54 protein-coding genes are annotated in these 54,494 nt (G+C 70.5%); 29 read left to right on the forward strand and 25 right to left on the reverse strand.

The genetic code is table 11. The features are described from left to right. Positions 1–7 precede the first annotated feature (7 nt). Together E4O86_RS06570 and E4O86_RS06575 are read left to right on the forward strand one after the other, a co-directional pair. Positions 8–1,522 (forward strand): DegQ family serine endoprotease, encoded by a 1,515-nt coding sequence (locus E4O86_RS06570; protein WP_161139784.1) that lies wholly within the window; start codon positions 8–10, stop codon positions 1,520–1,522. Between the two features lie 355 nt (positions 1,523–1,877). Beyond that, positions 1,878–2,708, forward strand: a complete 831-nt coding sequence (locus tag E4O86_RS06575) for an extensin family protein (protein WP_161139727.1) — start codon at positions 1,878–1,880, stop codon at positions 2,706–2,708. A gap of 18 nt (positions 2,709–2,726) precedes the next feature. Here the strand turns inward: E4O86_RS06575 and E4O86_RS06580 are convergent, their stop codons facing one another. From E4O86_RS06580 to E4O86_RS06590, 3 genes are read right to left on the reverse strand one after another with little or no spacing between them, the layout of a single operon-like run. After that, on the reverse strand, positions 2,727–4,097 hold the full coding sequence (locus tag E4O86_RS06580) for a sensor histidine kinase (RefSeq protein WP_161139728.1): 1,371 nt from the start codon (positions 4,095–4,097) through the stop codon (positions 2,727–2,729). After that, positions 4,094–4,762, reverse strand: a complete 669-nt coding sequence (locus E4O86_RS06585; protein ID WP_161139729.1) for a response regulator transcription factor — start codon at positions 4,760–4,762, stop codon at positions 4,094–4,096. Before E4O86_RS06585 ends, E4O86_RS06580 begins: the two co-directional genes overlap by 4 nt. Next, complete coding sequence (locus tag E4O86_RS06590; RefSeq protein WP_161139730.1) at positions 4,762–5,124, reverse strand: PepSY domain-containing protein; 363 nt, start codon at positions 5,122–5,124, stop codon at positions 4,762–4,764. Before E4O86_RS06590 ends, E4O86_RS06585 begins: the two co-directional genes overlap by 1 nt. 124 nt (positions 5,125–5,248) lie before the next feature. Between E4O86_RS06590 and E4O86_RS06595 the strand changes: the two genes are divergently transcribed. Both E4O86_RS06595 and E4O86_RS06600 read left to right on the forward strand, forming a co-directional pair. After that, the gene (locus tag E4O86_RS06595; protein WP_161139731.1) at positions 5,249–5,515 is read left to right on the forward strand and encodes a hypothetical protein; all 267 of its coding nucleotides are present in this window, start codon (positions 5,249–5,251) and stop codon (positions 5,513–5,515) included. Next, positions 5,512–6,186 (forward strand): cytochrome b/b6 domain-containing protein, encoded by a 675-nt coding sequence (locus E4O86_RS06600; RefSeq protein WP_246206257.1) that lies wholly within the window; start codon positions 5,512–5,514, stop codon positions 6,184–6,186. Before E4O86_RS06595 ends, E4O86_RS06600 begins: the two co-directional genes overlap by 4 nt. 57 nt (positions 6,187–6,243) lie before the next feature. Here E4O86_RS06600 and E4O86_RS06605 read toward each other — a convergent pair whose 3' ends face one another. Beyond that, on the reverse strand, positions 6,244–6,939 hold the full coding sequence (locus tag E4O86_RS06605) for a DUF1236 domain-containing protein (protein ID WP_343039111.1): 696 nt from the start codon (positions 6,937–6,939) through the stop codon (positions 6,244–6,246). A 142-nt stretch (positions 6,940–7,081) separates the two neighbouring features. On the opposite strand from E4O86_RS06605, the gene E4O86_RS06610 reads away from it, so the two are divergent. Together E4O86_RS06610 and E4O86_RS06615 are read left to right on the forward strand one after the other, a co-directional pair. Then, a complete protein-coding gene (locus tag E4O86_RS06610; protein ID WP_161139732.1) occupies positions 7,082–7,477 on the forward strand; it encodes a (R)-mandelonitrile lyase in 396 nt (131 codons plus the stop codon). Positions 7,478–7,836: 359 nt separating this feature from the next. Next, positions 7,837–8,505, forward strand: a complete 669-nt coding sequence (locus E4O86_RS06615; protein ID WP_161139733.1) for a GntR family transcriptional regulator — start codon at positions 7,837–7,839, stop codon at positions 8,503–8,505. 18 nt (positions 8,506–8,523) lie between these two features. Here E4O86_RS06615 and E4O86_RS06620 read toward each other — a convergent pair whose 3' ends face one another. The 5 genes from E4O86_RS06620 to E4O86_RS06640 are packed head-to-tail and all read right to left on the reverse strand — an operon-like array spanning position 8,524 to position 13,136. Beyond that, a complete protein-coding gene (locus E4O86_RS06620) occupies positions 8,524–9,195 on the reverse strand; it encodes an ATP-binding cassette domain-containing protein (protein WP_161139734.1) in 672 nt (223 codons plus the stop codon). Then, on the reverse strand, positions 9,195–9,941 hold the full coding sequence (locus tag E4O86_RS06625; protein ID WP_161139735.1) for an ABC transporter ATP-binding protein: 747 nt from the start codon (positions 9,939–9,941) through the stop codon (positions 9,195–9,197). Before E4O86_RS06625 ends, E4O86_RS06620 begins: the two co-directional genes overlap by 1 nt. Continuing rightward, positions 9,938–10,873 carry a branched-chain amino acid ABC transporter permease gene (locus tag E4O86_RS06630; RefSeq protein ID WP_161139736.1) on the reverse strand — a complete coding sequence of 312 codons (936 nt, stop codon included), beginning with the start codon at positions 10,871–10,873 and terminating at the stop codon, positions 9,938–9,940. The genes E4O86_RS06625 and E4O86_RS06630 overlap by 4 nt, the downstream gene beginning before the upstream one ends. 6 nt (positions 10,874–10,879) lie before the next feature. Continuing rightward, positions 10,880–11,779: a branched-chain amino acid ABC transporter permease gene (locus E4O86_RS06635; RefSeq protein ID WP_161139737.1), complete on the reverse strand. Its 900-nt coding sequence runs from the start codon at positions 11,777–11,779 to the stop codon at positions 10,880–10,882. 58 nt (positions 11,780–11,837) lie between these two features. Continuing rightward, the gene (locus E4O86_RS06640) at positions 11,838–13,136 is read right to left on the reverse strand and encodes an ABC transporter substrate-binding protein (protein ID WP_161139738.1); all 1,299 of its coding nucleotides are present in this window, start codon (positions 13,134–13,136) and stop codon (positions 11,838–11,840) included. A 204-nt stretch (positions 13,137–13,340) separates the two neighbouring features. Between E4O86_RS06640 and E4O86_RS06645 the strand changes: the two genes are divergently transcribed. Further along, a complete protein-coding gene (locus tag E4O86_RS06645; protein WP_161139739.1) occupies positions 13,341–14,027 on the forward strand; it encodes a DUF2848 domain-containing protein in 687 nt (228 codons plus the stop codon). 333 nt (positions 14,028–14,360) lie between these two features. Here E4O86_RS06645 and E4O86_RS06650 read toward each other — a convergent pair whose 3' ends face one another. Continuing rightward, entirely contained in the window at positions 14,361–14,948 is a 588-nt protein-coding gene (locus E4O86_RS06650) for a hypothetical protein (RefSeq protein ID WP_161139740.1), read from the reverse strand. Between the two features lie 282 nt (positions 14,949–15,230). On the opposite strand from E4O86_RS06650, the gene E4O86_RS06655 reads away from it, so the two are divergent. Next, positions 15,231–17,333: a transglycosylase domain-containing protein gene (locus E4O86_RS06655; RefSeq protein WP_161139741.1), complete on the forward strand. Its 2,103-nt coding sequence runs from the start codon at positions 15,231–15,233 to the stop codon at positions 17,331–17,333. On the opposite strand, the gene E4O86_RS06660 is transcribed toward E4O86_RS06655, so the two are convergent. Next, positions 17,330–18,733 carry an MFS transporter gene (locus tag E4O86_RS06660; protein ID WP_161139742.1) on the reverse strand — a complete coding sequence of 468 codons (1,404 nt, stop codon included), beginning with the start codon at positions 18,731–18,733 and terminating at the stop codon, positions 17,330–17,332. The genes E4O86_RS06655 and E4O86_RS06660 overlap by 4 nt on opposite strands. 323 nt (positions 18,734–19,056) lie before the next feature. After that, positions 19,057–19,911, reverse strand: coding sequence for an ABC transporter ATP-binding protein (locus tag E4O86_RS06665; protein WP_161139743.1), 855 nt, complete (start codon positions 19,909–19,911; stop codon positions 19,057–19,059). A 72-nt stretch (positions 19,912–19,983) separates the two neighbouring features. On the opposite strand from E4O86_RS06665, the gene E4O86_RS06670 reads away from it, so the two are divergent. Then, complete coding sequence (locus tag E4O86_RS06670; RefSeq protein ID WP_161139744.1) at positions 19,984–20,412, forward strand: cupin domain-containing protein; 429 nt, start codon at positions 19,984–19,986, stop codon at positions 20,410–20,412. A 22-nt stretch (positions 20,413–20,434) separates the two neighbouring features. On the opposite strand, the gene hydA is transcribed toward E4O86_RS06670, so the two are convergent. Genes hydA through aptA form a run of 3 tightly spaced genes read right to left on the reverse strand, consistent with a single transcriptional unit; the run spans position 20,435 to position 24,513 of the window. Further along, entirely contained in the window at positions 20,435–21,883 is a 1,449-nt protein-coding gene (hydA, locus tag E4O86_RS06675) for a dihydropyrimidinase (protein WP_161139745.1), read from the reverse strand. A 29-nt stretch (positions 21,884–21,912) separates the two neighbouring features. Beyond that, positions 21,913–23,160, reverse strand: coding sequence for an allantoate amidohydrolase (locus E4O86_RS06680; protein ID WP_161139746.1), 1,248 nt, complete (start codon positions 23,158–23,160; stop codon positions 21,913–21,915). A 21-nt stretch (positions 23,161–23,181) separates the two neighbouring features. Further along, positions 23,182–24,513: an omega-aminotransferase AptA gene (aptA, locus tag E4O86_RS06685; protein ID WP_161139747.1), complete on the reverse strand. Its 1,332-nt coding sequence runs from the start codon at positions 24,511–24,513 to the stop codon at positions 23,182–23,184. A gap of 212 nt (positions 24,514–24,725) precedes the next feature. On the opposite strand from aptA, the gene rutR reads away from it, so the two are divergent. Then, positions 24,726–25,364, forward strand: coding sequence for an HTH-type transcriptional regulator RutR (gene rutR, locus E4O86_RS06690; protein WP_161139748.1), 639 nt, complete (start codon positions 24,726–24,728; stop codon positions 25,362–25,364). A 61-nt stretch (positions 25,365–25,425) separates the two neighbouring features. Then, complete coding sequence (locus E4O86_RS06695; protein WP_161139749.1) at positions 25,426–26,238, forward strand: lytic murein transglycosylase; 813 nt, start codon at positions 25,426–25,428, stop codon at positions 26,236–26,238. 6 nt (positions 26,239–26,244) lie between these two features. On the opposite strand, the gene preA is transcribed toward E4O86_RS06695, so the two are convergent. The 3 genes from preA to E4O86_RS06710 are packed head-to-tail and all read right to left on the reverse strand — an operon-like array spanning position 26,245 to position 29,769. Next, positions 26,245–27,555: an NAD-dependent dihydropyrimidine dehydrogenase subunit PreA gene (gene preA, locus E4O86_RS06700; RefSeq protein ID WP_161139750.1), complete on the reverse strand. Its 1,311-nt coding sequence runs from the start codon at positions 27,553–27,555 to the stop codon at positions 26,245–26,247. A 10-nt stretch (positions 27,556–27,565) separates the two neighbouring features. After that, positions 27,566–28,405 carry a methyltransferase domain-containing protein gene (locus E4O86_RS06705; protein WP_161139751.1) on the reverse strand — a complete coding sequence of 280 codons (840 nt, stop codon included), beginning with the start codon at positions 28,403–28,405 and terminating at the stop codon, positions 27,566–27,568. After that, complete coding sequence (locus tag E4O86_RS06710) at positions 28,402–29,769, reverse strand: NAD(P)-dependent oxidoreductase (RefSeq protein ID WP_161139752.1); 1,368 nt, start codon at positions 29,767–29,769, stop codon at positions 28,402–28,404. Before E4O86_RS06710 ends, E4O86_RS06705 begins: the two co-directional genes overlap by 4 nt. A gap of 460 nt (positions 29,770–30,229) precedes the next feature. Here E4O86_RS06710 and E4O86_RS06715 point away from each other — a divergent pair, with 460 nt between their 5' ends. Continuing rightward, positions 30,230–31,714, forward strand: a complete 1,485-nt coding sequence (locus tag E4O86_RS06715; RefSeq protein ID WP_161139753.1) for a matrixin family metalloprotease — start codon at positions 30,230–30,232, stop codon at positions 31,712–31,714. Positions 31,715–31,717: 3 nt separating this feature from the next. On the opposite strand, the gene E4O86_RS06720 is transcribed toward E4O86_RS06715, so the two are convergent. The 5 genes from E4O86_RS06720 to hrcA form a co-directional block, all read right to left on the reverse strand. After that, positions 31,718–33,178: an AMP nucleosidase gene (locus tag E4O86_RS06720; RefSeq protein ID WP_161139754.1), complete on the reverse strand. Its 1,461-nt coding sequence runs from the start codon at positions 33,176–33,178 to the stop codon at positions 31,718–31,720. After that, positions 33,175–34,218 carry a GMP reductase gene (locus E4O86_RS06725; protein ID WP_161139755.1) on the reverse strand — a complete coding sequence of 348 codons (1,044 nt, stop codon included), beginning with the start codon at positions 34,216–34,218 and terminating at the stop codon, positions 33,175–33,177. Before E4O86_RS06725 ends, E4O86_RS06720 begins: the two co-directional genes overlap by 4 nt. Positions 34,219–34,321: 103 nt before the next feature. After that, positions 34,322–35,221, reverse strand: a complete 900-nt coding sequence (locus tag E4O86_RS06730) for a c-type cytochrome (protein WP_205520745.1) — start codon at positions 35,219–35,221, stop codon at positions 34,322–34,324. Positions 35,222–35,337: 116 nt separating this feature from the next. Next, on the reverse strand, positions 35,338–35,967 hold the full coding sequence (gene grpE / locus E4O86_RS06735) for a nucleotide exchange factor GrpE (protein WP_161139757.1): 630 nt from the start codon (positions 35,965–35,967) through the stop codon (positions 35,338–35,340). Between the two features lie 67 nt (positions 35,968–36,034). Further along, entirely contained in the window at positions 36,035–37,096 is a 1,062-nt protein-coding gene (gene hrcA, locus E4O86_RS06740) for a heat-inducible transcriptional repressor HrcA (protein ID WP_161139758.1), read from the reverse strand. A 146-nt stretch (positions 37,097–37,242) separates the two neighbouring features. Here hrcA and rph point away from each other — a divergent pair, with 146 nt between their 5' ends. Genes rph through hemW form a run of 3 tightly spaced genes read left to right on the forward strand, consistent with a single transcriptional unit; the run spans position 37,243 to position 39,768 of the window. After that, positions 37,243–37,956, forward strand: a complete 714-nt coding sequence (rph, locus tag E4O86_RS06745; RefSeq protein ID WP_161139759.1) for a ribonuclease PH — start codon at positions 37,243–37,245, stop codon at positions 37,954–37,956. A 4-nt stretch (positions 37,957–37,960) separates the two neighbouring features. Next, positions 37,961–38,596 (forward strand): RdgB/HAM1 family non-canonical purine NTP pyrophosphatase, encoded by a 636-nt coding sequence (rdgB, locus tag E4O86_RS06750; RefSeq protein WP_161139760.1) that lies wholly within the window; start codon positions 37,961–37,963, stop codon positions 38,594–38,596. Next, positions 38,593–39,768, forward strand: a complete 1,176-nt coding sequence (gene hemW, locus E4O86_RS06755) for a radical SAM family heme chaperone HemW (protein ID WP_161139761.1) — start codon at positions 38,593–38,595, stop codon at positions 39,766–39,768. The genes rdgB and hemW overlap by 4 nt, the downstream gene beginning before the upstream one ends. Before the next feature lie 6 nt (positions 39,769–39,774). Here hemW and E4O86_RS06760 read toward each other — a convergent pair whose 3' ends face one another. Next, entirely contained in the window at positions 39,775–40,983 is a 1,209-nt protein-coding gene (locus tag E4O86_RS06760) for a penicillin-binding protein activator (RefSeq protein ID WP_161139762.1), read from the reverse strand. 84 nt (positions 40,984–41,067) lie between these two features. On the opposite strand from E4O86_RS06760, the gene rsmI reads away from it, so the two are divergent. Genes rsmI through gshB form a run of 3 tightly spaced genes read left to right on the forward strand, consistent with a single transcriptional unit; the run spans position 41,068 to position 43,364 of the window. Beyond that, positions 41,068–41,985: a 16S rRNA (cytidine(1402)-2'-O)-methyltransferase gene (rsmI, locus tag E4O86_RS06765; RefSeq protein WP_161139763.1), complete on the forward strand. Its 918-nt coding sequence runs from the start codon at positions 41,068–41,070 to the stop codon at positions 41,983–41,985. Beyond that, positions 41,982–42,362 carry a YraN family protein gene (locus tag E4O86_RS06770; RefSeq protein WP_161139764.1) on the forward strand — a complete coding sequence of 127 codons (381 nt, stop codon included), beginning with the start codon at positions 41,982–41,984 and terminating at the stop codon, positions 42,360–42,362. Before rsmI ends, E4O86_RS06770 begins: the two co-directional genes overlap by 4 nt. A 60-nt stretch (positions 42,363–42,422) precedes the next feature. Beyond that, complete coding sequence (gshB, locus tag E4O86_RS06775; protein WP_161139765.1) at positions 42,423–43,364, forward strand: glutathione synthase; 942 nt, start codon at positions 42,423–42,425, stop codon at positions 43,362–43,364. Between the two features lie 231 nt (positions 43,365–43,595). Here the strand turns inward: gshB and nth are convergent, their stop codons facing one another. After that, the gene (gene nth, locus E4O86_RS06780) at positions 43,596–44,369 is read right to left on the reverse strand and encodes an endonuclease III (RefSeq protein WP_246206258.1); all 774 of its coding nucleotides are present in this window, start codon (positions 44,367–44,369) and stop codon (positions 43,596–43,598) included. A 22-nt stretch (positions 44,370–44,391) separates the two neighbouring features. On the opposite strand from nth, the gene E4O86_RS06785 reads away from it, so the two are divergent. The 11 genes from E4O86_RS06785 to lnt all read left to right on the forward strand — a co-directional run bounded on the left by E4O86_RS06785 (position 44,392) and on the right by lnt (position 54,371). Further along, positions 44,392–44,874: a DUF2244 domain-containing protein gene (locus E4O86_RS06785; RefSeq protein ID WP_161139767.1), complete on the forward strand. Its 483-nt coding sequence runs from the start codon at positions 44,392–44,394 to the stop codon at positions 44,872–44,874. A gap of 63 nt (positions 44,875–44,937) precedes the next feature. Continuing rightward, complete coding sequence (locus tag E4O86_RS06790; RefSeq protein WP_161139768.1) at positions 44,938–45,849, forward strand: methylated-DNA--[protein]-cysteine S-methyltransferase; 912 nt, start codon at positions 44,938–44,940, stop codon at positions 45,847–45,849. Positions 45,850–45,928: 79 nt separating this feature from the next. Beyond that, the gene (locus tag E4O86_RS06795; RefSeq protein WP_161139769.1) at positions 45,929–46,486 is read left to right on the forward strand and encodes a NifU family protein; all 558 of its coding nucleotides are present in this window, start codon (positions 45,929–45,931) and stop codon (positions 46,484–46,486) included. Between the two features lie 134 nt (positions 46,487–46,620). Further along, positions 46,621–47,304 (forward strand): tRNA (adenosine(37)-N6)-threonylcarbamoyltransferase complex dimerization subunit type 1 TsaB, encoded by a 684-nt coding sequence (gene tsaB / locus E4O86_RS06800; RefSeq protein ID WP_161139770.1) that lies wholly within the window; start codon positions 46,621–46,623, stop codon positions 47,302–47,304. Continuing rightward, a complete protein-coding gene (rimI, locus tag E4O86_RS06805) occupies positions 47,301–47,789 on the forward strand; it encodes a ribosomal protein S18-alanine N-acetyltransferase (RefSeq protein WP_161139771.1) in 489 nt (162 codons plus the stop codon). The genes tsaB and rimI overlap by 4 nt, the downstream gene beginning before the upstream one ends. A gap of 58 nt (positions 47,790–47,847) precedes the next feature. Next, complete coding sequence (olsA, locus tag E4O86_RS06810) at positions 47,848–48,696, forward strand: lyso-ornithine lipid O-acyltransferase (RefSeq protein WP_161139772.1); 849 nt, start codon at positions 47,848–47,850, stop codon at positions 48,694–48,696. Positions 48,697–48,762: 66 nt separating this feature from the next. Next, a complete protein-coding gene (gene miaB / locus E4O86_RS06815) occupies positions 48,763–50,133 on the forward strand; it encodes a tRNA (N6-isopentenyl adenosine(37)-C2)-methylthiotransferase MiaB (protein WP_161139773.1) in 1,371 nt (456 codons plus the stop codon). After that, positions 50,133–51,167, forward strand: a complete 1,035-nt coding sequence (locus E4O86_RS06820; RefSeq protein ID WP_161139774.1) for a PhoH family protein — start codon at positions 50,133–50,135, stop codon at positions 51,165–51,167. The genes miaB and E4O86_RS06820 overlap by 1 nt, the downstream gene beginning before the upstream one ends. After that, positions 51,157–51,657, forward strand: a complete 501-nt coding sequence (gene ybeY / locus E4O86_RS06825; RefSeq protein WP_161139775.1) for an rRNA maturation RNase YbeY — start codon at positions 51,157–51,159, stop codon at positions 51,655–51,657. Before E4O86_RS06820 ends, ybeY begins: the two co-directional genes overlap by 11 nt. Then, positions 51,650–52,723, forward strand: coding sequence for a hemolysin family protein (locus E4O86_RS06830; protein ID WP_161139776.1), 1,074 nt, complete (start codon positions 51,650–51,652; stop codon positions 52,721–52,723). The genes ybeY and E4O86_RS06830 overlap by 8 nt, the downstream gene beginning before the upstream one ends. Further along, complete coding sequence (gene lnt, locus E4O86_RS06835; RefSeq protein WP_343039112.1) at positions 52,704–54,371, forward strand: apolipoprotein N-acyltransferase; 1,668 nt, start codon at positions 52,704–52,706, stop codon at positions 54,369–54,371. Before E4O86_RS06830 ends, lnt begins: the two co-directional genes overlap by 20 nt. Positions 54,372–54,494: the final 123 nt, after the last annotated feature.

Raw genomic sequence — 54,494 nt, forward strand, 5'->3', positions numbered from 1 at the left:
AGGCGCGATCGCGCCGGCCGCCGCACAGACGCCCGGAGGCCAGGCCGCGCCCGCGCAGGCCGCACCGGCGGCTCCGCCCGCCGGCGCACCGGACCCCAGCCAGAACCAGCCGCAGGTCCAGCCCTACAACCGCCAGACCGCCCCGCCCTCCTTCGCCGATCTCGCCGAGAAGCTGAGCGACAGCGTCGTCAACATCTCGACCTCCCAGCGCGTCACAGGCTCGCGCGGCATCCCGATCCCGCAGGTGCCGGAAGGCTCGCCCTTCCAGGAGTTCTTCGATGATTTCTTCGACCGCAACGGCCAGGGCACCCAGCCGGAGGAGCGGAGCCGGCGCGTGCAGTCGCTCGGCTCGGGCTTCGTGATCGACCCGTCGGGGATCATCGTGACGAACAATCACGTGATCGCCGATTCCGACGAGATCGTCGCCAACTTCGCGGACGGCCGGAAGCTCACGGCCAAGCTGATCGGACACGACCCGAAGACCGATCTCGCGGTCCTGAAGGTGGAGCCGCCCGCCCCGCTCAAGGCCGCGCGGTTCGGCGATTCCCGCAAGCTCCGGGTCGGCGACTGGGTGATGGCGATCGGCAATCCGTTCGGGTTCGGAGGCACCGTCACGGTCGGTATCGTCTCGGCGCTCGACCGCGACATCAATTCCGGGCCCTACGACCGCTTCATCCAGACCGACGCGGCCATCAACCGCGGCAATTCCGGCGGTCCGCTGTTCAATCTCGACGGCGAGGTGATCGGCATCAACACGGCGATCATCTCTCCGACCGGCGGCTCGATCGGCATCGGCTTCGCGGTGCCGACGGAGATCGCGGCGCCGGTGGTGGACCAGCTCCGCCAGTTCGGCGAGACGCGGCGCGGCTGGCTGGGGGTGCGCATCCAGGAGGTGACGCCCGAGATCGCCGAGAGCCTCGGCATGGACAAGGCTTCGGGCGCGCTCGTGGCCGGCATCACCGATGGCGGGCCCGCGGCCGAGGCAGGCCTCGAGCCGGGCGACGTCGTGCTCTCGTTCAACGGAGAGCCGATCTCCGCGATGCGCGAGCTCCCGCGGATCGTCGCCGATACGCCGGTCGGGGATTCGGTCGACGTGCAGATCATCCGCAAGGGCGAGCGGATGACCAAGCAGGTGCGGGTCGGAAGGCTCGAGGAGGCGAGCGAGCCCGCTTCCCAGACGACGGAGGAGCAGCCCTCCGAGGAGCCCGCTCCGACCAGCAGCGTGCTGGGCATGTCGCTTTCCCCGATCAGCGAGACGGCACGCGAGCAGTACGACATCGCGCCGGAAGTCGAAGGGGTCCTCGTCGAATCCGTCGAGCCGGGCAGCGACGCCGAGGAGAAGCGGATCCGTCCCGGCGACGTGATCGTCGAGGTCAGCCAGGAACGGGTGAGCAGGCCGGAGGACATCACCAGGCGGATCGAGGACCTGAAGAAGGAAGGCCGGCGTTCGGCCCTCTTCCTGATCGCCGGAGCGAACAACGACCTGCGCTTCGTGGCGGTCCGCATCAGCAACGATCCGTGACGGCGCGCGCAGGCCGGCTCCGGGCCGGTCCGCACCTTCCGTCGCCGGTCGTGGAACCCTCTCCTTCCCCATCCATTGAGTTCGCTCCGGCGAACAGAGAGAAGCGGGAGGGAGCGGTGAGGACGAGCGATCACGCCTGTCCGGCCGCAGCCGCCGAATGAACGGGCGGGTACTCCGCAGCCTCGCGCTCCGCCGGACGGTCTTTCTTGGAGCGGCACTCGTCGCGGCCGAGGCATGGTCGGCGCCCGCGCCACCAATCCCCGAACCGCGTCCGCAGTCGGAGGAGCGCGCTGCCGCTCCCTCGGCGGCGGAAGGCGTGCTTCCGCGGGAGAAGCCGGTTCCGGAGAAGCCGCCAGTGCCGGAAGCCGTCCCGGACGCCGTCCCGAAGGCGAAGCCGGACGAGGCTGCGGGCCCGCAGGAGGCGGCCCCCCCGGAGACGAAGGGAGAGCCCTCTCCCCCGCCCATCCCCACGCCGACGCCGGACGCCGGCAGCGCGGCACCACCCGGCGAGACGCCGGCCGCGCCGGACTCGCGCGGCGACCTCCCGGCACCGCGCCCGGCCGCACCGCCTGCGGAGGCCGGTCAGGGCGGGGAGGATGCCGGGACAGGCCCAATCGACAGGGCGGAATCCGACTGCCGCTGGCGGCTCAAGGCGCTCGGCGTCGCGTTCGAACCGAAGCCCCCGATCGCGGACGGGGAGGCCTGCCGGGTTCCGGCGCCGATCGAGGTGTCGGAGCTCGCGCCCGGCCTGAAGCTCGATCCTCCCGCCGTGCTCGCCTGTCCGGCCGCCGAGGCGGTCGCGACCTGGGCCCAGGAGGTGGTAGAGCCCGCGGCACAGGAATTCTTCGGCGCCAAGGCCGCGCAGATCCACCAGGCTTCCGCCTATGTCTGCCGCACGCAGGACAACGTCCCGGGCGCAAAGATGTCCGAGCACGCCGCCGGCAATGCGCTCGACGTGACGGCCATCGCGGTCGAGGGCAAGGGCACCGTGAGCATCGCCGAGCCGGGCGCGGTGATTTCCGATTCGGAGGACGCGAAGGCCGTCGAGAGCTTCCGCAGGCGCATCCGCCAGGAGGCCTGCCGCATGTTCACGACCGTGCTCGGGCCCGGCACGAACGCCGCCCACGAGACACACCTCCACCTCGACATCCGGGACCGCAGCTCCGGCATCCACCTCTGCCAGTAGCGGCGCGCTCCGCGGCACCTACCGCCTCTGTGCGGGAGCGGCACGGCCCGGCGAGGCGGGAAGGACGATTTCGGCCGAAAGGCCGGGATCCCCGTCGGCGAGTTCGAGCCGGCCGCCCGACGCCGCGACGATCTCCCTGACGATGGACAGACCGAGGCCGGTTCCGTCGGCCGCGGGATCCGGCCGGCCGTCCGGATCGAGGAGGAGCCGCTTGCGCTCGTCGGTGAGGCCCGGCCCGTCATCGAGCACGGCGATACGGACGGCGTCTCCCTCCCGCCTTGCGCCGATCTCGATCCGGGAGACGGCATGCCGGGCCGCATTCTCGACAAGATTGCCGAGCGCCTCGGTCAGATCGTCGGGATCGGCATGCACGCTGAGCTCCTGCGGCGCGGCGACTGACCAGGCGAGGCGGCTGCCCGCCGGCGTGCGGCGCACGACTCCGACCACCCGTTCGGCGACCGCACGGACCGCCGCCTCGGCGTGGACCGCACCGGCAGCCACCCGCGCACGCACGAGCTCGCGGTCGACATGGCGCCGCATGACGAGCGCCACGGCATCGATGTCGTCCGCAAGCGCGGTCTCGCCCAGCTTCCGGAGCCGGTCGACATCGCCTGAGAGGACCTGCAGCGGAGTCTTCAGGCCATGCGCGAGCTCCGCCGCCCGCGCCCGGGCGAGCTTGATGCGTTCGTCGAGGGCGTCGAGCAGCGAGTCGACTTCGACGGCCAGCGGCCGGACCTCGTCGGGAAGGTCCGTTCCGAGGCGGCGCAGCGAGCCCGCCCGGATCGCGGAGACACGGTCCCGGACGCTGGCGAGCGGAAGCAGGCCGACCGTCACCTGCGCGAAATTCGCCGCCGCGAGGAGAAGTCCGAGCAGGAGAAGGTAGGGGACGAGATCGGCCTCGAAATCGGCCGTCGCCGAGGCGATGTCGGCCCGGTCGAGCGCCACCGCGACGCGTACGCGGCCGCCGATCCGGGGGGGCAGCGTCACGACCCGCTCCAGCACGAGAAGATCGCCGCCATCGGGCCCGACCGCTCGGTGCCGGTGGACCTCACCGTCCGCGACCTCATCGACGGGAAGCGCGAGCGCGCCGTCCCAGAGGGACCGGGACCGCAGGACGGTCCCGTCCTCCTCCACCTGCCAGTAGAGCCCCGAGAGCGGCCTGGTGAAGCGCGGATCGGTGGGGCCGTCCGCCACGACCGGCGCACCGCTCGCATCGCGATCGATTCCGGCGACGACCTGATCCATGAAGATCGAAAGCTCTTCGAGCGCCCTGCGCTCGGCATGGCGCTCGAAGAGCCGGCCGAGCCCGATCCCGGCGAGCGCGAGCGCGAGCGCGATGGAAAACGCGCCCGCGACGAACAGGCGCAGCCGGAGAGAACCGCGGCTCATTCTGGCGGCTGATCGGGCACAAGATACCCGAAGCCGCGGCGCGTCTCGATCGCACCGCTGCCGAGCTTCCGCCGCAGCCGCGCCACCAAGGCCTCCAGGGCATTCGCTTCGCGGCTCTCCTCGTCGCCGTAGATGTGGTCGAGCAGTTCCCCGACCGGCACGACGCGGCCCTTGTGGTGCATCAGGTAGGCGACGAGGCGGTATTCGAGCGGCGAGAGCGCCTGCGGGACGCCGTCGATCGAGAGCCGCATCTGCCGCGTGTCCAGCGTGAGCGGCCCCGCTTCGATGACGGCGGCGGCCTGACCGGCCGAGCGGCGGATGAGTGCGCGGGCGCGGGCCACGAGCTCCTCCATCCGGAACGGCTTCGGCAGGTAGTCGTCCGCTCCCGCATCGATGCCTTCCACCCGTTCCGTCCAGGCGCCGCGCGCCGTCAGCACGAGGACGGGCATGCGCCGGCCGGCCGCCCGCCAGCGCTTCAGCACCGCCAGCCCGTCGAGCCTCGGCAGGCCGAGGTCGAGCACGGCGAGATCGTAATCCTCCGTCTCGCCGCGGAACCAGGCCGCCTCCCCGTCCCGCACCACCTCGGCGCGGTAGCCGGCCGCGGCCAGGGCCGCCGAGACGTCGGCCGCGATCCGCTCCTCGTCCTCGGCGACGAGCACCCGCATCAATCGTGCTCTTCCGCCAGGATCTCGCCGCTCTTCGGGTCGATCAGGAACTCGCGGAGCCGTCCCGTGCGCGTCAACACCTTGAACTCGTAGACATAGCGTCCGTCCTCCCGCTGCAGCTCGACCTCGACGATATCGCCGTCGAGCTTCGGCCTGACGATCGTGAGGATCTCGGCGAGCGGGCGGACCTCGCCTGCGATCAGCGCCCGCCTGGCACGCTCGTGATCCTCCTCGCCGCGATCCTCCGCCCCGGCAGGATGGCGAACGTTTCTTGCAAACGAAAGCCCGGGGACGAGGCAGGCGAGCATGAGGGCCGCCGCAGGACCGAAAAGGCAGCGCCTCGAAGGGGGAGAACGGATCATCGCTCCATCCTGGCCCAGCCGTCCTGACAGGAGCCTGACAGGAGAGCTCAGCGGCCCGTCAGGCCGGGTCGGCGACGATCCTCCCGACCCGGCGGCCGATTCCGCCGGCGGAAGGAGAACACCGATGACTGGATTGCGCGCTGCCGCCGCGACGATGATGGCCCTCGCCTGCGCCGCGCCTGCGCTCGCTTCGGACCGGCACGAACGGGCCGGCGCCGAAACCGTGGCGAGTTCCGGGCCTCGCGCCGCGCCGCCGGGCGGCGTCACGATCGTCGCGGAGCGCGAGGTCGAACGGCCGCGGGACAGGAACGGAAGGAGCGCCGCCGATATCCTGGCGCGCGCCGGCGACCGCGACCACGATGCCGAGGAGATCGAGAGGGAGGACCGATGATGTCGTCCCTCGAGGAAGCGCGCGTCGGGCCCGGCCGCCATACGCGCAGCGTGGCCGTCTGGGATCCGCTGGTGCGGATCGGCCATTGGGTGCTCGTCGGGGCCTTCGCGGTCGCCTATCTCACCGAAGGCGAGCCCCTGCAGATCCACACCTGGTCGGGCTACGCCATCGCGATCACGGTGGCGCTGCGGATCCTCTGGGGCTTCGTCGGGCCGCGGCGTGCCCGGTTCGCCGATTTCGTCGTGAGCCCCTCGGCGGCATTGGCCTACCTTCGAGGCCTCGTCACGCGAAAGTCGCCGCGTTTCGTGGGGCACAGCCCGGCCGGCGGCCTGATGGTGGTCATGCTGCTCGTCGCGCTGCTCGGAACCGCAGGCACCGGCATGGCGACGCTCGCGATCGAGAAGAACCGGGGACCGCTCGCACCCTATCTCGGCTCCCCGGCCGCCGAGGCGGGCGTCGCCCGGGACCCGGACGAAGCGGCTGGCGGTGCCGGCGGCGAGGCGCGGGAGGAAGGCGACGAGGACGAGAGCGCGATGCGGGAGGTGCATGCGCTTCTCGCGAATCTCACCCTCGCCTTGATCGCCTTCCACGTTCTCGGCGTTGCGGTCGCGAGCTGGGCGCACCGCGAAAACCTCGTCGCGGCCATGGTGACGGGCCGGAAGAAGGCCTGACCCGGGAGACGGCAAGGGGCGCCCCGAAGGCGCCCCGGCCCCGCCCTGCCTAAGGCGTCACCGCACGACGTAGACGATCTGCCGGTCCTGCGGCGAGACGAGCACGGGCTGCCCGTTCACGTAGGCGTAGCTGTACTCGTAATCGGGCACCTGCTGGAGCGTCACCGCCTCCGGCACCTGGGCGCCGACGACCGTCTCGCCATCGAGGTAGACCGGCTCCGTGGGATGGGAGGTGACGTAGGTCCGCACCGTCTCCGGCGGGTTGACCGCCGCCCCGACCGCCGCTCCGGCGAACCCGCCGACGAGCGCGCCGACCGGGCCCCCAATGAGCGCGCCGGTCACGGCACCGCCCGCGGCAGTCGCAGCCGCCGTCGGATTGCCGCGGTCGCTCTCGACCGTCGTGGTCGTCGCCGTCGCGGGCGCCTCGTAGGTCACGGACGGCACATTCATCGCCGGCGTGCGCTCGGTGAGCGCGACCTGCTGGCCTCCGACATCGCTGATCAGGTAGTCCGAATAGGCCCAACCGGCCTTGCCGTCGAGGTCGACCTGACACCACTTGCTGCCCTGGATGCAGCCCTGGATCGCGACCGCGCCATTCGCCGGGATGACGCCGACCACCGGATAATTCGGGCCGGGACCGGAGCGCAGGTTGAGATCGGTCACGGCGACTGCCGGCGTCTGCGCAGCCGCCAGGCCCGGCAGCATCAGCGCGGCGCCGAGCGCGACGGCGGAAATCTTGATATGGCTTGACACGGATAGCCTCGTTCGTTTCGCAGGACCCCTCTCGGCAGGCAATTCCCCACGATCGGGTTTCGTTCCGGTTCCGGTCGGGCGCCGGAGCCTTCGCAGCCGCGGAGCGCGCGGCTATGCTGCGGCGAGCGTCAGGGAGGAAACGATGAAGATCACGACATGCGGATCGGTGCCGTCGCGGCGGGGCCCGGGCGAATACTTCACCGGCACGGTCTGGCAGGATCCGATCGTCGACGCCGAGGCGCCCGCACGCCTCAAGTGCAACCTCGTCAGCTTCGATCCGGGCGCACGCACCGCCTGGCACACCCATCCGCTCGGGCAGACGCTCTATGTCGTCGCGGGCGCCGGGCGGGTGCAGGCGGAGGGCGGCCCGGTCCGCGAGATCCGGGCCGGCGACGTGGTCTGGATCCCCCCCGGCGAACGCCACTGGCATGGCGCCGGCGCGACCACCACCATGGCGCATGTGGCCATGCAGGAGGCGCTCGACGGCGTCGCGGTGGAATGGCTCGAGCACGTCACGGACGAAGAATACGGCGCCTGAGCGGCTGCGCCGGTTCGGTACGCCCATCCCGGAAACGGGCCCGCAGCGGAGCCGTTCGGAGCCGGATCCATCCTTTGCCGCAACGGGGGCCTTTGCCGCAACGGGGGTCTTTGCCGCAACGGGGGCCTTTGCCGCAACGGGGGCGGCCCCTGCCCGCGCGTTTCGCCGTTCAGGAGACTTCGAGAACGGCTGCCGGCGAATGCCGGCTTCTGGCCAAGGCCCAGTCATGTTCCGGCTGGTGAAACATCACTTGCGTTTCACGCTTCTGCCGGGCCGGCGCCCATGTCATACTGTTGTGTGCTCCCGCGATTCCGGGGCGGCCAAGAACGCGCCGACAGCGCGACGAGGGAGGATGCGGGATGGTGGCGATGGAGCGGTGGGAGCGCACGAGCGCACAGAAGCCTTCGCTGCAGTCCGCCGCCTACGAGGCGATCAAGCATCGCATCGTGACCTGCCGGTACCGGCCGGGCGAATACCTCAACGAGCAGCAGATCAGCGACGAGCTCGGCTTCGGCCGCACGCCCGTCCACCAGGCGGTCAACCGGCTGAGCCTCGAAGGGCTGGTCGAGATCATCCCGCGCAAGGGCGTGATCGTGAAGCCGCTCAGCCTCGACGAGATCCTCGACGTCTCGGATATCCGCCAGATCAACGAGATCCACTGCGCCCAGCTCGCCTCCCAGCGGCTGACGGCCGACGCCGATTCCGAATTCGACGAGATCATCGCGGAATCCCGCGACGCCTGCGAGGAGCGCGACGTCGAGCGCCTGATGATGCTCGACCGCCGCTTCCACGGCCTCATCGCCGCGACGGCCGGAAATGCGGTGCTCTCCGACGTGCTGAGGAACCTCCACGACCGGTCGCTGCGGCACTGGTTCCTGTCCCTCAGCGATCCGGAGCACGACCGGCGCGTGCTCGGCGAGCACGAGCGGATCGTCCAGGCCATCCGGTCCGGCGACAAGGCGCGGATCGCCGAAGCCGTGACCGACCATATCGGCTCCTTCCGCAAGAACCTTCTCACCCGCATCTGAACGCGGCCTGCCGCGCCTTCAGGCCGCGGGGACCGTGTCACGGACGATTTCGCCGCGCTCGATCTGGACCGTCCGGTCGACGATCCGGTCGAGGAGGTGCGGCGAGGATTCCGTGATGAGAAGCGCGAGCTCCGGCATGCGGCTGCGGATCCGGCCGATCGCCTCGGCATAGGCGAGCGCGAGCGCCGGAGCGAGCCCCTGGAACGGCTCGTCGAGAAGGACGAGCCTGGTGCCGACCATCAGCGCACGGCCGAGCGCGACCATCTTGCCCTGGCCGCCGGAGAGATGCCCGCCCGCCCGGCCGCGCATGGCCTTCAGCTCCGGCAGCAGATCGTAGACCTGGTCGAGCCGGGCCCTCCGCTCCGCGGACGGCAGCCGCAGCGCAAGCGCGGGCAGGAGCAGATTGTCCTCCACCGAGAAGGCCGGGATGAGCCGCCGGTCCTCGGGCGCATAGCCGATGCCCGCTGCCGCGCGGGCGTGGCTCGGAAGAGCGCCGAGATCCGTGCCGGCCATGGCGACCCTGCCGGCAGCGAGCGGCACGAGCCCCATGATGACCCTGAGCGTGGTGGTCTTGCCGGCGCCGTTCCGGCCGACGAGGACGGTGGTCCGGCCGGCCTCGACCGCGAGATCGACGTCGCGCAGGACGAGCACGCCCCCGAGCCGCGCCTTCACCGAGCGAAGCACCAGCATCATACCGCCCCGACGACGCTGCGGATCACGCGCTCGTCGGCGAGCACGGCCTCGGGCGCGCCCGACGCCAGCACCTTGCCGCTGTCCCAGACGAGCACCCGGCCGGCATAGGTCCGCACGATCTCCATGTCGTGCTCCACGAACAGCGCCGTGATGCCTTCCGTCTTCAAGACCTGCATGAGCGTGCCCATGAGTGCGTATTTCTCCTGCGCGCTGACCCCGCTCGTCGGCTCGTCCATCAGCAGGAGGCGCGGCTTGAGCGCGAGCGCCAGCGCGATGTCGGCGAGCTTGCGCATGCCTTCCGGCAGTTCCGAGACGGGCTGGCCGGCGGCGGTCTCGAGCCCGACGAGCTCGAGCAGCGCGCGCCCCTCGACTCGGTACGCCTCCCGGTCTAGCGGCGCGAGGACCTGCCGGATGCCGTGGCGGGCGGCAAGCGCCAGCATGACGTTTTCCAGCAGGCTGTGGCCGGCGAAAAGCTGCGGGATCTGGAAGGCGCGGGCGATCCCCCGCCGGGTGATCGCGCGCGGCGAGAGGCCGGTAATGTCCCGCCCCTCGAACAGCACCGAGCCCGTCGCGGGCTTCACGTAGCCGGTGCACAGGTTGAGGAAGGTGGTCTTGCCGGCCCCGTTCGGGCCGATGATCGCCATGAACTCGCCGGCCGCGATTTCGAGCTCCACGCCGTCTGCGGCGGCCACGCCGCCGAAGGCGATGCGGAGGTTCTCGACCTTGAGGATCGGCGGCGTCATTGCGCGCCCCTCCGGCGGAAGAGCTTCGCCCCGATGCCGTAGAGCCCCTCCGGCAGGAAGAAGATGACGAGGAGGAGCGCGACGCCGACGACGAGGTTCCAGGTCTCGGCCGCGAAGCCGGAGGCGAGCGTCCGCAGCACTTCGAGGAAGATCGCGCCGATGAACGGGCCGGCCGGCCCGGCTATCCCGCCCAGCACGGCCACGAGCACGAAATGGCCGGATTCCGTCCAGTAGGCCATCTCCGGCACGACGTGCCCGATCGCGATGCCGGCGATCGCGCCGCCGAGCCCGGCGAGCATGGCCGAGAGCACATAGGCGGAGAGGAGCACGCCCCGGACCGAGACGCCGAGATATTCGAGCCGCACCTCGTTGGTCTCCACGGCGGCGAGCGCTTCGCCCATCGGGCTGCGGAAATAGAGCTGGACGAGAATGCCCGCGGCGACGAAGAGGCCGATCACGACGTAGAGGAATACGGCGTTGAAGGCCTCGCGGTCGAGCGCCGACCCGACAAGCGTCGGCGTCGCGACCCGCATGCCGTCGCTGCCGCCGGTCAGGCCGTAGAGCTTCGAGAGAAGCGAAAAGACGACCATCGAGACGGCGAGATTGAGCATCGCGAAGAAGATGGCGCGGTAGCGCACCATGAAGGCGCCGACGACAAGGCCGGCAAGCCCGGAGACCACGACCGCCGCGGCGAGGAGCAGGAACAGGTCCGTCGTGCCCGTCGCGCGCATCAGGAAGGCGACCGCATAGGCGCCGACGGCATAGAACAAAGCGTGGCCGATCGAGATGAGGCCGGCGCGCAGGAGCACGGCGACCCCGAGCGCCGCGAACCCGCTCGCGATGGTGATGATGAAGACGAAGCGCAGCCACGGCACGGCCGCGGGCAGCAGCGCCACGAGCGCGGCGAGGACGGCGAGAACGACGATCGGCATCGGGGCTCAGATCCTGCGGACCCTCACCGACCCGAACAGTCCGTAGGGCCGGACGAGCAGGACGGCGAGCATGACGAGATAGGGAACGACCGCCTCGAACTCGGGCGCGAAATAGATGGCGAGCACCCGGACGACGCCGACGACGAGCGCCGCGAGCGCCGCCCCCTCGATCTGCCCGAGCCCGCCGATCGCGGCCACCGCGAAGGCGAGGACGATCGCCTCCGGCCCGGTGCCAGGCGCGACGCCGACCGTCGGGGAAGCGAGCGCGCCGCCGAAGGCGGCGAGGAACACGCCGAGCGTGAATGCGGCCATGTAGACGCGGCGGGTGTCGATGCCGAGCGCCTGGGAGACCTCCGGATCGGCGACGACTGCGACCATCAGCTTGCCGAACCGGGTGTAGGACATCAGGAGCCGTAGCGCGACGACGACGAGGACCGCGAGCGCGATCAGGACGAGCTGGTAGTTGAGGTAGAGAATGCCGCCGATCTCCGACGTCCCGAAGAGCTGGACGGGCGCATCCTGGTAGAGCGACTGCACCCCGAATACGAGCTTCTGCAGGTCCTCGAAGATCAGGAACAGCGCGAACGTCACCAGGATCTGGAGCGATTCGGGCCGGCCATAGGTCCAGCGCAGGAATCCGCGCTCCACGGCGGGACCGAGAATAGCCGCGACGATCGCCGCGCTCACCGCCAGCGCCGGCAGCGTGAGCCAGGGGCTCAGCCCTGCCGAGACGATCCAGAGCGAGAGGGACACGCTCGCATAGGCGCCGATCGCATAGAAGCTGCCATGCGCGACGTTGAGGATGCGCAGCACGCTGAAGACGAGGCTAAGGCCGACGGCCACGAAGAAGATGAGCGCCGCGTTGGCGAGTCCGTCCACCAGCAGCGGCATGAGAGCCTGCAGCATCTGCGCTCCTCGTCGGGGGGAAGGAGGAGGCCGCGGCGCGACCGCCGCGGCCGTCGGCCTACTGGGCCGAGCCGGGCTTCGGCAGCTTCGCGAGGAAGTCCTTGTCGAGCGAGCCGATCCAGGCGATCGGGTCGGTGCCGGCGGGCGGCGTCACGAGTTCGGCCGGATACCGCACCATCTCGCCGATCACCGGGAACGGATATTTGTCGCTCTTCGCCGTCACGCCGACGATCTGGTCGACGAGCCCGTCATTGTCCTCGCTGCGGATGGTGAGGCCGCCCGTCAACGTCTCGACCGTCAGGCCGTCGAGCGCGGCGCTGAGCTCCTCGGCCGTCGGCCAGGCGCCGCCCTTCGCCGCGATCGCCTTCTCGTAGGCGGCTTTGAGGGCGAGGATCGTGTTCGCCATCTTGAAGGACGGGAAGACCGGATACGCCTGGAACTTGGCCTGGTAGTCGGCCACGAACTTCTGCGCTGCCGCGTTCTTCTCCGCGACCGGCGACTGCCACCAGCCGTCGCCGAGAACGCCGATGATGACGCCGTCGGGAAGCTGGCTGCCGACGCTCTGCAGCACCGCCTCGCCGACCGACAGCACGCCCTGGCTGTTGCGGAAGAGGCCGCGCGGGGCTGCCTGCCGCACGAAGTTCTCGAGATCCGCGCCCCAGAAATTGGTGAACACCACGTCCGGGCGGGCCGCCATGATGCGGGAGATCTCGGTGTTGTAGTTGGACGCCCCGAGCTTCGGGAAGAGCTCGGCGACGAATTCGACGTCGGGCTTGAAGGCCTTGAGCGCGGCCGTGAAGATCTGCGCGGCATCGTGCCCGAACGCATAGTCCGGATTGATGATCGCGACCGTCTTCAGGTCCGGCTTCTTGTCGAGCACGTAGAGCGCGGTGGCGACGAATTCGGGGATCGTGCTCGAATTGGCCCGGTAGACGTAGTCGTATTTGTCCTTCAGGAAGAGCTGGTGCGTGTCGCAGTTCCACGCGACCGTCGGCATCTTCAGCTGCTCCGCGATCGGCGCGAGCGCGAGGCAGTTGCCGCTCGAGAGCGCGGCGATCATCGCCGAGACCTCGCCGCTCGTGGCGAGCCGGCGGAATTCGGACACGACCGCATCCGTCCCCTGCCCTTCGTCCACATAGACGGGCTTCACCGGCACGCCGCCGATGCCGCCGGCGGCATTGATCCCGTCGAAGATCAGGCCGGCGGCGTTGCGCGCCGGCATGCCGTAGGCGGCGGGGCCTCCCGACATGAAGGTGAAGACACCGATGCCCAGCTCCTTGGGCTTCTCCTGCGCCGACGCATGCCCCAGGAGCGCGGCGAGCGCGAGCGCACCGGCGAGGCCTTTCCAAACTTGCATGACGACTCCCTCATATCCCTCGGCTCCCGGCCAGCACCCGTTCCGGTTCGCCTCCGCCGATTGTGTCCCGGACGCGCGGAAAAGGAAAGTATTGTGATATTTCACCCGTACATTAATAGCAAAAGCGACGGCCGGCGAGCGCATCGCGCCCTGCCGTCGGGCGGCGGCGGCCGCTCGAACCAGATGCGAGAGGAGAGGGATCAGATGCCCCAGATCCGGATTTCGATCGAAGGCAGCAACGGCAGCGAGGCGAGCGAGCTCGAGATCCGCGAGCTCGTGGTGGCCGGCTGGACCGGGCGCGACAAGGCGGCGATGGAGAAGCACATCGCGGAGCTCGAGGAGCTCGGGGTGAAGCGCCCCGCCCGCACGCCGATCTACTACCGCGTCGCCGCCGACCGGCTGACGACGGCTTCCTCGATCCAGGTCTGCGGCGGCGATTCGAGCGGCGAGGTGGAGTTTCTCCTCGCCGCGCATCCGACCGGCCTCCTCGTCGGCCTCGGCTCCGACCACACCGACCGCAAGCTCGAGACCTACAACGTCACCCTCTCCAAGCAGGCCTGCGAGAAGCCGATCGGCGCGCGCTTCTGGCGCTTCGACGACGTCATCGGCCATTGGGACGAGCTCGTGCTGCGCGCCCATATCGTGACCGGCGGCAGGCGCGAGCTCTACCAGGAGGGGCGCCTTTCGGGCATGCTGCCGCCCGGCGAGCTGATGGCCGGCTATGACGGCGGCGCCAGGCTCGCCGCCGCCACGGCGATGTTCGGCGGCACGTTCGCCGCCATCGGCGGCATCCGCCCGGCCGACCGCTTCGAAGGAGAGCTCGAGGATCCGGTCCTTGGCCGCAAGCTCGCCTTCGCATACGACGTCGCCACCCTCCCGATCCACGGCTGACGGCCAGGTTCCGGACCTCGCGCCGCCGCCTTGAGAGGGCCTCGCCGACGGCGCAGTCGACAAGGCCCTCATCCCGCCTCACCGATGGCGTCGACGACTGCAGAGGCTCACGCCGCGTCCGAACGGTCCGGCGCCGGATCGGCCGGCCGCGACGCCCTCAGAATCGTCGGCGAGAAGAAGCTTTTCTATAAACTGGGAGCGGCAGATTATACTAAATGGCCTGTTTGGTATAAAGCGGCGGGGCCGGTTTATATGTAAGTTCACATCCGTGCGTTCCTCCGACCCGCAGAGCTCACACCCAAGCGCCTCTTGCAACACCCCGCTCCGAATCGGTCAGGTGTGGAGAACGGTCATCAGGGCGGCGGAAAAGCGGGGATCGGGGCTGTCGACAACGTAGACCCGCGGCGGTCCGGACCGTTTCATGACCTTAAGGCCGTCGACCATCAGTTCGACGCCGGCGATCTGAGTCCAAGTGATGCGCTCGTTCTTTGCATCGCTTTCGAAGCACAAAGCCTTGTCCGTCACAATGAGTCTGCCGCGCGCCGTGGCCTGCCAGGTCTTCTCGGCCCTGATCGAACCGCCGCCGACGCGATACCGGACGCCCTTGACGATAGGTATGGAGAACGACGCTCCGGACGTTGAGTATCGACCGGTCCCTTTCAGCTCCATGCGCGCGACGTTCGGCTGAATGGCGACAAGCCGTTCTCTGCCGACCGGTCGATAACCATGCGCCTCAGGCGTCAGAACGGGCAGTTCCAGATTCCCGTCCTCATCGGCGAAAGAACGGACCTCGGTGATGATGGAGTGCTTGTAGTTGGCCGTTCTGGCCCTCTCCGCTTCGCGGGAATACGAGCGAAAGAACATGGCCAGTCCAATGCCGACCACAAGTAGAAGCACCAACGTAACGCCGCCGCCATCCATGGCCCCACATCCTCCACCTTGATGGCCTCCCCCGACTCTATCTTGGATTGCAGATTGAACAACGACAAGCTTCCATTCTGCCGGGGGGCTACCACGCCGAAGCGGGCTTTCTGGTCAGGATCCGGTTCGCGGACTTCGCCACCCGCCTCGGCTTGCCATTGAACGCATCTTCGTTTGCGGCCGTGCCGAGATCGCGACGCCCCTCCGGTTAACCGCCTCTCAACCACCCGAACCTAGCGTCGGCGCGAAACCTGGCAGCAGGAGAGCGTTCCGAGGGCGCGGATGGCGAAACGCAAGACGAAGCGCATCGAGCCCCGGTTCGCCGCGGGCGGCCCAGGCGAGATCGCGCTTCGGCCCGGGGACCGCGCAGGCGGCAGGCGGAGCCGGGGACAGAAGCGCGGCCAGGCCGGCCGGAGCGCGCCGCGCGGGCTGCTCTCCCGGCTCGTGCGCTTCGGCGTCTATTGGGGCCTCGTGCTTGCGCTCTGGGGCGGCGTCGCGGTCGCGGGGGTCGTCGCCTATTACGGCCTGCAGCTGCCCCACGCCTCGACCTGGAAGGTGCCGGCCCGGCCGCCCAACGTGCAGATCGTGGCGGTCGACGGCTCGCTGATCGGCAATCGCGGCGACACCGGCGGCGAGGCGGTCCGGCTCGCCGACCTTCCCGATTACGTTCCGAACGCCGTCATCGCCATCGAGGACCGGCGGTTCCGCTCCCATTTCGCGCTCGATCCGCTCGGCCTCACGCGCGCCATCGCCCGGAACGCGCTTGCCGGCCGTCTCGTCGAGGGCGGCTCCACCCTCACCCAGCAGCTCGCCAAGAACCTCTTCCTGACGCCGGAACGCTCGCTCGGCCGCAAGGTGCAGGAGGTGCTCCTCGCCTTCTGGCTCGAGACGAAGTACTCGAAGGACCAGATCCTCGAAATGTACCTCAACCGCGTCTATTTCGGCGCGGGCGCCTACGGCATCGACGCGGCCGCGCACCGCTACTTCGACAAGGACGCGGCGGATCTCGACATCGCCGAGGCGGCGATGCTCGCCGGGCTCCTGAAGGCGCCGAGCAGCTACGCCCCGAACCGCTATTTGGAGCGGGCCAGGGCACGCGCCGCGCTCGTCGTCGACGCGATGGCGGAGGAAGGCTTCATCGGATCGAAGCAGGCCGCGCTCGCCAAGGCGCAGCCGGCGAGCCTCGCCGCGCGCCAGGCCGACCGGAGCGAGAACTACGTGGCCGACTGGGTGATGGACCGGCTTCCCTCCTATGTCGGCAACCTGCAGAGCGACATCGTCGTCCAGACCACGATCGATCTCGGGCTGCAGCACGCGGCCGAAAGCGCGCTCGTGAAGGGGCTCGACGCCGAAGGCGGCAAATACGGCGTGAGCCAGGGCGCCCTGGTGGCGCTCGACGGGACCGGTGCCGTGCGCGCGCTCGTCGGCGGCCGGAACTACGCGCGAAGCCAGTACAACCGCGCCGTCCAGGCGCGGCGGCAGCCCGGCTCGGCGTTCAAGCCCTTCGTCTATCTGGCCGCGCTCGAATCCGGAATGACGCCCGGCACGATCCGGGTCGACGAGCCCGTCCGGTTCGGCAAATGGGCGCCGGAGAACTATTCGCGCTCCTACCGCGGGCCGGTCTCGCTCAAGACCGCGCTCGCCTTCTCCATCAACACGATCGCCGCCAAGCTCGCGGTCGAAATCGGCCCGAAGCGCGTGGTCGAGACGGCGCACCGGCTCGGCATCGAATCTGAACTCTCCGCCAATGCCTCGATTGCGCTCGGCACGTCCGAGGTGTCGCTGCTCGAGCTCACCTCCGCCTACGCGCCCTTCGCCAATGGCGGCTTCGCCGTCACCCCCCACGTCGTCCAGGACATCCGCACCGGCGACGGCAAGGTGCTCTTCCGCCGGCCGGGACCCGGGATCGCCCGCTCGGTCGACCTGCGCTCGGTGGCGATGATGAACGAGATGCTGGCGGAAACGCTCACCGCCGGCACCGGCAAGAGCGCGGGAATTCCGGGCTGGCCGGCCGCGGGCAAGACCGGAACGAGCCAGGATTTCCGCGATGCCTGGTTCATCGGCTACACGAGCAACCTCACCGCCGGCGTCTGGCTCGGCAACGACGACAACCACCCGACCCGGAAGGCATCGGGCGGCACGCTTCCGGCCGAGATCTGGACCAGCTTCATGGTCCGGGCGCATGAAGGCGTGCCGCCGGCGCCGCTTCCCGGCACGGCGCTCGCGCCGATGATCGCGGCGGCCGAGCAGCAGCGGCCGCCCGTCCAGGCCGCCTCGGTGCGGCAGGAGGCGCCCGCCGGGCGGGCGGACTGGCCCGTCTCCCGCGGCGAGGAGACCGGCCGCTCCGGCGGCCGCACCATCATGGACCTGATCTTCGGACGCTAGGCCCGCTCGGCCCTGCCCGTCAGCCGCCACGCCGCCCATGCGCCCGCCACCGCGAGCGGCACGCCGGTGACGTAGACCCAGATCGCGGCGTCGGCCGCGCTGGCGGCGGTCAGTCCCATGTCGACGCCGACGAGGTTGGCGGTCGCGCCGGCGATCGCCGCGCCGGCCGCACCGCCCGTCTGGCGCACCGCGATGAGCGCCGAGCTGCCGATCGCCCGGTCCTCGTCCGCGAGCGCGCCGAGGATGCGCCGGTTGATGAGGCTCGCGGAGCAGCCGAAGCCGGCGCCCATGATCGCGGCGGCGGCGAAGACGAGCGCCAGCGGCGCGTCCCGCATCAGCACCATGAGCAGCACCGCGCCCGCCACGATGAGAGCGGCGCCGAAACGGATCCAGCGCAGCTGCGCGGCCTGGCCGGCGCCCGCCACGACGAACGCGCAGAGCGACCAGGAGAGCGCATGCGCGCCGACCGCATAGCCTGCCCAGAGCGGCGACAGGCCGTGCAGCACCTGCAGGATCGGCGGTCCGTAGACGATGAGGCCCATCGAGGAGGCGGTGAACGCGAACAGGCACGCATAGCCCGCGCCGACGATCGTCCGCACGTCGCCGGCGCGATGCGGCAGGAGCCGGACGGCCGCCCCTCTTTCGATCCGCAGGACAAGCGTCAGGATCGCGAGCCCGGCGGCGACGAGCGCGAGCGCCGCGAGCGGGTTGCGCGTGACGTCGGCGAGCGCGACGGCGCCGACGCCGAGTCCGAGCACGCAGAGCTGGAGCCAGGGCACGCCGGCGCCCGGGGCCGAGCGCCTGGCGCCCTTCAGGAGCCACGGCGCCGCCGCCCCGAAGAGGAGCGCCTGCAGCGCGAAGAGCCAGAACACGGCGCGCCAGTTTCCCGCCTCCGCGAAGAGGCCGCCGATGAGCGGGCCGAGCACGGTGGCGATCCCCCACACGCCCGAGACGGAGGCGAAGACGCGGGCGAGATGGCGCTCCGGGAAGAGCAGCGCGATCGCGACCATGGCGAAGCCGGCTATCCAGCCGCTGCCGAGCCCCTGCATGAGACGGCCGACGAGGAAGAGCGCCATGTCCGGCGCGGCGGCGCTCAGCATGCAGCCGAGCCCGAAGACGAGGCCGGCAAGCGAGGTGGCGAGCCTCAGGCCGAAAATCTCCGAGACGCGGCCCGCGCTCGCCCCGGCGAGGATCGCCCCCATCAGGAAGCCGGCGACCGCCCAGCTGAAATAGGCATAGCCGCCGAGATCGGCGCCGACGCTCGGCATGATGGTCGCGGTGACCAGCGTATCGGCCGCGTTGAGCCAGACGCCGAGGCAGATCAGCGCGAATTGCGGCAGCCGGCCCTCGCCGAGCAGATCCGCCCAGCCTGTCTCGCGCTTGAGAACCGCTTCCGACATCCGACCACTCCGAACTCAGCCGGAAGCGACTAGGCCCCGGGAACGGCGTTTGCAACGATTCGCCGCGGAGCGTCCGCTCGCCCCGCCGGTATCGCGGGGCCTGGCTCCTTGTTCCGTCGTCATCGCCTGATCCGGCGATCGAGGGGAGTCCCGAGAGGGCAATGAAGGCCGCGCGGATGCCCGGGTCGAGCCCGGGCAGGACGACAGAGAAAGACCGGCCAGGACGACAGAGAAAGAGATCGCCGGCATGCGCCGGCCGTCTTTTCCAACGGCGCTTCGGATGGCGGAATGGCCGCGCCGCGGGCGCGCCGCGCGCCGGCCGGTCAGTCCTCGTAGGAATGGCCGGCCCGCAGCCCCTCCCGCACGCGGTGCGCGAGCGCGAGGAAGGCGGGCGTCTCCCTGATGTCGAGGGTGCGTTCGCGGGGGAGGTCGGACGGGACAACGTCGTGGATGCGGCCCGGCCGCGGCGACATCACCACGATCCGGGTCGACAGGAAGACGGCCTCCGGGATCGAGTGCGTGACGAAGATCACCGTCTTGTCGGTCTTCGCCCAGAGCCGCAGCAGCTGCTCGTTGAGATGGTCGCGCACGATCTCGTCGAGCGCGCCGAACGGCTCGTCCATCAGCAGCAGATCGGGATCGAAGGAGAGCGCGCGCGCGATCGAGGCGCGCTGCTGCATGCCGCCGGAGAGCTGCCACGGGAACTTCCGCTCGAAGCCCTCGAGATTGACGAGCGCGAGATTGCGGCGGACGCGCTCGGTCCGCTCCGGGCCGGGCATGCCCATGATCTCGAGCGGCAGCGCGACGTTCTTCGCGATCGTGCGCCAGGGATAGAGCGCCGCCGCCTGGAACACGTAGCCATAGGCGCGGGCGAGCCGCGCCGCCTCGGGCGAGACGCCGTTCACCCGGATGGTGCCGGCGGTCGGCTGCTCGAGATCGGCGATCACGCGGAGCAGCGTGGTCTTGCCGCAGCCGGACGGGCCGATGAGGGAGACGAACTCGCCGCGGCCGACCTCGAGGTCGACATTGGCGAGCGCCTGGACCGGCCCGTCGCCGGTCTGGAAGGTGAGCGAGAGCCCGCGCGCCTCGATGACGGCGCCGCCCGCCCCGGGGGCCGCGCCCGCCCGGTGCGGGGCAGGGGAAAACGCGCCGGCCGCGACCGGATCCGACCTCGTCATTCTCGCTCGCCCCCGGGACGCACGCGCTTCGAGCGCCTATCTTCCATCACAGCAGAATACGGAGTTTGCGCCATGTCCGCATCACCGGCCCGACCGGCCCCGGCCAAGACCTGCCACATCGTCCGCCCCGGCTCCACCTATGACGGCAAGCAGGGCTTCAGCTATTTCGAGGGAATCGCGGCGGAGACCGTCGGCTCGGCCGGCATCTGCATGCATCTCCTCACGATCCCGCCCGGCGGCCGCGCCCGCGCCCACAAGCACGAGAGCCACGAGACGGCGATCTACGTGCTCTCCGGCGAATCGCACACCTGGTACGGCGAGCGGCTGGAGCATCACGTCGTCGTCAAAGCGGGCGAGATGTTCTACATCCCCGCCGGCATGCCGCACCTGCCGGCGAACCTCTCCGACGCGCCCTGCACGGCGGTGATCGCCCGCACCGACCCGAACGAGCAGGAGAGCGTGGTGCTTCTGCCGGAGCTCGAGGCGCTGGTCGCCGCCTGAGCGTCCGGCCGGCGGCGGAGCCTCATACCCCGGCGGGGATCGCGCCCCGCTCGACCGGCTTCGGCGCCGTCAGCGCCTTCCAGGAGGAGAGCGCCTGCGCGACCGCCGGGAACGGCTCGCGCTCGATGAAGCGGCCGCGGCCGGCCTCCGCCTCGAGCCGGCCCTCGTCATAGACGACGGTCCCGCGGTTCATCACGATGCGCGGCAGCCCGGTGACGCGGTAGCCCTCGAAGACGTTGTAGTCGATCACCGAGCGCTGGCCGGCGGCCGAGATCGTCTTCGTCGCCTCCGGGTCCCAGATCACGATGTCGGCGTCGGAGCCGACGGCGATCGTGCCCTTCCTCGGATAGACGTTCAGGATCTTGGCGATGTTCGTCGAGGTCGCGGCGACGAACTCGTTCATGGTCATCCGGCCGGTGCGCACGCCCGCCGTCCAGAGCACCGGCATCCGGTCCTCCAGCCCGCCCGTGCCGTTCGGGATCCGCGTGAAATCGCCGAGGCCCATCCGCTTCTGCTCGGTCGTGAAGGCGCAATGGTCGGTCGCCACCACCTGCAGGCTGCCCGAGGCGAGCCCGGCCCAGAGCGAATCCTGGTTGCGCTTGTCGCGGAAGGGCGGCGACATGACCCGGCGCGCGGCGTGTTCCCAGTCCGGGTTGAAGTACTCCGCCTCGTCGAGGACGAGATGCTGGACGAGCGGCTCGCCATAGACCCGCTTGCCGAGCGCGCGGGCGCGCCGGATCGCCTCGTGGGCGGCCTCGCAGGAGACGTGGACGACATAGAGCGGCACGCCCGCCATGTCGGCGATCATGATGGCGCGGTTCGCCGCCTCGCCCTCGACCTCGGGCGGGCGGGAATAAGCATGGCCCTCGGGGCCGGTCGTGCCGGCCGCCATGTATTTCTGCTGGAGACGCGCGACGACGTCGCCGTTCTCGGCATGGACGAGGGGCAGCGCGCCGAGTTCGGCGCAGCGCAGGAACGACTGGTACAGCTCGTCGTCGTTCACCATCAGCGAGCCCTTGTAGGCCATGAAGTGCTTGAAGCTGTTGATGCCCCGCTTCACGACCTCCGCCATCTCGCGCCACACCTCCTCCGACCACCAGGTGATCGCCATGTGGAAGGAATAGTCGGCGGCGGCCTTGCCGGCCTTCTGGTGCCACTCGCCGAGCGCCTCGAGGAGCGACTGGCCGGGCGCCGGCAGGCAGAAATCGACGACCATGGTGGTGCCGCCGGCGAGCCCGGCGCTCGTGCCGGAGAGGAAGTCGTCGGCCGAGGTCGTGCCCATGAAGGGCATCTCGAGATGGGTATGCGGGTCGATCCCGCCCGGCATGACGTAGCAGCCGGTCGCGTCGATCACCTGCTCGCCCGCGAGGCCCGCCCCGATCGCCCGGACCGCCTCGCCCTCCACCAGCACGTCGGCCTTGTAGGTGAGATCGGCGGTCACGATGGTCCCGCCCTTGATCAAGATAGACATGTCACGCCCCCGCCGCTCGGGTCCCCGCCTTACGGGACGATGCCCGCCGTCTCCACCGCCGCATGGAAGAGCACGTTCGCCCCGGCGGTCGCCCATTCAGGATAGATGAGCTCGTCCTCGTTGTGGCTGAGCCCGTCGACGCACGGGCAGAACACCATCGCCGTCGGCGCCACCCGGTTGATCCAGCACGCGTCGTGGCCGGCGCCCGAGACGATGTCCCGGTGCGAGTAGCCGAGCCGCTCGGCGGCGTCCCGCACCGCCTTCACGCAGGCCGGATCGAAGGCGACCGGATCGAAATGGCCGACCTGCTCGATCTCGTGCGAAATCGCGAGCGCCTCGCAGATCGTCGCGACGCCGCCGCGGATGCGGGCGTCCATCTCGTCGAGGACGCGCTTGTCCGGCGAGCGGATGTCGATCGTGAAGACGGTCCGGCCGGGAATGATGTTGCGCGAGTTGGGATAGACCTCCATGTGCCCGATCGCGCCGACGGCATCGGGCTGGTAGTCCATCGCCACCTCGTGGACGAGCTCGGTGACCCGCGCCATGCCGAGCCCGGCGTTCCGCCGCTTCGGCATCGGGGTGGAGCCGGTGTGGCTCTCCTTGCCGGTGAGCGTCACCTGCAGCCATTTGAGGCCCTGGCCGTGGGTCACGACGCCGATGTCGATCCCCTCGTCCTCGAGGATCGGCCCCTGCTCGATATGGAGCTCGAAGAGCGCGCGGATGGTACGCCCGCCGACCGGCGCGTCGCCCTTGAAGCCGATCCGCTCCAGCTCCGCGCCGAGCGTCTTGCCGGCGGCGTCGGTGCGGGCATAGGCCCAGTCGAGGTCGTGAACCCCGGCGAAGACGCCGGAGGCGAGCATGGCCGGCGCGAAGCGGGTGCCCTCCTCATCGGTCCAGTTCACCACCTCGATCGGATGGCGCGTCCTGATGCCGAGATCGTTGAGGGTGCGGACCACCTCGAGCGCGCCGAGCACCCCGAGCACGCCGTCATAGCGCCCGCCCGTCGGCTGCGTGTCGAGATGCGAGCCGATCATCACCGGCGGCAGGTCCGGCTCGGCGCCCGCGCGGCGGGCGAACATCGTCCCCATCCGGTCGACCGTCGTCGCCAGCCCGGCCTCGTCGCACCAGCGACGGAACAGCTTCCGCCCTTCCGCATCGGCGTCGGTGAGGGTCTGCCGGTTGTTGCCGCCGCGCACGCCCGGCCCGATCTCGGCCATCGCGGCGATCGTGTCCCACAGCCGCTCGCCGTTGATCCGCAGGTTCGACTGAAGCGTCACGGGACCGGCTCCTTCCCTCGTTCAGTCGAGCTTGCCGATGACGTCGCGCAGCGTCCCGACCAGCTCGTCGATCTCGCTCTTCTCGAAGATGAGCGGGGGCGAGATTGCGATGATGTCGCCGGTCGTGCGGATCATGATGCCGCGCTCAAAGGCCTCGATGAAGGCCGTGAAGGCGCGCTTCGTCGGGGCGCCCGGGATCGGCTCGAGCTCGACGGCGCCGACCATGCCGCAATTGCGGATGTCGATGACGTGCGGCAGGCCGCGGAGATCGTGCAGCGCGTCGGCGAAATAGGATTCGAGCTCCGCGCCGCGCGTGAGCAGCCCTTCCTCCTGGTAGATGTCGAGCGTGGCGAGCCCGGCCGCGCAGGAGACCGGGTTCCCCGAATAGGTGTAGCCGTGGAAGAACTCGATGAGGTGCTCCGGGCCGTTCATGAAGGCCTCGTAGATCTCGTTCTTCACGAACACCGCGCCCATCGGCACGACGCCGTTCGTGACGCCCTTCGCCGTCGTCATGATGTCGGGCGTCACGCCGAAATAGTCCGCCCCGAAGGGCGTGCCAAGCCGGCCGAAGCCCGTGATCACCTCGTCGAAGATGAGCAGGATGCCGTGCCGGTCGCAGATCGCCCTCAGCCGCTCCAGATAGCCCTTGGGCGGGAGCAGCACGCCGGTCGAGCCGGCGACCGGCTCCACGATCACCGCGGCGATCGTCGAAGCGTCGTGGAGGGCGACCAGCCGCTCCAGATCGTCGGCGAGCTCGGCGCCGTAGGCGGGCTGGCCGCGGGTGAAGGCGTTCCGCTCGATGTCGTGGGTGTGGCGGATGTGGTCGACGCCCGTGAGCAGCGTCCCGAACATCTTGCGGTTCGTGACGATGCCGCCGACCGAGATGCCGCCGAAATTGACGCCGTGATAGCCGCGCTCCCGGCCGATCAGGCGGAACCGGCTCCCCTCGCCCCGCACGCGATGATAGGCGAGCGCGATCTTGAGCGCGGTATCGACGGATTCGGAGCCGGAATTGGTGAAGAAGACGTGGTCGATGCCGGGCGGCGTCAGGGTGATGAGGCGGGCGGCGAGCTCGAACGCCTTGGGATGGCCCATCTGGAACGCCGGCGCGTAGTCGAGCTCGGTGAGCTGACGATGAACCGCATCGGCGATCTGCCGGCGGCCGTGCCCGGCATTCACGCACCAGAGGCCGGACGTCCCGTCCAGCACCTCCCGCCCGTCGGCCGTGCGGTAGCGGGTGCCCTCGGCGGCCACCAGCATGCGCGGTTTCTGCTTGAACTGCCGGTTCGCTGAGAACGGCATCCAGAAGGCTTCGAGATTGTTGGTGACGCGAACGGCGGCGTCGGCGGACATGGGATTTCTCCGGGCCCGCGCGCCGGAACCCGGCCGCGGCGGCGAGCCAAACTTGACTGGCTGGTCAAAATGCAGGCTAGGTTCGGCCCCGAAGCCGGTCAAGGCCAAAATCAAGCAGCGCGGGGGGCCGGAATGCCGATCGGAGAAGAAGGCCGGCGCGACTCGGGCCGGCCCGGCGGCGGACGCCGGAACGAGGCCCGGAAGGCGGTCGGATGAGCATCGCCGAAGCGGCATCGGCCAAGCGCTCGCGGATCCAGCAGAAGAACCGCGGGGCGATCCTGGAGGCCGCGCTCGAAGTGTTCTCCGTGCACGGCTTCCGCGGCTCCACGATCGACCAGATCGCGGAGCGCGCCGGCATGTCGAAGCCGAACCTGCTCTATTATTTTCCGAGCAAGGAGGCGATCTACGTCTCCGTCCTGGAGCGGACGCTCGCCGAATGGCTGGCGCCGCTCGAGGCGCTCGATCCCGCCGGCGATCCGCTCGAGGAGATCGGGCGCTATGTCGCGGCCAAGCTGCGCATGGCGCACCGGAAGCCGGAAGCCTCGCGCCTCTTCGCGAACGAGATCCTGAGCGGGGCACCCGCGATCGCCGGCTTCCTGACCGGGCCGCTCAAGTCGCTCGTCGACGAGAAGGCCGCGGTCCTGCGCGGCTGGATGGACGCCGGCGCGCTCACCCCGATTGACCCGCACCATCTGATCTTCATGATCTGGGCGGTGACGCAACATTACGCCGACTTCGACATTCAAGTGAGGGCCGTGCTCGGCCATCCGGCCGGGGACGACCGCCGTTTCGCCGATGCGGGACGGACGGTCGCCGCGGTGCTCTTCGAAGGGCTGCGCCCGCGCCCGTGACGGCCGGCGCCGAGCCCCGACTCCACCAGCGGCCGCGGCCGCCCAGCCAACGGAACTGCGCATGATCTCGGCTCGCAAGGCACTGACGACCACCGCCCTTCTCGCCGGCATTCTCGCCGGGCCGGCGGAAGCCGCCCAATGCGGCAACGACGCGAGCGGATTTCCGGCCTGGCTGCAGGCCTTCAAGGGCGAGGCGCGCGCGGCCGGGCTGTCGCGCTCGCTCTCCGCGCTCGACGGGCTCAGCTACGATGCCGGCGTGATCAGGCTCGACCGCTCGCAGAAGCCGTTCAAGATGAGCTACGAGGCCTTCGTGAAGCAGCGCCTCTCGTCGGGCAGGGTGTCGAACGGCAAGAAGAAGATGGCGCAGTACGCCGCCCTCCTCCGCCAGCTCGAGCAGCGCTACGGGGTACCGGGCTCCGTCATCATCGCGATCTGGGGCATGGAGACGGATTACGGCGCGGTCCGCGGCAGCAAGCACGCGATCCGCTCGCTCGCCACCCTCGCCTACGATTGCAGGCGCTCCGGCTTCTTCACCAACGAGCTGCTGGCGGCGCTCACCATCGTGGAGCGCGGGCGGATGACGCCGCAGGAGATGGTCGGAGGCTGGGCGGGCGAGATCGGGCAGACCCAGTTCCTCGCCTCGAAATATTTGCAGTTCGCCGTCGACGGAAACGGCGACGGCCGCGCCGACGTGGTCGGCACGCCGGCCGACGTGCTCGCCTCCACCGCCAATTACCTGAGCGCGCACGGCTGGCAGCGCGGCGCCGGCTACCAGCCCGGCGAGCCGAACTTCGCCGTCATCGCCGAGTGGAACAGCTCGTCGAACTACCAGCGCACCATCGCGCGCTTCGCCGAGATCCTCGAGGGCGGCTGAGCCGCCCTATTCCGCCGCCACCCGCGCCATCGGGTTGTTCGGATGGGTCGTCCAGTTGGCGTAGGCCGCCTCGACGGGAAGGCCGGTGCGGGGGTCGGTCGCTCCGGGCGGCAGCGCCTCCATGGTGATGCAGTTCTCGACCGGGCAGACCGAGACGCAGAGATTGCAGCCGACGCACTCGGAATCGATCACCTCGAACTTCCGCACGCCCGCCACCGTCCGGGTGATCGCCTGGTGCGAGGTGTCCTCGCAGACGACGTGGCAGCGCCCGCACTTGATGCAGAGTTCCTGGTCGATCCGCGCCTTCGTGACATAGTTCAGGTTGAGATACTGCCAGTCCGTGACATTCGGGACGGCGAGGCCGACGAAATCGGAAACGCTTGTGTAGCCCTTCTCGTCCATCCATTGCGACAGGCCGGCGATCATCTCCTGCACGATCCGGAAGCCGTAGGTCATCGCGGCCGTGCAGACCTGGACGGTGCCGGCGCCGAGCGCCATGAACTCGGCCGCATCGCGCCAGGTGGTGATGCCGCCGATTGCCGAGAGCGGCATGCCGTTCGTCGCCGGATCGCGCGCGATCTCGGCCACCATGTTGAGCGCGATCGGCTTCACGGCCGGGCCGCAATAGCCGCCATGGCTCGCCTTGCCGTCGATCGTGGGCACCGGCGCCATCCGGTCGAGGTCGACGCCCATCAGCGACGAGACCGTGTTGATGAGCGAGACGGCGTCCGCCCCGCCCTTCGCAGCCGCGCGCGCGGGATAGCGGATATCGGTGATGTTCGGCGTCAGCTTCACGATCACGGGCATGCGGGTGTGCGCCTTGCACCAGCGCGCCACCATCTCGATGTATTCCGGCACCTGGCCGACGGCGGAGCCCATGCCGCGCTCCGACATGCCGTGCGGGCAGCCGAAATTGAGCTCCACGCCGTCCGCGCCCGTCTCCTCGACGCGGGCGAGTATGTCGGCCCAGTTGCGCTCCTCGCAGGGCACCATCAGCGAGACGACGAGGGCGCGGTCGGGCCAGGCGCGCTTCACCTCCTTGATCTCGCGGAGGTTCACCTCGAGCGGCCGGTCGGTGATGAGCTCGATGTTGTTGAAGCCGAGCAGCCGGCGGTCCGGCCCGTGCACGGCGCCGTAGCGCGGGCCGTTCACGTTCACGATCGGCGGGTCCTCGCCGAGCGTCTTCCAGACGACGCCGCCCCAGCCCGCCTGGAAGGCGCGCACGACGTTGTAGGCCTTGTCCGTCGGCGGCGCGGAGGCGAGCCAGAACGGATTCGGCGACTTGATGCCGAGGAATTCGGTTGCGAGGTTCGCCATGTGGGCCCCTTCAGGCTGACGCGGACCGGAAGATCATCTGGACGGGCGCGATGGTGCCGGCGCCGATCGCGGCGACCATGTTCGCCGTCTTCTGCGCCACGTTCGGCCCCATCAGGACGTGGAGGCCGAGCGGCGAGGCGGCGGCATCCGCCGCCTGCGCCCGGATGCGGGCGAAGAAATCGAGCGCGATCGCGCCGCGGTTCTCCTCGCGCAGCAGCGCGAAGCCTGCCGCCTCCGCGCAGCCGCGATAGACCTCCGGCGGCTCGAGCGCCGAGAGATCGGCCGTTTCCGCCCACGGCACCGGAAAGGCGAGTTCGCCCGCGCCGGTGCGCATGACGTCGTAGACCGCGAAGGTGCCGCCGGGCCTGAGCACCCGATGCGCCTCGCGGAAGAGCGCCGCCTTGTCGCGAATGTTCATGCCGACATGGAGGAGGAGCGCGAGATCGAAGCCCGCATCGGGGAGCGGCAGATCGGTGGCGCTCCCCACCTCGAAGCGCACGCGCTCCGCGACGCCGGACATCTCGCTCAGCGCCCGCGCCGTCTCCACGAATTGCGGCGTGAGATCGACGCCCGTGACATGGCAGCCGCAGCGCAGCGCCACCGCGCGCGCCGGCCCGCCGATGCCGGACCCGATGTCGAGCACCTCGGTCCCGGGGCCGATCTCCAGATGCTCGAGGAGGTCGGCCGTCGCCTGCGCGCCGCCGATATGGAACTCGTCGACCGGCTTCAGGACCTCGGGCGGGACGCGCGCCCCGGCGGCATAGCCCATCTCCGCCAGCGCCGCCCGGATCCGGTTGAGCACGTCATAGGCCGAATAATGGCGCGAGACGCCCGATTCCAGATCGCTCACGGCGCGGCACCTCCCGTCAGGGACCGATGGATCGACTCGGCCGCCACCTTGCCGTCCTCGACGGCCGCCACCGTCAGGTCCTGGCCGCCGGCGACGCAATCGCCGCCGGCCCAGATGCCGGGCGCGCTGGTGCGCCGCTCGGCATCCACGGCGATCCGCCCGCCCTCAAGCCGGATTCCGGCGGCGGCGCCGAGCGGCTCGGGGACGAAGGTCTGGCCGATCGCCTTGAACACCATGTCGACCGGGATGGTCACGACGGCGCCGGTCCCGACGAGCCGGCCGCCGGCAATTCGCGTCCGCTCCACCACGATCGCCTCGACCGCGCCGGACTGGCCGGCGATGATCTGGACCGGCTGCGCCCATTCCAGGATCGTCACGCCGCGCGTCTGCGCGAGCTCCTGCTCCCAGAGGCTCGCCTTCATGTCGGCGCGGCCGCGGCGATAGAGGATGGTGACCTCCTCGGCGCCGAGGAGCTTGGCCTGGACGGCGGCGTCGATCGCCGTCATGCCGCCGCCGATCACGGCGACGCGCGGCGCGATCGGGACGGCCGAAGCGTCCTCGGCCTGGCGCAGCCGCGCGATCCATTCGACCGCGTCGGTGACCCCCGGCGCGGCCTCGCCCGGCGCGGCGAGCGCGTTCACGCCGGCAAGCCCCATGCCGAGGAACACGGCGTCGAAATCCTCGCCTAGCTCCGCCAGCGTGAAATCGCGCCCGAGCGCCATGCCGGGTTCGAGCGTGATGCCGCCGACGGAGAGGATGAAGTCGACCTCGCGCTGGGCGAAATCGTCGACGGTCTTGTAGGCGGCGATGCCGTATTCGTTGAGCCCGCCCGGGCGCGGACGGGCGTCGAACATCACCACCTCGTGGCCGCGGAGCGCGAGCCGGTGGGCGCAGGCAAGCCCGGCCGGGCCGGCGCCGACGACGGCGACCCGCCTGCCGGTCGGCGCGGCGCGCGCGAAGGGCTGCTCGCCAGCGAAGATCAGGTGGTCGGTCGCGTGGCGCTGGAGCATGCCGATCTTCACCGGCTTGCCCTCGGCCTCCATCCGCACGCAGGCTTCCTCGCAGAGCGTCTCGACCGGGCAGACCCGGCCGCACATGCCGCCGAGAATGTTCTCCGCGAAGATCGTCCGCGCCGCGCCCTTCGGATTGCCGGTCGCGATCTGGCGGATGAAGAGCGGGATGTCGATCGAGGTCGGGCAGGCCACCGTGCAGGGCGCGTCGTAGCAGAAATAGCAGCGGTCCGCCTCGACATGCGCCTCGTGCGCGCTCAGGGGAGGATGAAGCTCCCCGAATTCGATCCGACGGTCCTCGACCGGCCCGGAGGCCGGGCCGCCCCGGCCCGCTGACGATCTCTCGACGAGCATCCGCTTCTCCCGCCCGCCTCGCCGCGTGCGCAGGATCGAGGCCGTTCCCCGGAGGGGAGGATGAGCGCGCCGGCGGCGCCGGTCAAATCTTTTATCGAGCGGTCAATTTTCGTGTCGCGAAGCGTCACGCGGCGTCGCCGTCGCGAAACAGGGGCGACACCCAATCTGACCCTTCCGCAATCGGCCGGAAACGGCCGGCCTGTAGAACAAGCACGACAGGAGTTTCCGCCATGCTTCGCTATTTCGCACTCCGCACCGCCGGCTTCCTCTCGCTGACCACGCTCTCGGTCCTCGTGCTGGCGCTGCCTTATATCGTCGAAGGTTTGTGAGGCCCGGCCGGCGCGCCGGCTAGCGGACCGTCCGCGATCCTCGCACCGCAGATCTTCAGACTATTGAAAGCTGCGTCTATGATGCTGCCGCTGCGGCGGAAGATATCCGTCGGGACACGGCGGGTCGGCGGATGGGATATGCAGCCTATGGCGTGAAGTGGGGAGACGATCCGGTCTTCGGAACCGCGGGCGGGACGGTCACCTACAGCTTCGCCAGCGCGTGGAGCGGCACGAGCTACTACGATTTCGACGCGCAGCTCACCGCCGAATACCAAGCGGTCATCGCCGCCGCCTTCGCCGAATGGGGCTATTACGGGGACATCGAGTTCGCGGCGGTCTCCGATTCCCTGACCGTCGACATCCGGATCGGCTGGGATGCCCTGGACGGCGTCGGCGGCACGCTGGCGGAGACGACCTTCTCCTACGACTTCACGGGCACGATCCTCTACGTCGAGATCGCCTTCGATTCGGCGGAACCCTGGGTGCCGACCAGCGAAGAGGTGAAGTTCGGCACGATCAGCTTCGAGGCCGTCGCCCTGCACGAGATCGGCCACGCGCTCGGCCTCGACCATTACTGGGCCGAGCCTTCGATCATGGATCCCTACTACAATGCGGTGGTCCTCGACCTGACGGCGAGCGACATCGAGGGCATCCAGGCGATCTACGGCGCGGAGCAGCACTGGGCCTGGGCCTATGGCTGGCACCTCGGCTGGAACTACGGCTGGCACATCGACTGGGCCTATGGCGGCCATTACGAATACCATTACGGCTGGCACTGGAGCTGGGGCCACGGCTGGCACGATGCCTGGGCCTATGGCTGGACCTATGGCTGGCAGCACGGCTGGTACACGGCCTGGTCCTACGGCTGGGACTTCAACTGGGCCTATGGCTGGTACGTCTATCCGGCGCAGAGCTGGGCCTATGGCTGGGACTACGGCGGCCACTGGACCTGGGATCCCGGCAGCTGGAGCCTCGCGACCGGCTGGCATTCAAGCTGGACCTTCCACTGGTCGTGGGCCTGGGCCTATGGCTGGCACGGCGACTGGTCCTACGGCTGGTCCACCGACTGGGCCTATGGCTGGTACACCTACGGGTTTTACGGCTGGGACTTCGACTGGGCCTACGGCTGGTACCTTCCGGCTCCGGGCTCCTGGGCCTATGGCTGGCACGGCACGTGGAGCTACGGCTGGTCGACCGACTGGGCCTATGGCTGGCACACCTACTGGTTCTACGGCTGGGACTTCGACTGGGCCTACGGCTGGTATCTCTATCCCGCTCCGTCCTGGTCCTATGCCTGGGAATATGGCTGGTACTGGAGCTGGGGCGGCGGCGGCTGGGCCTGGACGATCGGCTGGACCTATGGCTGGCACCTCGACTGGACCTGGGCCTGGGGCTACGGCTGGAACGGCTGGTGGTCCTACGGCTGGTCGACGGACTGGTACTACGGCTGGCACCTCGGCTGGGCGCAGGGCTGGACGATCCAGCCGGCCTATGGCTGGTACATCGACTGGGACTACGGCTCCTACTGGACCTGGGCATGGGGCTGGTACGCGCAGTGGAGCGCGGGCTGGTACACGAGCTGGGAATATGGCTGGTACCAGTACTGGACGCCGTGAGGCTCAGCGGAAGGCCGGCTCGTCGAAGCCCCTCAGCTTGCGGGAATGCAGCCGGTCGACGCCTTCCTCGCGCAGGCGCCGCATCGTCTCGAGCCCGACCATCAGGTGCTGGCGGACGCGCTCGCGGTAGAACGCGTTCGCCACGCCGCCGAGCTTCAGCTCGCCATGGAGCGGCTTGTCGGAAACGCAGAGGAGCGTGCCGTAGGGCACCCGGAAGCGCAGGCCGTTAGCGGCGACCGTCGCCGATTCCATGTCGACCGCGATGGCCCGGCTGAGATTGAGCCGCGCGAAGAGCTCGTCGAAGCGCAGCTCCCAGTTCCGGTTGTCGGTGGTGGCGACGGTCCCCGTCCTCAGCCGCGTCTTGAGATCCTGGCCGCGCAGGCCCGTGACCGACGCCGTCGCATCCTGGAGCGCGACCTGCACCTCCGCGATCGGCGGCACCGGCACCCAGACCGGCAGGTCCTGATCGAGCACGTGGTCGTCGCGGACATAGCCGTGGGCGAGCACGTAGTCGCCGAGGAGCTGGCTCCGCCTCAGCCCCGCGCAATGGCCGAGCATGAGCCAGCAATGCGGCCGCAGGACAGCCAGATGGTCCGTTATCGTCTTCGCGTTGCTCGGCCCGACGCCGATATTGATGAGCGTGATGCCGTCGCTCGCCTCGCGCTTCAGGTGATAGGCGGGCATCTGCGGCAGGTAGCGGGGCGTCTCCTGGCCCGGCCCGCCCGCGGCGCGCGGACTGGGCGTCACGACGTTGCCGGGCTCCACGAACCCGACATAGCCGTCGCGGCCGACCTGCTCGTGCCCGAAGGCGACGAACGCGTCGACATAGCGCTGGTAGTTCGTCAGCAGCACGAAGCTCTGGAAGTGCTCAACCTTGGTGCCGGTATAGTGCTCGAGCCGGGCGAGCGAATAGTCGACGCGCTCGGCCTCGAACAGCGCGAGCGGCCTCGGCTCGCCGTCGCGCCGCTGCAGCGTTCCGTTCGCGATCGAATCGTCGGTGGCGCTGAGATCCGGCAGCGCGAAGCATTCCTGCAGCGCGCGCACGTCCTCCTCGCTGACGTCCGTGACGCTCTCCTCGAGCACGAAGGGAAGCGGGATCTGCCGCCGGCCCTCCCCGACATAGACCGGCACGCCGTGATGCCTGAGGAGGAGCTCGATCTGCTCCCGGTAGTAGCGGGCGAAGAGCGACGGACGGGTGAGCGTGGTGCCGTAATCGCCCGGCTCGAGGAGGACGCCGTAGGAGAGGCGCGCATCGACGTGGAGCTCCGCCCTGGCGACAGAGAGCCCGAGATAGGGATAGGGCGCATCGACCGGACAGGGGCCCGGCACGCGCCGGGCGGCGAAGGCGTCGAGGATCGCCGAAAGGCTGCGCTCATAGATCTCCGAAATGCGCGCGAGCGCCGCGTCGGCGTCCGTGAAGGGCTGAAGGTCGCGCGCCGGATGTCCGGCGCAGAGGCCGCTCATCCGCCGAACACCGTGTTCAACTGGCTCCCGACGAGCACGAAGGTCGTCCGTTTCGGCACCTCCTTGAGCTTGCGCGCGCCGATATAGGTCATCATGCTGCGCACGCCGCCCATGATCTCCTGCATCGTGTCGGCCACCGGGCCGCGATAGGGCACTTCGACCGTCTTGCCTTCCGAGGCCCGGTAATGGGCGACCCCGCCGGAATGCTTGTTCATCGCGGTGTCGGAGGACATGCCGTAGAAGGTCATGCCGACGGGCACGCGCTCGCCGTCACGCTCCTCGTAGCGGATGTCGCCCTCGCATTCGTCGTGTCCGGCGAGCATGCCGCCGAGCATCACGAAATCCGCGCCCGCCCCGTAGGCCTTGGCGACGTCGCCCGGCACCGTGCAGCCGCCGTCGGCGCAGACATGGCCGCCGAGCCCGTGTGCCGCATCGGCGCATTCGATGATCGCCGAGAGCTGCGGATAGCCGACGCCGGTCATCTTGCGCGTGGTGCAGACCGAGCCCGGCCCGATGCCGACCTTCACGATGTCGGCGCCGGCGAGCACGAGCTGCTCCGTCATGTCGCCGGTCACCACGTTGCCGGCCATCACCACCGCCTGCGGGTGCTCGGCGCGGATCTCGGCGACGAGCTCCACGAACTTCTCGGTGTAGCCGTTGGCGACATCGAGGCAGATCATCCGGATCGGCACCCGCCCGTCGACGCGGCGGAGCTTCTCGCGATCGCTCTCGGTGGTCCCGAGCGAGTAGAAGGCGCCGCGCGAACCGTCCTCCTCGAAGAAGGCGGCGAGATCGTCCTCCGAATAGTGCTTGTGGAGCGCCACCAGCGCGCCGAAGCCGGCAAGCGCCCGGGCCATCGCGAAGGTGCCCGTCACGTCCATGTTCGCGGCGATGAGCGGGAACCCCGTCCATTCGTTCCCGGCATGCCGGAAGCGGAGCGTGCGGTCGACGTCCACCTCGCTCCGGCTGCCGAGCGTCGAGCGCTTGGGCCGGATCAGGACGTCCTTGAAGTCGAGCTTCAGATCGCTTTCGATACGCATGACTATCCCCGTCGAACGGCGCGGGCCGTCGGATCACCGGCTCCGCCGGAGAGATGGACCGCGCCCCCGCCTCAGGCAAGCGCCGCGCCGGCTGCCAAGAGCCTCACCTCTCCTTCGGATCGAGCACCTGCAGATAGGCGAGGAGGTCCGCGATCTGCCAGTAGTCCATGAAGCGGAGCGCGAGCATCTCCGCGCCCGGCACGCCGTTCATGATCTTGTGGAGCGCCTGTTCCGGCCGGTTGCGGACGACCCAGCCGAGCGAGGAGCGGTCGCCGTGCTCGCCGTGCAGGAAGCGCCGGCCGTCGAGCTGGTGGCAGTTGATGCAGGCGCCCTCGAAGATGTCGCGCCCGACCTCCGGCTCGCCGAGGGAGCGGCCGCGTTCGTCGAAGAAGTCCGCCTCGTCGATCTGGCCGCCGGTCAGGAAGCCGGCAAGGAGGTCGATGGCGAGATCCGGAACCGCGCCGACGAGGAACAGGCCGTGCGCATCGCGGATCCGCTCGGCGACATCCGCCGGGTTCTCGCCGTCGAGCGCGCGCAGGCTCGGGAAGTTCGCGCCCGGAATCCGGCGGGACGTCTCGCCCTCGCCGCCGCGATAGTCCCAGCCGTGGCAGGTGACGCAGCGCCAGGTCTGGCGCGCATCGATCTCGACATCCTTCGGGAAGGCCGGGTTGCGGCCGGCGGGCGCGGCCGTGCCCAGCACGACCCAGAGATCGTCGTAGAGCTTGCCGCCGACGGTGAGCATGAAGACCGGCCCGAGCTCCGTCTCGGCCGGCCGCGGCTCGTCGGATTCGCTCGCGGGCGGCTGCGGCGGCCGGTCGGCCGGAGCGGCCGCGGAGCGGGATTCCGCTGCCGCGACAGCACTGCCCGCCGCCGCTTCGCCGCCGGGGCCCTGCGCGCTTCCGCCGAGAACCCCGGCCGAAGAGGCGGACACGCAGAGGCCGGCGGAAAGCGCCAGTGCCATGCCAATCCGAAGCGCCCGAATGCCCGCGCGTGATGCCATCATGCCGCCTCCCTCGCCGCAGCGCCTCCTATCACGCAGCGGGCGGGAAGGCAGCCGTCAGGGGACCGACCAACCGGACCTTGCCGGCAGCTTCCGCAACAAGGCCGGCGGCCGCAGGCTCAGCCGTTCTGGACCGTCTCCGGCTGGCCGGCCTGTCCCTGCTGCCCGTCCGCCGCCTTCGGGCCGCCCTTCGAGACGCCGACCATCGCCGCGCGCAGCACGCGGTCGCCGATCATGTAGCCCGGCTGCATCACCTGGACGACGGTCCCGGCCGGCACGCTCGGATCCGGAACCTCGAACACCGCCTGGTGCCGGTTCGGGTCGAACCGCTCGCCGGCGGCCTCGATCTGCGTCACGCCGTGCTTGCCGAGAAGGCGCGCCATCTCGCGCGCGGTCATCTCGACGCCTTCGACGAGGCTCGCCATGGCGGTATCGGCGCGCAGCTCCTCCGGAACGGAGTCGAGCGCCCGCGCGAGATTGTCGTTCACCGTCAGCATGTCGGCCGCGAACCGCGTCACCGAATACTTGCGCGCGTCGGCGAGCTCGCGCTCGGCGCGCTTGCGGTAATTGTCGAGATCGGCGGCCACGCGCACCAGTCTCTCCGTCAGATCGGCCTTCTCCGCCTCCAGGCGCGCCACGGCGTCCTGCGCGCTCTCGCCGGCCGCGGCACGCGCTTCCTCGCCGACGGCACCGTCGGAGGCGGCGGCGGCAGCTTCAGACGCGGCTTTGGTCCGGTCCGTGTCGGTCATGTCCGTCACCCCTGTTCGCTGTTCGCGCGGGATATCGAACCTGCCGGCGGCAAAATCAAGCGCGCCGTCAGCGGCCCAGAAGCTGAGTGACGAGCTGGGCGGTGTAGTTCACGGCCGGCACGACGCGGGCGTAGTTGAGCCGGGTCGGGCCGATCACGCCGAGCACGCCGACGACGCGGTCGCCCGTATCGCGGAACGGCGCCACGACCAGCGACGATCCGGAGAGCGAGAAGAGCTTGTTCTCCGATCCGATGAAGATCTTCACGCCCTCGCCCTGCTCGGCAAGCCCGAGCAGCTGGATGATGTCGGTCTTCGTCTCCAGGTCGTCGAAGAGGAGACGGAGCCGCTCGATGTCCTCGGCCGCGCGGAGATCCTCCAGGAGGTTCGAGACGCCGCGGACAATCAGCGTGCCCTCCCGGCTGCCGTTGCCGGACCAGGTCGCAAGCCCCGCGGCGATGACGCGGTCGGTGAGCTCGTCGATCTCGCGCCGGCGCTCCTCCCGGAGCCGCTCCAGCTCCGCGCGCGCCTCGGCGAGCGTGCGGCCCAGAATGTGCGCGTTGAGATAGTTGCCGGCCGCCGTCAGCGACGCCGTCGGCAGGCCGCGCGGCACGTCGATGACGCGGTTCTCCACGGTGCCGTTCTCCGCCACCAGCACGACGAGCGCCCGGGTCGGCTCGATCCGGACGAAATCGATGTGCTTCAGGCGCGCATCGACCTTGGCGGAGAGCACGACGCCGGCGCCCCGCGACATGGCGGAGAGCATCTGGCTCGCCTCGGTGAAGAGGCTCTCGATCGAGCGGTTCTCGCCGATGGCCTTCACCTCGGCGTCCATGCGCCGGCGCTCCTCCTCGGCGATGTCGCCGATCTCCATGACGGAATCGATGAAGAAGCGGAGCCCGAACTCGGTCGGCAGCCGGCCGGCACTGGTATGGGGCGCATAGATGAGGCCCATCGCCTCGAGATCCGCCATCACGTTGCGCACGGAGGCGGGCGACAGCGCTGCCGTCAGGATACGGCTGAGATTGCGGGACCCGACGGGGGCCCCGGTCTCCAGATAGCACTCGACGATCCGGCGGAAGATCTCCCGCGAGCGGTCGTCGAGGGCGTAGAGCGATTCAGGATGGTTCATCGCGTCAGCAGATCGTCCTCAGACTCGTCCAGAACACGACCAATGCATACAGGTCGACATATTGATTGCGCGCGGCAGCCTGGCAAGCCCGGCGCTTTACCTCGGCCCGGCCTCGGCCTAACAGGGCGGCGGATCAGGGAGAAACGATGAGACCATCGAAGAGGGCGCCGGACGAGCTCCGGCCGGTGTCGCTGGAGCGGGGCTTCTCGAAGCATGCCGAGGGCTCCTGCCTCGTCCGGTTCGGCGACACGCACGTGCTGTGCACGGCGAGCGTCGGCGAGCAGACCCCGGGATGGCTGCGCGGCACCGGGAAGGGCTGGGTGACGGCGGAATACGGCATGCTGCCGCGCTCCACCAACGAGCGCATGCGGCGCGAATCGGCGCAGGGCCGGCAGGGCGGCCGCACGCTCGAGATCCAGCGCCTGATCGGCCGGTCGCTGCGGGCGGTGGTCGACCTGAAGGCGATCGGCGAGCGGCAGATCACCGTCGACTGCGACGTCATCCAGGCCGACGGCGGCACCCGGACCGCTTCGATCACCGGCGGCTGGGTCGCGCTCCACGACGCGCTCGCCTGGATGCGCAAGCGCGGCATGGTGGGCGACGGCGCGCTCGTCGACCACGTCGCCGCGATCTCGTGCGGGATCCACGGCGGACAGGCGGTGCTCGACCTCGACTATTCGGAGGATTCGGAGGCCGGCACCGACGCCAATTTCGTGATGACCGGCAAGGGCGGTCTCGTCGAGGTGCAGGCGACCGCGGAAGGCGCGCCGTTCTCCGACGACGACCTGCAGGCCCTGATGGCGCTCGCCAGGCGCGGGATCCGGCGGCTCGTCGACCTGCAGGCGATGGCGGTGGGCTGATCCGATGCGCCTCGAGCCCGGCACGCTCGTCGTCGCGAGCCACAATCCCGGCAAGGTGCGCGAGATCCGCGATCTCCTCGCACCGTTCGGCTTCGACGTCCGCTCCGCCGGCGAGCTCGGCCTGCCCGAGCCGGAGGAGACCGGGACGAGCTTCGAGGAGAACGCGGTCCTGAAGGCCCGGGCGGCGGCGGAAGCCTCCGGCCTGCCGGCGCTCGCCGACGATTCCGGGCTCGCGGTCGACGCGCTCGGCGGCGAGCCGGGCATCTATTCGGCGCGCTGGGCCGGTCCCGACAAGGACTTCGCCCGCGCCATGCGCAATGTCGAGGAGCGGCTCCAGGCGGCCGGCGCCCGCGATCCGGCGGCCCGGGGCGGCCGGTTCGTCTGCGTCCTCGCGCTCGCCCGCCCCGACGGCAGCGTCGAGACCTTCCCGGGCATCGTCGAGGGCACGCTCGTCTGGCCGCCGCGCGGCAGCGAGGGCTTCGGCTACGACCCGATGTTCCTGCCTGCGGGCGAGGCGCGGACCTTCGGCGAGATGAGTGCGCAGGAGAAGCACGGCTGGAAGCCGGGCGAGGCCGCGGCGCTTTCGCACCGCGCCCGCGCCTTCAGGCTGTTCGCGGAGGCCTGCCTGGGTCCGACATGAGCGCGACGGCGCCCGCATCCGTGCCGGAGGCGGCGACCGCCTTCGGCGTCTACCTGCATTGGCCGTTCTGCGCGGCCAAGTGCCCCTATTGCGACTTCAACTCCCACGTCCGGCAGGCGCCGCCCGACCAGGCGCGCTTCGCCGCGGCCTTCGCCCGGGAGATCGGGAACGCCGCCGCGCTCACGCCCGGCCGCACGGTCACCTCGGTCTTCCTCGGCGGCGGCACGCCCTCGCTGATGGCGCCGGCGACGGTCGCCGCGCTGCTCGACGCCGTCGCGGCCGCCTGGCCCGTCGCCCCCGACGCGGAGATCACGCTCGAGGCCAATCCGTCGAGCGTGGAGGCGGAGCGCTTCCGCGGCTACCGGGCGGCTGGGGTGAACCGCGTCTCGCTCGGCGTCCAGTCGCTCCATGACGACGCCTTGAGGGCGCTCGGGCGGCTTCACGACGCGGCCGAGGCCCGGCGCGCGATCGCGCTCGCCCGCGCCACCTTTCCGCGCCTCTCCTTCGACCTGATCTATGCGCGGCCGGGCCAGTCGCTCGCCGAATGGGAGGGCGAACTCGAGGCGGCGATCGGGCTCGCGGCCGACCATCTCTCGCTCTACCAGCTCACCATCGAGCCGGGCACGGCCTATCACCGGCTCCATGCGGCGGGCCGGCTTAACGTCCCCGACGCGGATCACGCCGCCGATCTCTACGAGCTGACCCAGGAGGTCACCGCCCGCCGCGGGCTCGCCGCATACGAGATCTCCAACCATGCCGCGCCCGGCGCGGAGAGCCGGCACAACCTCACCTACTGGCGCTACCGCGACTATGTGGGGATCGGACCCGGCGCGCACGGACGCTTCACGCTCGACGGGTCGAAGCGCGCGAGCGACGCGGAGCGCCTGCCCGAGCGATGGCTGGAGCTGGTCGAGACGACAGGCACGGGGACGGCGGTCTCCGAGCCGCTGACGGCGGACGAGGCGGCCGACGAGATGCTCCTCATGGGCCTCAGGCTGCGGGAGGGCATCGACCTCGGCCGCCATGCCGGCCTTGCGGGCCGCGGCCTCGACGCGGGCCGGATCGCCGGCCTCGCCGACCTCGGCCTCGTCGAGACGACGGCGGAGGGCCGCCTGCGCGCGACGGCTGCCGGCGCGCTGGTGCTGAACCGGCTGGTGGCCGAGCTCGCCTGACCGCGATCAGCTGCCGCTGGCGAAGCTCCGGGCCGCAGGTTCGGCGACGCGCGTCCCCGATCCCGTCACCTCGTAGACCGCGAGACGACGCTCGGTCGTGCCGGACGGCCCGAAGCGGAACACGCCGTCTATGCCGGAGAAGCCGTTCGGATTGCCGATGATCGCGGTCGTGAACGGGTCGTCTCCGAACTGGCGCACGAGGCCCGCCGCGAGCACGGTCGCATCATAGGCGAGCGTCGTGTTGCGGGGCGGCGCCGAGCCGTAGGCGGTGCGATAGCGCTGCGCGAACGCCTCGTAGCCCTGCATCACCGGCGCCGGGAACACCGCCCCGGCCAGCGCGGCGCTGTTCGGCACCCGCGGATCGTTCGGATCGCCCCACTGGCCGCTGCCGAGGAACATCTTCGAGGCGGGCGTGACGCCGGCCGAGGCGAGCATCGGCGCGAGCGCCAGCACGCGGTCGGGCACGTCGGGCACCAGAAGCGCGTCGAAAGTCGAACCCGCAGCCCCGACCGCCGCCGCCTTGGCCTGCATGTCGGCCGTGTCGCCGTAGCTCTCGATCAGCGCGACGCGGCCGCCGGTCCGCGCCACCGCCTCGCGGAACGCCGCCTCCACGACCGCGCCATAGGCGTTGGCCGGCAGGAGCGCCGCGAAGGACCGCCTTCCCTTCTGCGCGGCGTAGGTGACGATCCGGTTCACGTCGTCGGCCGGCGGGAAGCTCAGCAGGTAGACGCCGCTGCCGGCAAGCGAGGAATCGGAGGAGAAGGCGACCATCGGCACGCCCGCCTGCCGCGCCTGCGGCGCGACGGCGGCAACCTCCGTCGCGAACACCGGCCCGAGAATGATCTCGGCGCCCTCGCCGAGCGCGCGTCCGGCCGCGGCCTGCGCGCCGGTCGGCGTCCCGCTGGTGTCGTAGATCACGAGCTCGATCCCGGTATTGGGGAAGTCGCGCATCGCCAGCTCGGCGGCGTTGCGGAAGGCCTGTCCGGTCGTGCCCGCATTGCCGGAACCGGACGTCGGAAGGAGCATCGCGACCCGGACCTCGCCGCCCCCGAACACCTGGCCCGACGCCGCCGCCGCGCCGCCCGGCACGGGCGGGGACGCAGGCGGCGCATTGCCCCGGCCGGGAAGGGAAATGCAGCCGGCAACCGCGAGAGTGGCGAAGAGGACCACGAGGGCCTGGACCTTTCGCAGCATGGCCGGGATCGCGCGGGACACGGGCGCTCCTTTCGAAAGCCTGGACAGCGGGACGCGACCCTAGGAAGATTTATGCAGTGCGGCAAGAGAAGGCCTGACCGGGGGATGGATGAGGACGGCGAGGGCGCTGCCGGGCTGCCGGGCGCGAAGAGCTACGTGGTCCGGGGCCAGATCGTGCGCGCGCCCACCCTCGCGCCCGGGCTCTACCTGGTGGCGACGCCGATCGGCCATCTCGACGACATCACGCTGCGCGCGCTCGATACGCTCGCCGCCGCCGGCCTGATCGCCTGCGAGGACACCCGCGTCACCCGCAAGCTCCTGACGCGCTACGGCATATCGGCCGCCGTCACGGCCTATCACGAGCACAGCGGGCCGGAGGCCGCCCGCCGCATCCTCGCCGCGCTCGAGCGCGGCGAGGCGGTCGCGCTCGTCTCCGACGCCGGCACGCCCCTCGTCTCCGACCCGGGCTTCCGCCTGGTCCGCGACGCGGTCGAACGTGGCCATAGCGTGGTGCCGGTTCCGGGCGCATCCTCCGTGCTCGCCGCGCTCGCCGGCGCCGGCCTGCCGACGGACACGTTCCTCTTCGCCGGCTTCCTGCCGAACAAGGCCGGCCAGCGCCGGAGCCGGCTGGAGGCGCTCGCCGGGATCCCGGCGACGCTCGTGCTGCTCGAATCGCCGAACCGGATCGGCGCGCTGCTCGCCGACGCCGCGGCGGTGCTCGGCGGCGCACGCGAGGCGGCCGTCTGCCGCGAGATGACGAAGCTGCACGAGACCTTCGACCGCGGCACGCTCGCCGCGCTCGCCGAGCGCTACGGCGACGGCCCCGCCCGCGGCGAGATCGTGCTCGTCGTCGCGCCGCCCGGGGAGGCCGAGCCCGTCGCGGCGGAAGACCTCGACGAGCGGATCCGCGCGGCGCTCACCCGGCTCGGGGTGCGGGACGCCGCCGACGCGGTGGCCGCGGAGACGGGCGCGAAGCGGCGCGACGTCTACCAGCGCGCACTGGCGCTGAAAGCCGGACGATGAGCCCGCGCGGCTTCGGCGCGGCGCGGCGGCAGGCCTACCGCCGCGGCCATGCGGCCGAATTCGCCGCCCTGCTCCTCCTCGCCGCCAAGGGCTACCGCGCACTTGCGCGCCGCTACAGGACGCCGCTCGGCGAGATCGACCTCGTGCTGAAGCGGGGCGACACGATCGTCTTCGCCGAGGTGAAGGCCCGTCCGACGCTCCGCGACGGGATGGATTCCGTCACGCCGGCGGCGGAGCGCCGGATCGCCGGCGCGGCCGGCATCTGGCTCGCCCGCCATCCGAGGGCGGCCGCGCTGACGCTCCGCTTCGACCTCGTGATCGTCCGGCCCTGGCGGCTGCCGCACCACGTCCCGGACGCGTTTCGGCCGGGCTGGTGATTGAACGCAGCGGGTCCCGGGGCTATCGCAGGGCGACTTCGCAACCCGAGAGCCGCAGGCATGACCTTCCAAGTCGCGGTCCAGATGGACCACATTTCCGGCATCAGCATCGCCGGCGACACGACCTTCGCACTGATGCTCGAGGCGCAGCGGCGCGGGCATTCGCTGCTCCACTACACGCCGGAGCGGCTGTCGCTCCGGAACGGCCGCGTGAGCGCCCCGATGGAGCCGGTCAAGGTCGCCGAGGAGCAGGGCCGCCACGCACAGCTCGGCGCGCTGCGGACCGTCGATCTCGGCGAATGCGACATCGTCCTCATGCGGCAGGACCCGCCCTTCGACATGGCCTACATCACGGCTACGCACATCCTGGAAATGGCGCCGCCCGCCACGCTGGTCGTGAACGACCCGAAGGAGGTGCGGAACGCGCCGGAGAAGCTCTACGTGATGGCCTATCCGGAGCTGATGCCGGAAACGCTCATCACGCGCGACCCCGAAGCGGTCCGCGCGTTCCGCAAGGAGTTCGGCGACATCATCGTGAAGCCGCTCTACGGCAACGGGGGCGCGGCCGTGTTCCGGCTCCGCGAGGACGACGAGAACCTCTCGGCCCTTCTCGAGATCTTCGTCGACCGCTTCCGCGAGCCCTTCGTAGTGCAGCGCTACCTGCCGGCCGTCCGCCAGGGCGACAAGCGCATCATCCTCGTCGAGGGCGAGCCGGTCGGCGCGATCAACCGCATCCCGGCGCTCGGCGATGCACGCTCCAACATGCATGTCGGCGGCAAGGCGACGCCCGCGGAGATGACCGACCGCGACCGCGAGATCTGCGCGCGGATCGGACCGGACCTGAAGGCGCGCGGCCTCCTCCTCGTCGGCATCGACGTGATCGGCGACTGCCTGACGGAGATCAACGTGACCTCCCCGACGGGAATCCGCGAGGTGAAGCGATTCGGCGGGGCCGACATCGCAGCCCTGGTCTGGGACGCGATCGAGGCGAAGAAGGGCTGAGCGCCGGCCGCGCGGGCGACGGAGGAGCGCGCCCCGGGGCGCGACCGCCCGTCATTGTGGCGGCAAAGTCGTTCTGGTATCCTGCAAGCAACGTCGGCCGCACCTGGAAGTGCAACATGCACGAATGGGTCCACTTTTTTCGTCAGATTCCCGACGAAATCTGGATAGCCTTCGCCATCGTGGTGGCCGGCATCGTCCTGGTGATAAAGGCCTTCTGAGGCCGCGGCCGGCTCAGGCCGTCACGGCCGGACCGGCGGCACCGACCGGGAGCGCTCCCGCCGGCCCGGTCTTCGCCGTGTAGCGGCAGATGTCGGCGATCGGGCAGACCGGGCAGTCGGGCTTGCGCGCCTTGCAGACATAGCGTCCGTGCAGGATCAGCCAGTGATGGGCGTGGCGCTTGAAGCGGTCGGGGACGACGCGCTCCAGGACCTGCTCCACCTCGGCCGGATCCTTGCCCGGCGCGAGGCCGGTGCGGTTCGAGACCCGGAAGAGATGGGTGTCGACCGCGATCACCGGCTCCCCGAAGGCGGTGTTGAGCACGACGTTCGCGGTCTTCCGCCCGACGCCGGGGAGCCGCTCCAGCGCCTCGCGGTCGCGCGGGACCTCGCCGCCGAATTCCTCCGCCAGGATGCGGGAGAGCGCGATGACGTTCTTCGCCTTGTTGCGGAAGAGGCCGATCGTGCGGATGCAGTCCACCAGCCGCGCCTCGCCGAGCGCGACCATCTTCGCGGGCGTATCGGCGACCGCGAAGAGCGCGCGCGTCGCCTTGTTGACCCCGGCGTCGGTCGCCTGCGCGGAGAGGACGACGGCGACGAGGAGCGTATACGGGTTGACGTATTCGAGCTCGCCCTTCGGCTCCGGCAGGCGCGCCTGGAAGCGCTCGAAGACCGTCTCGATCTCCGCCTTGGTGAGCCGGCTGCGCGGCAGGCGCGCGCGCTTCGCGGAAGCCCGGGGCTTGGCGGATCGCGGGGCGGCGCGGGCGTCCGCGGGCGTGGCTTTTGACATCGGCTCTCTATATTGAGGGGCCATGACCGCGCGCAACGGAATTGCGGATCCCATCTTCTCGGCCACGCTGACGCCGTACCGCTCGCTCTCGCCGGCCGGCTTCGGCATCCTCATGGGCTTCGTCGGCGCGACCTGCTTCGGCGCGGGGCTGCTCTTCTGGGCGATCGGCGCCTGGCCGATCGTCGGCTTCATGGGGCTCGACGTGCTGGCGATCTACGCCGCCTTCCGGCTCAACTACCGCTCCGCACGCGCCTACGAGGAGATCGTGGTCTCGCGCGACGAACTGCTCATCCGCAAGGTCACCCCGCGGGGGCGCGCGCGCGAAATTCGCTTCAATCCCTACTGGGTGCGCCTCGAGATCCGCGAGCTCGAGGACGAGGGCGTGACCCACCTCACGGTCCGCTCGCGCAGCGAGAGCGTTCCGGTCGCGACCTTCCTCAACCCGGACGACCGCAAGAGCTTCGCGCAGGCCTTCGGCGCGGCGCTCGCCGAGGCGAGGCGCTGAGGCGCAAGAATCGGGTGGCGAGCACTGCCGCGCGGGCGCATGTTGCGCCGCAGGAGGCGAGTCATGGCTTTCGCAGAGACCCTGGCCGGTTTCGACCCGGCCCCCGAACCGATCAGAACGGCAACCGCGTGCCCGGCGTCCGACTACGATGTCGTGCGCAGGGTCATCGAATATGTCTCGAACAACTGGCGCGAGCAGCCATCGCTCGAGCGGATCGCGGAGGTGGCCGGCATGGATCCGTTCCGCCTGCAGAAGCTCTTCACGCGCTGGGCGGGGCTCTCGCCGAAGGCGTTCCTCCAGGCGCTGACGCTGAAGCACGCGCGCGCGCTCCTGCAGGATTCCGCGACGGTGCTCGACGCGGCCTACGAGGTCGGCCTCTCCGGCCCGGCGCGGCTGCACGACCTCTTCGTCACGCACGAGGCGCTGACGCCGGGCGCCTACCGGGCGCGCGGCGCCGGCCTGATCATCCGGTGGGGCTTCCACGAATCCCCGTTCGGGCTCGCGCTCGTGATGGCGACGGAACGCGGGCTGGCCGGCCTCGCCTTCGCGGATCCGGGGGAAGAGGACAAGGTGTTCGCCGACATGAGCGCGCGCTGGCCGCAGGCGGACTATGTCGAGGACGTGCCCGGCACAGCCGCGCTCTCCCGCCGCATCTTCGATCCGGCGGAATGGCGGCCGGACCGCCCGCTCCGGGTCGTCATGATCGGCACGGACTTCGAGGTGCGCGTGTGGCAGACCCTGCTCGCGGTGCCGCTCGGCAGGCTGACCACCTACGGCGACATCGCCGGCCGGATCGCCAACCCGAAGGCGGCGCGCGCGGTCGGCGCGGCGATCGGCCGAAACCCGATCTCCTTCGTCGTGCCGTGTCATCGCATTATCGGCGGGACCGGCAGCCTGACCGGATACCACTGGGGCCTGACGCGCAAGCGCGCCATCATCGGATGGGAATCGGGGATCGCCGGCCAGGCGTCTTGACGGCCGGACGAATCCCGACCATCTGTTCCTTAGAACCGTTCCAATCTTATGGTCGGAGCGGCAGCAGGGAACGACGTCGATGTTCATCCAGACCGAAGAGACGCCCAATCCGGCCACGCTGAAGTTCATTCCGGGCCGGGCCGTCCTTCCGGGCGACCCGCGCGACTTCCGCACCCCCGGCGACGCGGAGGTCTCGCCGCTCGCCGCCCGCATCTTCGCGGTCGACGGCGTCAACGGCGTCTTCCTCGGCCACGACTTCATCACCGTGACCAAGGGCCGTGCCGAGTGGCAGCACATCAAGCCTGCCGTGCTCGGCGCGATCATGGAGCACTACATGTCCGGCGCGCCCGTTCTTGCGGAGGCGCGGGGCGCCCGCACGGCCGACGAGGAAGATTTCGCCGACGAGGATTCCGGCACCGTCTCCGTAATCAAGGAGCTGATCGAGACCCGCGTCCGGCCCGCGGTCGCGAATGACGGCGGCGACATCACCTTCCAGGGCTTCCGCGACGGCGTGGTCTATCTCCACATGCGCGGCGCCTGCTCGGGGTGCCCCTCCTCCACGGCGACGCTGAAGCAGGGGATCGAGAACCTGCTCCGGCACTTCGTGCCCGAGGTGATGGAAGTCCGCCCGGTCTGAACGGCCCGCCCGGAGCGCGTCCGGGCGCCGGCGACGGCGATCCCCGGCCGCCGCGCGGCCGTTTTCGCTTGCGGCGCCGGGCCGCCGGCGGCTAGCGCTGTCGGCGACCGTTTGAACTGCCCCAGCGCCTCCGGATGCTTCTCGCCATCGACACCGCCGGCCCGAACTGCGCCGCCGCCCTTGCGCGCGCGGGCGAGGACGGGTCCGCCGAGATCCTGGCGCGGCGGGAGATCCGGGTCGAGCGCGGCCATGCCGAGCACCTCTTCCCGCTCGTCGAGGCGGTCCTCGCGGATGCCGCCATCGGCTATCCGGACCTCGACCGGATCGCCGTCACCGTCGGACCGGGCTCCTTCACGGGCGTGCGGGTCGGCGTCGCCGCCGCGCGCGGCCTCGCGCTCGCGCTCGGCCGTCCGGCCTGCGGGATCGGCGTGCTCGAGGCATTGCTCTTTCCGCTCCGGAGCGCCGGCGGCACCGCGGTCGCGGCGCTCGACGCCAAGCGCGAGGAGGTCTACGCCGCCATCGCCACGCAGGACGGCTTGAACCTCCCGCCGTGCCTGTTGGACTATGACGGCCTGACGAAGCGAATCGAAGAATTCGGAGCGCCCCTCATCCTGACCGGTTCCGCCGCGCCCGCCCTGAAGACGCGCCTTGCCGCGATCGGCCTCGCCGCCGAGACCGCGACGGCCGCCGACCATGCCGACATCGCCGCGGTGGCCGGGCTCGCGCTCGCAGGCGCCGGCATATCGCCGCCGCGGCCGCTCTACCTGAGGCCGCCGGACGCCAAGCCGCAGGCGGGAAAGGCGATCGCACGGGCATGAGAGCCACCTTCGGACGATCCTCGACCGCGGTCGGCGCCGCGGGCATAGACGATTGCGATCTCCTCGCCGACATCCACGGCGCGGCGTTCCGGCGCGGCTGGAGCGCCGCCGAGTTCGAGGCGATGCTCAGCCAGCCGGGCACCCATGCGCTGATCGCCGACTACCGCAACCCGATCGGGCGGATCACCCGCGGCGGCTTCGCGCTCTACCGCATCGTGGCCGACGAGGGCGAGGTGATCTCGATCGCGGTGACGGACGATTGCCGGCGCCGCGGGCTCGGCCGCGCGCTGCTCGAGGAACTGCTCCGGCACTGCTACCGCGAGCACGTGGTCTCCGTGACGCTCGAGGTGGAGGAGGCGAACACGCCGGCGATCGCGCTCTACCAGGCCTTCGATTTCGAGGTCGTCGGCGAGCGGCCCGGATATTACGCGCAGGGCCGGCCGCGGCCGAGCGGCGCCGTGGTCATGCGCCGGAAGCTCCGCTGAGGCGCCGGCGGGCGCACGCCTTGCCGGAACCCGGCCGCCGGACTATCGGGTCCCGCAGATGAACGACCAAGCGCCGCGCCAGGGACCTCTCGAGCAGATCCGCCTCTGGGGCACGGCCGTCCTCGCCGGGCTGGCGCTCGCCGTGCTCGTCCCCTTCCACCTCGCCGGCGTCGTGATCGGCGGGCGCGCCGCGAGCGCCGTGACGGTGCTGTGGCACCGCTTCGTGATGCGGCTCGTGGGCATTCGCGTTCACGTCACGGGGGAGATCGCCCGCGACCGCCCCCTCCTCCTCCTCGCCAACCACATCTCGTGGCTCGACATCACGGTGCTCGCGAGCGTCGCGCCCGTTTCCTTCGTCGCGAAGAAGGAGGTGGCGGGCTGGGGCGTGTTCGGCTGGCTCGCGAAGCTGCAGCGCTCCGTCTTCGTCGACCGCGAGCGGCGGCACGCGACCGGCGCGTCCGCCGAGGAGGTCGCGGAGCGGCTCTCGGCCGGCGACATCATCCTCCTCTTCGCGGAAGGCACCTCGAGCGACGGCAACCGCGTCCTCCCGTTCCGCTCGGCACTCGTCGGCGCCGCCCAGCGGCTGATCGAAGGCGGCGGCGGGGCGACCGTGCAGCCGGTCGCGATCGCCTATCGCAGCATGCTCGGCATTCCGCTCGGCCGCCAGCACAGGCCCGAGATCGCCTGGTACGGCGACATGGACCTGCTGCCGCATCTCTCGCACCTTCTGGGGCTCGGCGGGATCGACGTCGAGATCGTGTTCGCCCCGCCGCGCCGGCTCCGCGCCTCCGACGACCGCAAGCGGGTGACCGCGGAGGCCGGACAGGCGGTGCGCCGCGTGGTCGCCGGCCTCAACGCCGGACGCAGGCCGGAGGATTTGCTCGCGGCGCTGCCGAAGCACCCCTAGCCGCCGGGCCGCATTTGTTCTAGAGCGGGCCGGAGCGCAACATTCCGGATGCGGCATCGCCCTCGAATGGCCGAGGCAAAGAAAGTCTTCATCAAGACCTATGGCTGCCAGATGAACGTCTACGATTCCGGTCGTATGGCGGATGTTCTGGCGCGCGAAGGCTATGAGGCGGCGGAGGCGCCCGAGGGCGCCGATCTCGTCGTGCTCAACACCTGCCACATCCGCGAGAAGGCGGCCGAGAAGGTCTATTCCGAGATCGGCCGGCTGCGGATCCTGAAGGAGCGCGCGCGCAGCGCCGGACGCGACCTCCGGATCGCCGTCGCCGGCTGCGTCGCCCAGGCCGAAGGCGCGGAGATCGTGGCGCGGGCGCCCGCCGTCGACGCCGTGGTCGGGCCGCAGAGTTATCACCGGCTGCCGGCGATCCTGGAACGGGCTCGGACGGGCGGCCCGGCGGTGGAGACGGAGTTTCCGCCCGAGGACAAGTTCGACCACATGCCGCCGGTCGGCACCGCGGCACCGAAGCGGGGCCCGACGGCCTTCCTGACGGTCCAGGAAGGCTGCGACAAGTTCTGCACCTTCTGCGTCGTGCCCTATACGCGCGGCGCCGAAGCCTCGCGGCCCGTCGCCCGCATCGTCGAGGAGGCGGAGCGCCTCGCCGCCCAGGGCGTGCGCGAGCTGACGCTGCTCGGCCAGAACGTCAACGCCTATCGCGGCGCCGGGCCGGACGGCGCCTGGTCGCTCGCCCGCCTGCTTTCGCGGCTCGCCGCGCTGCCCGGCATCGAGCGGCTCCGCTACACGACCAGCCATCCCCGCGACATGGGCGAGGACCTGATCGCCGCGCATCGCGACCTCGACAGGCTGATGCCCTATCTGCACCTGCCCGTGCAGTCCGGCTCCGACCGGATCCTGAAGGCGATGAACCGCCGCCACCGGCGCGACGACTATCTCCGGATCGTCGACCGGCTGCGCGCCGCGCGCCCCGACCTCGCGCTCTCGGGCGACTTCATCGTCGGTTTCCCCGGCGAGACCGATTCCGATTTCGAGGACACGATGCGGCTCGTCGAGACCGTCGGCTACGCCCAGGCCTATTCCTTCAAGTACAGCCCGCGGCCCGGCACGCCCGCGGCCGACAGCGCGGCGCACGTGCCCGAGCCCGTGAAGGCGGAGCGGCTGGCGCGGCTCCAGGACCTGCTCGATTGCCAGCAGAAGGCGTTCAACGCCGGCATGGCGGGGCGCACCGTCCCCGTGCTCCTCGAGAAGGCCGGCCGGCGGCCGGGCCAGCTCATCGGCCGCTCGCCCTGGCTCCAGGCCGTCCAGGTCGACGCGCCCCCGGCGCTGCTCGGCGCGATCGTCGACGTCCGCATCGTCGAAGCCGGATCGAACAGCCTTTTCGGCGCGTTGCCCGGGAACCGGGCAACGATGAGGGCCATCGCCTGATGCCACCGCGCGGCGGAACCGGAGCAGCCGCGGCCGGACCTGCAGACCAGCGGATCGATCTCGTCTTCGAGAACAACCGTCTTGCGAGCGCGCTCTATGGCGAGTTCGACCAGAACCTCGCCCTCCTCGAGAAGCGCCTCGGCGTCGATGCGCGCGCGCGCGGCAACACGGTCACGATCTCCGGCGGCCCGGTAGCGGTGAACCAGGCCCGGCGGGTGCTGGAATCGCTCTACGACCGCCTGCTCGAGGGCCACGAGGTGCTGCAGGGCGACGTCGAGGGCGCCGTCCGCATGGCCGAGATGGCGGATGCGCAGCTCTCGCTGCCGACGCTCGAGGAATCGGGACGGATGCGCTTCGCCCGCGTCTCCACGCGCAAGAAGTCGGTGGTCGCCCGCACGCTCGCGCAGGACGCCTATATCCGCGCCATGGACCGGTGCGAGCTCGTCTTCGGCACCGGCCCGGCCGGCACCGGCAAGACCTATCTCGCCGTCGCCTTCGCGGCCGCCATGCTGGAGCGCGGCGACGTCGACCGCATCATCCTGTGCCGCCCCGCCGTCGAGGCGGGAGAGCGGCTCGGCTTCCTGCCCGGCGACATGAAGGAGAAGGTCGACCCCTATCTCCGGCCGCTCTACGACGCGCTCTACGACATGATGCCGTCGGAACGCGTCGAGCGCGGCCTGCAGTCGGGCGCGATCGAGATCGCGCCGCTCGCCTTCATGCGCGGACGCACGCTCGCCCACGCCGCCGTCATCCTGGACGAGGCGCAGAACGCCACCTCCATGCAGATGAAGATGTTCCTCACGCGGCTCGGCGAAGGCTCCAAGATGTTCGTGACCGGCGATCCGACGCAGATCGACCTCCGGCCGGGCGAGGTCTCCGGCCTGGTGGAGGCGACCGCCATCCTGGAGGGCGTCGAAGGCGTGGCGATCTGCCGGTTCCGCGGCGAGGACGTGGTGCGCCACGCGCTCGTGCAGCGGATCGTGGCGGCCTACGAGCGCCAGCCGGACCGGCGGGAGCAGCGCCGTGACGGCTGAGGCCCCGCGCGACCGGCCGGCGGCCGCGCTCGACATCGCCGTCGAGGCGGGCGACTGGCCGCCCGCGGAACGGCTGGAGCGGATCGCGGAGAGCGCGGTCGCGACCGCCCTCGCGGAGGCCGGCGACCCTGTCTCGGACGGCGCCGAGATCAGCCTTCTCTTCACGGACGACGCGGCGATCCGCGAGCTCAACGCGCGCTGGCGCGGCAAGGACAGGCCCACCAACGTCCTCTCCTTCCCGCAGGCGCACGGGCCCCTTCTCGGCGACATCGTGCTGGCGGCGGAGACCGTCGCCAGCGAGGCCGGGCTTGCAGGACGACCGCTCGACCATCATATCGCCCATTTGATCGTGCACGGCACACTGCATCTCCTCGGCTACGATCACGAGGAGGACGACGAAGCGGAACGGATGGAAGCGCTGGAACGGCAGGCCTTGTCCCGGATGGGCATACCCGACCCGTATCTCGCCTCCCCGATCGGAAATGACTGACGACCCTCCCCAAAGTACCACCACGGCTGGCGATTCCGGCGAATCGACCGGCCAGGAGCATCTCCCGGAACGGCTGCGCGCGGCCTTTCGCGGCCTCTTCAAGCGGGGCAACGGCTCCGCGCGGAGCGAAATCGAGGACGTGATCGCCGAGGACGAGGCGAGCGGCACCTCGTTCTCTCCCGAGGAGCGCGCCATGCTGCGCGCGATCCTCCGGCTCGGCGACATGCGCGTCGACGACGTGATGGTGCCGCGCGCCGACATCGAGGCCGTGGAGGCGGCGTGGTCGGTCTGGCGCGTCCTCCTCGCCTTCCGCGAGGCGGGACACAGCCGGATGCCCGTCTACCGCGAGACGCTCGATGACCCGATCGGCATGATCCACATCAAGGACGTGATGGCCTGGATCACCGACACGGCCGCGGCCGGGCCGCGCCCGCCGGAGGACGAACCGGAGGCCGTTCCCGCCTGCGACCTCGCCGCCGTCGATCTCGGCCTCGGCATCGAGAAGGCGGGCCTCGTCCGGCCCCTCCTCTTCGTGCCGCCTTCCATGCCGGCGCGCCTTCTCCTCGAGCGCATGCAGGCGAGCCGCACCCAGATCGCACTCGTGATCGACGAATATGGCGGCACCGACGGGCTCGTCTCGATCGAGGACCTCGTCGAGATCATCGTGGGCGAGATCGAGGACGAGTACGACCTCGAGGAGGAGGTCAAGGTGGTCAAGGTCGCCGACGGCCAGTACGTGGCCGACGCGCGCACCTCGATCGAGGACGCCCAGGCGGTGATCGGCGAGAACTTCCGCCCGCGCGAGGAGGACCAGGACGTCGAGACGGTCGGCGGCCTCGTCTTCGCGGCGACCGGCCGGATCCCCGTCCGCGGCGAGATCGTCAACGCCGTCGAGGGCTACGAGTTCGAGATCCTCGACGCCGATCCGCGGCGGATCAAGCGCATCCGGATCCGCGAACGGCGGAAGCTCGTCCCGCGCGTCCGCCAGAAGGTCGGCCGCGATCCGGAGGCGCGGCGGCGCCCCGAGCCGCCCCCCGAGCCGCCCAGTGACGCAGACGCCGCTTGAAGTCGCGCGCCGCGTCGGCCAGCAAGGGTCGAGCGGCAGCGAATCGGCGGCGCTGATGGATCGGCTGGCGAACTGGGTGATCCTGTCCTGGGGCTGGCGGCGGCGCGGCATCGCCTTCTGCGCCGGCGCCGCGTCCGCGCTCGCCCAGCCGCCCTTCTTCCTGTTCCCGGTTCTCTGGCTCACCTTTCCCGTCCTGGTCTGGCTGATCGACGGCGCGGATTCGACGTCGCGGAGCGGCGCCGGCCGGCGTTTCCGCCCGGCCTTCGCGACCGGGTGGTGGTTCGGGTTCGGCTACTTCCTGGCGGGGCTCTGGTGGGTCGGCGCCGCCTTCCTCGTCGACGCCGAACAGTTCGGCTGGATGATGCCGTTCGCCGTGCTCGCGCTGCCAGCCGGCCTCGCGCTCTTCTGGGGCGCGGCAGCCGCCTTCGCCCGGCTCCTCTGGTCGGGCTCCTGGACGCGCGTCTTCGCGCTCGCCGCCGCCCTCGGCGGCGCCGAATGGCTGCGCGGGAACGTGCTCACCGGATTTCCCTGGAACGCGGTCGGCTACGCGCTGACGGCGGGGGAGCCGCTGATGCAGTCCGCCGCGCTCTTCGGCGTGCCGGGCCTCACGGTGCTCGCGGTCGCCGTCTTCGCCGCCCCGGCCGTGCTCGCGCCGGCCGCCGGGCGCGCGGGACGGAACATCGTGCTGCCCGCATTGTCGGTCCTCGCGGTGGCGGCGCTCGCGCTCTCCGGGATGCTCCGCCTCGCCCATGCCGACCGTGCCATGGTGCCGGACCTCTCGATCCGGATCATGCAGCCGGCCATCGACCAGGCGCAGAAATGGCTGCCGGAGAACCGCACCTCCGTGGTCGACACCTATCTCAGGCTGTCGCAGAGCGAGGCGCGGCCGCTTTCGGCCGGCACGGTGCTCGTCTGGCCGGAATCGGCGTTTCCGTTCGCGCTGATGCGCCATCCGGACGTGCTCGGATCGATCGCGGACATGCTGCCGCGCGGCTCCGTCCTGGTGACGGGCGCCGCCCGCATCGACGACTCGGAAGCCGGCCGGCCGCGCTACTACAACAGCATCTACGTGATCGACGACCGCGGCACTGTCACCGACGCCTACGACAAGGTGCACCTGGTGCCGTTTGGAGAATACCTGCCGTTCCAGGGCCTCTTCGAGGCGCTCGGGCTCGAGCAGCTGACCAAGCTGCCGGGCGGGTTCTCGGCGGGCCGGCAGAGACGGGCGCTGGCGCTGCCGTCGGGGCAGACCTTCTCGCCGCTCATCTGCTACGAGATCATCTTCCCCGGGAAGGTGCTTCCCGCGGGCGACCGGCCCGGCTTCCTCCTCAACGTCACCAATGACGGCTGGTTCGGCCGCACGATCGGTCCGTGGCAGCATTTCCACCAGGCGCGGGTACGCGCCGTCGAGGAAGGACTGCCGCTCATCCGCGCGGCGAATACCGGAATCTCGGCCGTCATCGACCCCTATGGCCGGCTCCTCGCGCGCTCCGATCTCGGGGCCGCGGAGGCGATCGACGCGCCGCTTCCGGCCGCCGCTCCGCCCACCTTCCTCGAGCGCCGGCGGGGCTGGATCGTGCCGCTTCTGCTGGCCGGATCGCTGCTGATTGCGGCGTCCGGAATATGGCGGCGTTCTCCCGGACGTTGATTGACTTTACCTAGCCGGCACAGCATCGTGCCCGCGATTGGCCGCATCGGTTCTTCATTTGCCCTGCTTCCACCGGCAGGGTACTTTACGACCACATCCTAGGGGCGCCGGGTGAGTGTAGTG

The sequence above is a fragment of the Propylenella binzhouense genome, from assembly GCF_009866965.1.
Lineage (GTDB): Bacteria > Pseudomonadota > Alphaproteobacteria > Rhizobiales > Afifellaceae > Propylenella > Propylenella binzhouense.

Excerpts from the sequence above, each read along its gene's own strand:
- E4O86_RS06710 (WP_161139752.1), bottom strand. The coding sequence starts at position 29,769 with ATGCTCGTCGAGAGATCGTCAGCGGGCCGGGGCGGCCCGGCCTCCGGG.
- E4O86_RS06660 (WP_161139742.1), bottom strand. The coding sequence starts at position 18,733 with ATGTCGGAAGCGGTTCTCAAGCGCGAGACAGGCTGGGCGGATCTGCTC.
- aptA (WP_161139747.1), bottom strand. The coding sequence starts at position 24,513 with ATGTCCGCCGACGCCGCCGTTCGCGTCACCAACAATCTCGAAGCCTTC.
- hrcA (WP_161139758.1), bottom strand. The coding sequence starts at position 37,096 with ATGAACCATCCTGAATCGCTCTACGCCCTCGACGACCGCTCGCGGGAG.
- preA (WP_161139750.1), bottom strand. The coding sequence starts at position 27,555 with ATGGCGAACCTCGCAACCGAATTCCTCGGCATCAAGTCGCCGAATCCG.
- miaB (WP_161139773.1), top strand. The coding sequence starts at position 48,763 with ATGGCCGAGGCAAAGAAAGTCTTCATCAAGACCTATGGCTGCCAGATG.
- E4O86_RS06795 (WP_161139769.1), top strand. The coding sequence starts at position 45,929 with ATGTTCATCCAGACCGAAGAGACGCCCAATCCGGCCACGCTGAAGTTC.
- E4O86_RS06615 (WP_161139733.1), top strand. The coding sequence starts at position 7,837 with ATGGTGGCGATGGAGCGGTGGGAGCGCACGAGCGCACAGAAGCCTTCG.
- grpE (WP_161139757.1), bottom strand. The coding sequence starts at position 35,967 with ATGACCGACACGGACCGGACCAAAGCCGCGTCTGAAGCTGCCGCCGCC.
- E4O86_RS06725 (WP_161139755.1), bottom strand. The coding sequence starts at position 34,218 with ATGCGTATCGAAAGCGATCTGAAGCTCGACTTCAAGGACGTCCTGATC.
- E4O86_RS06620 (WP_161139734.1), bottom strand. The coding sequence starts at position 9,195 with ATGCTGGTGCTTCGCTCGGTGAAGGCGCGGCTCGGGGGCGTGCTCGTC.
- gshB (WP_161139765.1), top strand. The coding sequence starts at position 42,423 with ATGACCTTCCAAGTCGCGGTCCAGATGGACCACATTTCCGGCATCAGC.
- E4O86_RS06630 (WP_161139736.1), bottom strand. The coding sequence starts at position 10,873 with ATGCCGATCGTCGTTCTCGCCGTCCTCGCCGCGCTCGTGGCGCTGCTG.
- hydA (WP_161139745.1), bottom strand. The coding sequence starts at position 21,883 with ATGTCTATCTTGATCAAGGGCGGGACCATCGTGACCGCCGATCTCACC.
- E4O86_RS06650 (WP_161139740.1), bottom strand. The coding sequence starts at position 14,948 with ATGGATGGCGGCGGCGTTACGTTGGTGCTTCTACTTGTGGTCGGCATT.
- E4O86_RS06645 (WP_161139739.1), top strand. The coding sequence starts at position 13,341 with ATGCCCCAGATCCGGATTTCGATCGAAGGCAGCAACGGCAGCGAGGCG.
- E4O86_RS06715 (WP_161139753.1), top strand. The coding sequence starts at position 30,230 with ATGGGATATGCAGCCTATGGCGTGAAGTGGGGAGACGATCCGGTCTTC.
- E4O86_RS06790 (WP_161139768.1), top strand. The coding sequence starts at position 44,938 with ATGGCTTTCGCAGAGACCCTGGCCGGTTTCGACCCGGCCCCCGAACCG.
- E4O86_RS06820 (WP_161139774.1), top strand. The coding sequence starts at position 50,133 with ATGCCACCGCGCGGCGGAACCGGAGCAGCCGCGGCCGGACCTGCAGAC.
- E4O86_RS06590 (WP_161139730.1), bottom strand. The coding sequence starts at position 5,124 with ATGATCCGTTCTCCCCCTTCGAGGCGCTGCCTTTTCGGTCCTGCGGCG.
- E4O86_RS06695 (WP_161139749.1), top strand. The coding sequence starts at position 25,426 with ATGATCTCGGCTCGCAAGGCACTGACGACCACCGCCCTTCTCGCCGGC.
- olsA (WP_161139772.1), top strand. The coding sequence starts at position 47,848 with ATGAACGACCAAGCGCCGCGCCAGGGACCTCTCGAGCAGATCCGCCTC.
- E4O86_RS06665 (WP_161139743.1), bottom strand. The coding sequence starts at position 19,911 with ATGACGAGGTCGGATCCGGTCGCGGCCGGCGCGTTTTCCCCTGCCCCG.
- E4O86_RS06640 (WP_161139738.1), bottom strand. The coding sequence starts at position 13,136 with ATGCAAGTTTGGAAAGGCCTCGCCGGTGCGCTCGCGCTCGCCGCGCTC.
- E4O86_RS06585 (WP_161139729.1), bottom strand. The coding sequence starts at position 4,762 with ATGCGGGTGCTCGTCGCCGAGGACGAGGAGCGGATCGCGGCCGACGTC.
- hemW (WP_161139761.1), top strand. The coding sequence starts at position 38,593 with ATGAGCGCGACGGCGCCCGCATCCGTGCCGGAGGCGGCGACCGCCTTC.
- rdgB (WP_161139760.1), top strand. The coding sequence starts at position 37,961 with ATGCGCCTCGAGCCCGGCACGCTCGTCGTCGCGAGCCACAATCCCGGC.
- E4O86_RS06600 (WP_246206257.1), top strand. The coding sequence starts at position 5,512 with ATGATGTCGTCCCTCGAGGAAGCGCGCGTCGGGCCCGGCCGCCATACG.
- E4O86_RS06595 (WP_161139731.1), top strand. The coding sequence starts at position 5,249 with ATGACTGGATTGCGCGCTGCCGCCGCGACGATGATGGCCCTCGCCTGC.
- E4O86_RS06655 (WP_161139741.1), top strand. The coding sequence starts at position 15,231 with ATGGCGAAACGCAAGACGAAGCGCATCGAGCCCCGGTTCGCCGCGGGC.
- E4O86_RS06730 (WP_205520745.1), bottom strand. The coding sequence starts at position 35,221 with ATGATGGCATCACGCGCGGGCATTCGGGCGCTTCGGATTGGCATGGCA.
- E4O86_RS06670 (WP_161139744.1), top strand. The coding sequence starts at position 19,984 with ATGTCCGCATCACCGGCCCGACCGGCCCCGGCCAAGACCTGCCACATC.
- E4O86_RS06580 (WP_161139728.1), bottom strand. The coding sequence starts at position 4,097 with ATGAGCCGCGGTTCTCTCCGGCTGCGCCTGTTCGTCGCGGGCGCGTTT.
- E4O86_RS06720 (WP_161139754.1), bottom strand. The coding sequence starts at position 33,178 with ATGAGCGGCCTCTGCGCCGGACATCCGGCGCGCGACCTTCAGCCCTTC.
- rimI (WP_161139771.1), top strand. The coding sequence starts at position 47,301 with ATGAGAGCCACCTTCGGACGATCCTCGACCGCGGTCGGCGCCGCGGGC.
- E4O86_RS06625 (WP_161139735.1), bottom strand. The coding sequence starts at position 9,941 with ATGACGCCGCCGATCCTCAAGGTCGAGAACCTCCGCATCGCCTTCGGC.
- E4O86_RS06610 (WP_161139732.1), top strand. The coding sequence starts at position 7,082 with ATGAAGATCACGACATGCGGATCGGTGCCGTCGCGGCGGGGCCCGGGC.
- nth (WP_246206258.1), bottom strand. The coding sequence starts at position 44,369 with ATGTCAAAAGCCACGCCCGCGGACGCCCGCGCCGCCCCGCGATCCGCC.
- E4O86_RS06770 (WP_161139764.1), top strand. The coding sequence starts at position 41,982 with ATGAGCCCGCGCGGCTTCGGCGCGGCGCGGCGGCAGGCCTACCGCCGC.
- E4O86_RS06635 (WP_161139737.1), bottom strand. The coding sequence starts at position 11,779 with ATGCTGCAGGCTCTCATGCCGCTGCTGGTGGACGGACTCGCCAACGCG.
- rutR (WP_161139748.1), top strand. The coding sequence starts at position 24,726 with ATGAGCATCGCCGAAGCGGCATCGGCCAAGCGCTCGCGGATCCAGCAG.
- rph (WP_161139759.1), top strand. The coding sequence starts at position 37,243 with ATGAGACCATCGAAGAGGGCGCCGGACGAGCTCCGGCCGGTGTCGCTG.
- tsaB (WP_161139770.1), top strand. The coding sequence starts at position 46,621 with ATGCTTCTCGCCATCGACACCGCCGGCCCGAACTGCGCCGCCGCCCTT.
- rsmI (WP_161139763.1), top strand. The coding sequence starts at position 41,068 with ATGGATGAGGACGGCGAGGGCGCTGCCGGGCTGCCGGGCGCGAAGAGC.
- E4O86_RS06830 (WP_161139776.1), top strand. The coding sequence starts at position 51,650 with ATGACTGACGACCCTCCCCAAAGTACCACCACGGCTGGCGATTCCGGC.
- E4O86_RS06785 (WP_161139767.1), top strand. The coding sequence starts at position 44,392 with ATGACCGCGCGCAACGGAATTGCGGATCCCATCTTCTCGGCCACGCTG.